This is a genomic window from Psychromonas sp. B3M02, from assembly GCF_003318165.1.
In the GTDB taxonomy this organism is placed as follows: Bacteria; Pseudomonadota; Gammaproteobacteria; order Enterobacterales; family Psychromonadaceae; genus Psychromonas.
This window is the reverse complement of sequence record NZ_QOCB01000144.1, coordinates 1-57,671: the sequence shown is the minus strand read 5'-3', so window position 1 is coordinate 57,671 and position 57,671 is coordinate 1. Positions and strand designations below refer to the sequence as shown.

49 protein-coding genes, 5 tRNA genes and 1 pseudogene (1 of these 55 running past the window's edge) are annotated in these 57,671 nt (G+C 38.6%); 27 read left to right on the top strand and 28 right to left on the bottom strand.

Going from position 1 to position 57,671, the window contains the following annotated elements; translation table 11 throughout:
• Positions 1-10: the 5' portion of a methyl-accepting chemotaxis protein gene (locus tag DS885_RS16050; RefSeq protein ID WP_113820418.1), read on the bottom strand. It extends 1,661 nt beyond the left edge of the window; 10 of the gene's 1,671 nt are visible here — the first part of the coding sequence; the start codon lies at positions 8-10; the stop codon falls past the left edge of the window.
• Positions 11-589: 579 nt separating this feature from the next.
• Between DS885_RS16050 and DS885_RS17820 the strand changes: the two are divergent.
• From DS885_RS17820 to DS885_RS16025, 6 genes and pseudogenes are all read left to right on the top strand, one after another.
• Positions 590-1,723, top strand: a pseudogene (locus DS885_RS17820) (pyridoxal phosphate-dependent aminotransferase); the annotation flags it as partial.
• Positions 1,724-1,834: 111 nt separating this feature from the next.
• Positions 1,835-2,611: an ATP-binding cassette domain-containing protein gene (locus tag DS885_RS17815; RefSeq protein ID WP_258546936.1), complete on the top strand. Its 777-nt coding sequence runs from the start codon at positions 1,835-1,837 to the stop codon at positions 2,609-2,611.
• A 14-nt stretch (positions 2,612-2,625) separates the two neighbouring features.
• Complete coding sequence (locus tag DS885_RS16040; protein WP_113820416.1) at positions 2,626-3,336, top strand: ABC transporter permease; 711 nt, start codon at positions 2,626-2,628, stop codon at positions 3,334-3,336.
• 8 nt (positions 3,337-3,344) lie between these two features.
• Positions 3,345-4,028 (top strand): ABC transporter permease, encoded by a 684-nt coding sequence (locus DS885_RS16035; RefSeq protein ID WP_113820415.1) that lies wholly within the window; start codon positions 3,345-3,347, stop codon positions 4,026-4,028.
• An 11-nt stretch (positions 4,029-4,039) separates the two neighbouring features.
• Positions 4,040-4,933: a DMT family transporter gene (locus DS885_RS16030; RefSeq protein ID WP_113820414.1), complete on the top strand. Its 894-nt coding sequence runs from the start codon at positions 4,040-4,042 to the stop codon at positions 4,931-4,933.
• Between the two features lie 47 nt (positions 4,934-4,980).
• Positions 4,981-5,736, top strand: a complete 756-nt coding sequence (locus DS885_RS16025) for a transporter substrate-binding domain-containing protein (protein WP_113820413.1) — start codon at positions 4,981-4,983, stop codon at positions 5,734-5,736.
• A gap of 69 nt (positions 5,737-5,805) precedes the next feature.
• On the opposite strand, the gene DS885_RS16020 is transcribed toward DS885_RS16025, so the two are convergent.
• The 4 genes from DS885_RS16020 to DS885_RS16005 all read right to left on the bottom strand — a co-directional run bounded on the left by DS885_RS16020 (position 5,806) and on the right by DS885_RS16005 (position 15,984).
• A complete protein-coding gene (locus DS885_RS16020) occupies positions 5,806-6,423 on the bottom strand; it encodes a TetR family transcriptional regulator C-terminal domain-containing protein (RefSeq protein ID WP_113820412.1) in 618 nt (205 codons plus the stop codon).
• Positions 6,424-6,937: 514 nt separating this feature from the next.
• Positions 6,938-14,215, bottom strand: coding sequence for a non-ribosomal peptide synthetase (locus DS885_RS16015; protein WP_113820411.1), 7,278 nt, complete (start codon positions 14,213-14,215; stop codon positions 6,938-6,940).
• Positions 14,216-14,320: 105 nt separating this feature from the next.
• Positions 14,321-14,503, bottom strand: a complete 183-nt coding sequence (locus DS885_RS16010; protein WP_113820410.1) for an MbtH family protein — start codon at positions 14,501-14,503, stop codon at positions 14,321-14,323.
• A 230-nt stretch (positions 14,504-14,733) separates the two neighbouring features.
• Positions 14,734-15,984 (bottom strand): MFS transporter, encoded by a 1,251-nt coding sequence (locus tag DS885_RS16005; RefSeq protein WP_113820409.1) that lies wholly within the window; start codon positions 15,982-15,984, stop codon positions 14,734-14,736.
• Between the two features lie 305 nt (positions 15,985-16,289).
• Here DS885_RS16005 and DS885_RS16000 point away from each other — a divergent pair, with 305 nt between their 5' ends.
• From DS885_RS16000 to DS885_RS15960, 9 genes are all read left to right on the top strand, one after another.
• Positions 16,290-17,495 (top strand): isochorismate synthase, encoded by a 1,206-nt coding sequence (locus tag DS885_RS16000; RefSeq protein ID WP_113820408.1) that lies wholly within the window; start codon positions 16,290-16,292, stop codon positions 17,493-17,495.
• A complete protein-coding gene (locus tag DS885_RS15995) occupies positions 17,495-19,174 on the top strand; it encodes a (2,3-dihydroxybenzoyl)adenylate synthase (RefSeq protein ID WP_113820407.1) in 1,680 nt (559 codons plus the stop codon). Before DS885_RS16000 ends, DS885_RS15995 begins: the two co-directional genes overlap by 1 nt.
• A 10-nt stretch (positions 19,175-19,184) precedes the next feature.
• Entirely contained in the window at positions 19,185-20,075 is an 891-nt protein-coding gene (locus tag DS885_RS15990) for an isochorismatase family protein (RefSeq protein WP_113820406.1), read from the top strand.
• Positions 20,076-20,846 carry a 2,3-dihydro-2,3-dihydroxybenzoate dehydrogenase gene (dhbA, locus tag DS885_RS15985; RefSeq protein ID WP_113820405.1) on the top strand — a complete coding sequence of 257 codons (771 nt, stop codon included), beginning with the start codon at positions 20,076-20,078 and terminating at the stop codon, positions 20,844-20,846.
• Positions 20,847-20,854: 8 nt separating this feature from the next.
• Positions 20,855-21,586 (top strand): 4'-phosphopantetheinyl transferase family protein, encoded by a 732-nt coding sequence (locus DS885_RS15980; RefSeq protein ID WP_113820404.1) that lies wholly within the window; start codon positions 20,855-20,857, stop codon positions 21,584-21,586.
• 89 nt (positions 21,587-21,675) lie between these two features.
• Positions 21,676-22,689: a Fe2+-enterobactin ABC transporter substrate-binding protein gene (fepB, locus tag DS885_RS15975; RefSeq protein WP_113820403.1), complete on the top strand. Its 1,014-nt coding sequence runs from the start codon at positions 21,676-21,678 to the stop codon at positions 22,687-22,689.
• A complete protein-coding gene (locus DS885_RS15970; protein WP_113820402.1) occupies positions 22,682-23,698 on the top strand; it encodes a Fe(3+)-siderophore ABC transporter permease in 1,017 nt (338 codons plus the stop codon). The genes fepB and DS885_RS15970 overlap by 8 nt, the downstream gene beginning before the upstream one ends.
• Positions 23,695-24,681 carry a FecCD family ABC transporter permease gene (locus DS885_RS15965; protein ID WP_220149723.1) on the top strand — a complete coding sequence of 329 codons (987 nt, stop codon included), beginning with the start codon at positions 23,695-23,697 and terminating at the stop codon, positions 24,679-24,681. The genes DS885_RS15970 and DS885_RS15965 overlap by 4 nt, the downstream gene beginning before the upstream one ends.
• Positions 24,681-25,523 (top strand): ABC transporter ATP-binding protein, encoded by an 843-nt coding sequence (locus DS885_RS15960; protein ID WP_113820401.1) that lies wholly within the window; start codon positions 24,681-24,683, stop codon positions 25,521-25,523. Before DS885_RS15965 ends, DS885_RS15960 begins: the two co-directional genes overlap by 1 nt.
• Before the next feature lie 22 nt (positions 25,524-25,545).
• Here DS885_RS15960 and fes read toward each other — a convergent pair whose 3' ends face one another.
• Positions 25,546-26,859 carry an enterochelin esterase gene (gene fes, locus DS885_RS15955; protein WP_113820400.1) on the bottom strand — a complete coding sequence of 438 codons (1,314 nt, stop codon included), beginning with the start codon at positions 26,857-26,859 and terminating at the stop codon, positions 25,546-25,548.
• Between the two features lie 65 nt (positions 26,860-26,924).
• Positions 26,925-27,953, bottom strand: a complete 1,029-nt coding sequence (locus DS885_RS15950) for a helix-turn-helix domain-containing protein (RefSeq protein ID WP_181817781.1) — start codon at positions 27,951-27,953, stop codon at positions 26,925-26,927.
• A gap of 138 nt (positions 27,954-28,091) precedes the next feature.
• On the opposite strand from DS885_RS15950, the gene DS885_RS15945 reads away from it, so the two are divergent.
• The 9 genes from DS885_RS15945 (at position 28,092) to DS885_RS15905 (ending at position 37,234) form a co-directional block, all read left to right on the top strand.
• Entirely contained in the window at positions 28,092-30,119 is a 2,028-nt protein-coding gene (locus DS885_RS15945) for a TonB-dependent receptor (RefSeq protein ID WP_181817780.1), read from the top strand.
• Between the two features lie 430 nt (positions 30,120-30,549).
• Positions 30,550-31,026 (top strand): Fe-S cluster assembly transcriptional regulator IscR, encoded by a 477-nt coding sequence (gene iscR, locus DS885_RS15940; protein ID WP_113820397.1) that lies wholly within the window; start codon positions 30,550-30,552, stop codon positions 31,024-31,026.
• A gap of 57 nt (positions 31,027-31,083) precedes the next feature.
• The gene (sufB, locus tag DS885_RS15935) at positions 31,084-32,526 is read left to right on the top strand and encodes a Fe-S cluster assembly protein SufB (protein ID WP_113820396.1); all 1,443 of its coding nucleotides are present in this window, start codon (positions 31,084-31,086) and stop codon (positions 32,524-32,526) included.
• An 11-nt stretch (positions 32,527-32,537) separates the two neighbouring features.
• Positions 32,538-33,320 (top strand): Fe-S cluster assembly ATPase SufC, encoded by a 783-nt coding sequence (gene sufC / locus DS885_RS15930; protein ID WP_113820395.1) that lies wholly within the window; start codon positions 32,538-32,540, stop codon positions 33,318-33,320.
• Between the two features lie 3 nt (positions 33,321-33,323).
• Positions 33,324-34,583 (top strand): SufB/SufD family protein, encoded by a 1,260-nt coding sequence (locus DS885_RS15925; RefSeq protein WP_113820394.1) that lies wholly within the window; start codon positions 33,324-33,326, stop codon positions 34,581-34,583.
• An 11-nt stretch (positions 34,584-34,594) separates the two neighbouring features.
• Positions 34,595-35,812: an aminotransferase class V-fold PLP-dependent enzyme gene (locus DS885_RS15920; RefSeq protein WP_113820393.1), complete on the top strand. Its 1,218-nt coding sequence runs from the start codon at positions 34,595-34,597 to the stop codon at positions 35,810-35,812.
• Between the two features lie 8 nt (positions 35,813-35,820).
• Entirely contained in the window at positions 35,821-36,171 is a 351-nt protein-coding gene (locus tag DS885_RS15915; protein WP_113820392.1) for a HesB/IscA family protein, read from the top strand.
• On the top strand, positions 36,172-36,705 hold the full coding sequence (gene sufT / locus DS885_RS15910) for a putative Fe-S cluster assembly protein SufT (RefSeq protein ID WP_220149724.1): 534 nt from the start codon (positions 36,172-36,174) through the stop codon (positions 36,703-36,705).
• Positions 36,706-36,823: 118 nt separating this feature from the next.
• A complete protein-coding gene (locus tag DS885_RS15905) occupies positions 36,824-37,234 on the top strand; it encodes a SufE family protein (protein WP_113820390.1) in 411 nt (136 codons plus the stop codon).
• Between the two features lie 241 nt (positions 37,235-37,475).
• Here DS885_RS15905 and DS885_RS15900 read toward each other — a convergent pair whose 3' ends face one another.
• The 14 genes from DS885_RS15900 to DS885_RS15840 form a co-directional block, all read right to left on the bottom strand.
• A complete protein-coding gene (locus DS885_RS15900) occupies positions 37,476-38,300 on the bottom strand; it encodes an HNH endonuclease (RefSeq protein ID WP_113820389.1) in 825 nt (274 codons plus the stop codon).
• Entirely contained in the window at positions 38,297-38,392 is a 96-nt protein-coding gene (locus DS885_RS17810) for a hypothetical protein (protein WP_258546934.1), read from the bottom strand. The genes DS885_RS15900 and DS885_RS17810 overlap by 4 nt, the downstream gene beginning before the upstream one ends.
• 82 nt (positions 38,393-38,474) lie before the next feature.
• Positions 38,475-39,167 carry a nuclease-related domain-containing protein gene (locus tag DS885_RS15895; RefSeq protein WP_258546933.1) on the bottom strand — a complete coding sequence of 231 codons (693 nt, stop codon included), beginning with the start codon at positions 39,165-39,167 and terminating at the stop codon, positions 38,475-38,477.
• 134 nt (positions 39,168-39,301) lie between these two features.
• A complete protein-coding gene (locus DS885_RS15890) occupies positions 39,302-41,395 on the bottom strand; it encodes an AAA family ATPase (RefSeq protein ID WP_113820388.1) in 2,094 nt (697 codons plus the stop codon).
• On the bottom strand, positions 41,385-41,837 hold the full coding sequence (locus tag DS885_RS15885) for a hypothetical protein (protein ID WP_113820387.1): 453 nt from the start codon (positions 41,835-41,837) through the stop codon (positions 41,385-41,387). The genes DS885_RS15890 and DS885_RS15885 overlap by 11 nt, the downstream gene beginning before the upstream one ends.
• The gene (locus DS885_RS15880; RefSeq protein ID WP_113820386.1) at positions 41,837-42,754 is read right to left on the bottom strand and encodes a hypothetical protein; all 918 of its coding nucleotides are present in this window, start codon (positions 42,752-42,754) and stop codon (positions 41,837-41,839) included. Before DS885_RS15880 ends, DS885_RS15885 begins: the two co-directional genes overlap by 1 nt.
• A 50-nt stretch (positions 42,755-42,804) precedes the next feature.
• Positions 42,805-44,550, bottom strand: a complete 1,746-nt coding sequence (locus DS885_RS15875; RefSeq protein ID WP_113820385.1) for a class I SAM-dependent methyltransferase — start codon at positions 44,548-44,550, stop codon at positions 42,805-42,807.
• A 197-nt stretch (positions 44,551-44,747) separates the two neighbouring features.
• Entirely contained in the window at positions 44,748-45,410 is a 663-nt protein-coding gene (locus DS885_RS15870) for a GNAT family N-acetyltransferase (RefSeq protein ID WP_113820384.1), read from the bottom strand.
• A gap of 1 nt (position 45,411) precedes the next feature.
• Complete coding sequence (locus DS885_RS15865; RefSeq protein WP_113820383.1) at positions 45,412-45,864, bottom strand: DMT family transporter; 453 nt, start codon at positions 45,862-45,864, stop codon at positions 45,412-45,414.
• Positions 45,861-46,487 carry a nitroreductase family protein gene (locus tag DS885_RS15860; protein ID WP_113820382.1) on the bottom strand — a complete coding sequence of 209 codons (627 nt, stop codon included), beginning with the start codon at positions 46,485-46,487 and terminating at the stop codon, positions 45,861-45,863. The genes DS885_RS15865 and DS885_RS15860 overlap by 4 nt, the downstream gene beginning before the upstream one ends.
• Positions 46,488-46,547: 60 nt before the next feature.
• Positions 46,548-47,150, bottom strand: a complete 603-nt coding sequence (locus DS885_RS15855; RefSeq protein WP_113820381.1) for a Crp/Fnr family transcriptional regulator — start codon at positions 47,148-47,150, stop codon at positions 46,548-46,550.
• Positions 47,151-47,392: 242 nt separating this feature from the next.
• On the bottom strand, positions 47,393-48,712 hold the full coding sequence (locus tag DS885_RS15850; RefSeq protein ID WP_113820380.1) for a type II toxin-antitoxin system HipA family toxin: 1,320 nt from the start codon (positions 48,710-48,712) through the stop codon (positions 47,393-47,395).
• Positions 48,706-49,041, bottom strand: coding sequence for a helix-turn-helix domain-containing protein (locus DS885_RS15845; protein WP_113820379.1), 336 nt, complete (start codon positions 49,039-49,041; stop codon positions 48,706-48,708). The genes DS885_RS15850 and DS885_RS15845 overlap by 7 nt, the downstream gene beginning before the upstream one ends.
• 616 nt (positions 49,042-49,657) lie before the next feature.
• A complete protein-coding gene (locus DS885_RS15840; protein ID WP_113820378.1) occupies positions 49,658-51,154 on the bottom strand; it encodes a vWA domain-containing protein in 1,497 nt (498 codons plus the stop codon).
• 906 nt (positions 51,155-52,060) lie between these two features.
• On the opposite strand from DS885_RS15840, the gene DS885_RS15835 reads away from it, so the two are divergent.
• Both DS885_RS15835 and DS885_RS15830 read left to right on the top strand, forming a co-directional pair.
• Positions 52,061-52,852, top strand: coding sequence for an acetoacetate decarboxylase family protein (locus DS885_RS15835; RefSeq protein WP_113820377.1), 792 nt, complete (start codon positions 52,061-52,063; stop codon positions 52,850-52,852).
• Between the two features lie 183 nt (positions 52,853-53,035).
• Complete coding sequence (locus tag DS885_RS15830; RefSeq protein WP_113820376.1) at positions 53,036-53,875, top strand: SDR family NAD(P)-dependent oxidoreductase; 840 nt, start codon at positions 53,036-53,038, stop codon at positions 53,873-53,875.
• A gap of 231 nt (positions 53,876-54,106) precedes the next feature.
• Here DS885_RS15830 and DS885_RS15825 read toward each other — a convergent pair whose 3' ends face one another.
• From DS885_RS15825 to DS885_RS15795, 7 genes are all read right to left on the bottom strand, one after another.
• Entirely contained in the window at positions 54,107-54,643 is a 537-nt protein-coding gene (locus DS885_RS15825) for a TetR/AcrR family transcriptional regulator (protein ID WP_113820375.1), read from the bottom strand.
• 256 nt (positions 54,644-54,899) lie between these two features.
• Complete coding sequence (locus DS885_RS15820; protein ID WP_113820374.1) at positions 54,900-55,160, bottom strand: hypothetical protein; 261 nt, start codon at positions 55,158-55,160, stop codon at positions 54,900-54,902.
• Positions 55,161-55,768: 608 nt separating this feature from the next.
• Positions 55,769-55,845: transfer RNA gene (locus tag DS885_RS15815), tRNA-Pro, on the bottom strand.
• Positions 55,846-55,905: 60 nt separating this feature from the next.
• Positions 55,906-55,990 (bottom strand) — tRNA-Leu (locus DS885_RS15810).
• 36 nt (positions 55,991-56,026) lie between these two features.
• Positions 56,027-56,102, bottom strand: a tRNA-His gene (locus DS885_RS15805).
• Positions 56,103-56,120: 18 nt separating this feature from the next.
• A tRNA-Arg gene (locus tag DS885_RS15800) sits at positions 56,121-56,197 on the bottom strand.
• Between the two features lie 47 nt (positions 56,198-56,244).
• Positions 56,245-56,321, bottom strand: a tRNA-Pro gene (locus DS885_RS15795).
• Between the two features lie 421 nt (positions 56,322-56,742).
• Between DS885_RS15795 and DS885_RS15790 the strand changes: the two genes are divergently transcribed.
• Positions 56,743-57,654 carry a DUF3014 domain-containing protein gene (locus tag DS885_RS15790; protein ID WP_113820373.1) on the top strand — a complete coding sequence of 304 codons (912 nt, stop codon included), beginning with the start codon at positions 56,743-56,745 and terminating at the stop codon, positions 57,652-57,654.
• The last annotated feature ends 17 nt before the right edge of the window (positions 57,655-57,671 follow it).

Here is a 57,671-nt window from a genome sequence, read left to right as displayed (position 1 = left end):
AACGTAACATAAGTAGACTCCATCCTGTTTAACACTAAACAACTAACTATCCATACTCATTAACAACACTGACTTAATCACCTTGCTAACGACTTAATGTCTCAACGTGTTAGGTTTAAAATAAGTGGTTGATTAAACTGCGATAAATATATTACTAAAGTAATAAAAAAGATACTTAAAGGCAATTTTGTCGTTATGAGTGAGCAATATATTGCATCACTTAATTAACCAAGGTCGGTTATTCTAAGGTGTTAGAACCTAAGAATTATCTATATTGATCTTAAATATTATCGGCTGAGATACATTTTTCTTTATCTATTTGAGAAAAAATAAATTAATTTCTCATGCACTTTGATGGTTCATTAACACTAATCCTCTATATAAAAAGTGTTGGATTATATACAGTTCCAGCCTTTTACTTCTGCACCAAGATAATTCAAAAAACAACCTGTCGCACCATCATGGTGAAGTTAATATCAATCGCTGTTTTCATCTAACTGATCACTATTGAACGATCGTACATTTACGAGTAATCTAAAATACAGAAATAAAATAAACCTATTAAAAGTGTATTAAAAAGGAGATAAATTTGAATTACTCACCATTTGTAAATCGGATCAAAAGCCAAGGCGGGGATGCTTGGAATATTCATTTTGAAGCTGTTAATGCACAACGAAAAGGTGAAGATACCATTATCTTAAGTGTCGGTGATCCTGACTTTAATACACCTGATGTTATATGTGATAGTGCCATTAGAGCGATTAAAGAAGGCGATACGCATTACACGGATACCTGTGGACATATGGCCTTACGTGAAAAAATTGCGGAGGTACATAACCAAACAGCGAAGCACAAAATCAATGTGGAAAATGTGGTAGTTTTACCAGGCACACAAAATGGTTTGTACTGTGCAGCCACTTGTTTATTAACTAGCGGTGACGAAGTCTTAGTGATTGACCCTTCCTATGTCACCTATGAAGCAACCTTAAAATCAACTGGCGCTAAGATAGTGCCGGTGCCGACCTTAACCGATGATCATTTCCGCATCAGTCACAGCGCGTTACGTACTCTGGTAACTGAAAAAACCAAAGCAATTTTTTTTGCAAATCCTAACAACCCTACTGGCCGTGTAATGGATCGTGACGAACTGGAAGAGATTGCAGCAGTCGCTAAAGAGTTTGACCTGTGGGTGGTTTCAGATGAAGTCTATCAAGCACTGAGTTTTAGCAAAGAGGTGATCTCCATTCGTGAATTAGAGGGGATGCAAGATCGCACCATCACCCTGTCTAGTCTTTCTAAATCTCATGCGATGACAGGCTGGCGCTCAGGTTGGATGATAGCTAACCCAACGATGATCGGCCATATTGAAAACCTCACCTTAAATATGTTTTACGGGTTACCTGGTTTTGTACAACAGGCTGCAATTACCGCCTTAGAGCACCATAAAACCATTAGTACATCAATGCTTGAAGTCTATAAAAATCGCCGTTATCTAGTCATGGATATGCTCAAGGATTGTCCTTCTATTAAACTCGTCGCACCCGATGCCGGCATGTTTGTATTGGTTGATATTCGTGAATTAAATATGTCAGCTAAAGACTTTACATGGGGATTATACAAGCATACCGGCGTGGCGACATTAGACGCAGAAGCTTTTGGTACCTGCACCAAAGGATTTGTTCGCCTCTCTTTCTCAGTCAGTGAAGCGGAATTAACTGAGGCCTGTAAACGTATTACACAGTTCATCACGGATGTTGTTGAAGGCACTATCACGGTAGCAAGCAATCAAGAGCAACAAACATCACCTCTTGAAAGTATTAAAAAATCTAAAATTATCTTACCTAAGAAAGTTATTGAAGTGGTTGACTTGCATAAAAGCTTTGGCGACCACGAAGTCTTAAAAGGTGTTTCTTTATGTGCCCGTGAAGGTGAAGTTATCTCGTTAATTGGTGGGTCAGGCTCAGGTAAAAGTACCTTATTACGCTGTATCAATATGTTAGAGGTACCAAATAAAGGACTTATCTACGTTAATGGCGAAGGTATCAATACTGATATTGATCACAAAGGACAACCTTTTGTTACAGACCAAAAACAGCTCTTAGATATCCGTTCACGTCTGGGAATGGTGTTTCAAAACTTTAACCTTTGGCCACACCGTACCGTATTAGAAAACTTAATCGAAGCACCCATTCATGTATTTGGTGAATCTCGCTCCGTCGCTATAGAGCGCGCTGAAGGATTATTAGAGCGAGTTGGTATGGCACATAAACGTGATGAATATCCAGGTTTCTTATCCGGTGGTCAACAACAACGTGTTGCCATTGCACGCGCACTGGCTGTTGAACCAAAAGCGATGCTCTTTGATGAACCAACATCAGCTTTAGATCCTGAACTAGTGGGAGAGGTATTAAAAGTGATCCGCTCCTTAGCCGAGGAAGGCCGTACCATGATGTTAGTGACGCATGAAATGGCATTTGCCCGCGATGTTTCTTCGCATATTGCCTTCTTACATCAAGGCGTGATTGAAGAGCAAGGCAAACCAAATGACATATTTACCAATCCACAAAGTGAGCGATTCCGTCAATTTATCAATGCTCAGCATAATCGCTAACAGGGAGAGTTTTTATGGATGAAGCAATGCAATTACTCGGGTTTGGTGAAGGTGGCTGGGGCCCCGCATTATTAAGCGGCACCTGGGTCACCTTACAAATATCCGTTGGCGCATTTATCGTGGGTATTTTGATTGGTTTATTAACCGCCCTAGCCAAACTATATGGTAATCCTTTTTGCCAATCCTTTGCCCGTGGTTACACCACAGTATGTCGAGCGGTACCTGAATTATTACTGATACTGCTGTTTTTCTATGGTGGCAGCAGTTTAATTAATGCGCTATTTGACTACTTAGGATATGGCTATGTGGAAGTTGCCGGTTTACCCGTGGCAATTATCGTACTTGGATTAGTACAAGGCGCTTATGCCTCAGAGATATTTCGTGGTTCTATTTTAGCCGTACACTCCGGTCAAGCAGAGGCGGGTTCAGCTTATGGTATGAGCCAACGTAAAGTATTTTTTAGAATTACTTTACCGATCATGGCGCCTCATGCCTTAGCTGGATTATCAAATTTATGGGTTAACTTAATAAAAGACAGTGCCCTAATCAGTGTAATAGGCACTAACGAGCTGTTATACACAGCGAAACAAGCAGGTGGTTCTACCCGTGAATACTTACTGTTCTTTGTTTCAGTTGCTGTTATCTATTACTTAATCACGCTTATTTCTAGTTATCTGTTACGCAAACTTGAAATTCATTTACGCCGCTGGCAACCAAAACACTAGGAGTAAACATGGACGTCTTAATTGAATATTCAGATCTCATTTATGAAGGGTTACAAGTTACCTTAGCGTTATTAATCATAGGTTTAATTTTTGGTTTTATCTCTGCTATTGGTGTTGCGTTGGCGCGGTTATCAAAATATCGCGTGATTGCTTACCCGGCTTTCTTATTTACAAGTGTGGTACGTGGTACACCGTTATTAGTACAAATCTATATCTATTACTACGGATTAGGGACCTTATTCTCACAAGTCCCAGGCATTCGAGGTCACTTTTTATGGCCCTACCTACGCGATGGATTTTGGTACGTAGCCTTTGCATTGATTATCTCAACGGCAGCTTATTTAGGAGAGATTATTCGCGGAGGGTTATTAGCCGTGCCTAAAGGTGAAGTGGAAGCAGCAAGAGCTTATGGCATGACAGAAACTAAAGCCCTATTACGCGTTCGATTACCAAGAGCACTATACCAATTAGCACCAACGTTAGCAGGTGAAACCGTGCTGTTATTAAAATCTACCGCGCTAGCCTCAACCATTGCTGTGGTTGACCTATTAGGCGCAGCAAACCAAATTCGCTCTATGACCTTTGAAGTGTATAAACCGCTGTTATTGGTCGCTGCGATTTATATTATTGCAACCTACTTGATTGAAGTGGCATTTGCACAATTTGAAAAACGCATCCCAATGAAAAGATAAGGAAGAGAGTGATGTCAGTAAACAGTAAATCAATCAACAAAGGTATTTTACTTTGCTTTGGTGCATACGGTATTTTTTCAATTCAAGATGCAGTCATGAAATGGATGGTCGCTGATTTTGGTGTTGCAGAACTGTTGTTTTGGCGCAGTCTTGCCGCGTTATTTGTCTGCCTAGTGATTGGTCGTAAAGCAGTTATTAAAGAAACATTACAATCACCTGTCATTAAGCCACTGATGTGGCGCAGTTTAGTCGCTGCTTTTGCTTGGGTATTTTATTACTTATCAGGTAAAGAGTTAAGTTTAGCGCAGATGACCACCATCTATTATTCAGCGCCGATCATCGTCGTGGTATTAGCGGTTTTATTGCTGAATGAGAAGCCAACAAAACTGCAATGGACCAGTGTGTTTATTGGATTTATTGGGGTACTGATTGCTTCGCGCCCAGGTTTTACTAGCCAAGCTCTATCAGTATGTTATGCGCTCTTCTCAGCGCTGTTATGGGCTTACACGTACATCTTATTGAGAAAATTATCAGGCAAAGCCAGTATTTTCGTGCAGATGGTGGCGGCAAACTTTACATTTATCGTGATCACAGGTGTCAGCTTGCCTTGGACATTTACTGCGTTTGATAGCACAGCGATTCTGGTGATGATAATTACTGGCGTAATTGGGGCAGCAGGACAGTATTTTCTATTTGCTAGTTTTGAGCATGTTGAAGCAACTGTACTGGCCCCGATTGAATACACCGGACTTATTTGGGCATTTATTTTCTCTTATCTTATTTGGGGAAGTGAACCTAACAACTTTTTAATCATGGGTGCAATGATGATTGCAGTCAGTGGCTTTGTTTCAGTATTAGCCAATAACAAAAAGAATAAAGCAATTAAATTACATGCAGAAGCTTAATAAACTCTATTAATCAGATATTTATAACTACAACAAGGAAGAAGAAAATGAAAAAAGCACTATTAGCACTTTCTATGGCATTGACTGCTATTTCAGCACACGCTGCCGACACAATTAAATTTGGTGTAGCAGCAGAACCTTACCCACCTTTTGCAACTAAGTCATCGGATGGTACTTGGCAAGGGTTTGAAATAGATCTAATTGCCGATATCTGTAAAGAAGCCACATTCGACTGTGAAATCAAAGAAGTCGCCTGGGACGGTATCATCCCTTCACTACAAAGCAAAAAAATAGACGTTATTTTTGCATCAATGACGGTCACCGATGAACGCGCTAAAAAAGTGCTATTCACTGCACCTTATTACAATACATTACCAGCAGTCGTTGGTCTTGATGAACAAGAGTTTGCGCTAGATAAAGACACATTAAAAAGAAAAATAATCGGTGTTCAAACCTCTACGATTGCTGCGTTTTACATTAAAGAAAAAGCAGGGAAATTCACTAACATCCGCTATTACGATACACAAGATGCTGTTAACTCAGACCTGTTAGCAGGCCGTATCGACTTTATGATTGCCGATGATATTCCAGCAACAGACTTTTTTAATAAAAACAAAGAAGGCCTGAAATATTACGGTACAGTAGAGTATGAAGAGATGCTAGGTAAAGGTGTCGCAGCAGGTGTTCGTATAGAAGATACTGAGCTTGAAGCTAAATTAAGTACTGCGATTAAAAAGGTAGTAGCATCTGACCATTACAACGAATTATCAATCAAATACTTTGGGACTAATATCGCGCCTTAGTACCACAATGGATAATAGCCAGTGTAAGCAGAAGGTGGTTATTCCCCCTTCTGCTTTTTTATACAAAAATTAAGTGTACAAACCTGCTTTAAAGCCTTTGACCCAGTTTCTACAGACACTTAGTGAATTATGCAAAGAGATATGTTGTGGTGCTAAACATTGTCTAACCCAAAGACCATCTAACAATGCCATTAATCCCTGAGTCGCTAGTGACACATTGGTATCCTGTAAATTTTCATCTTGTTTTATTTCATTTAGCAATGCTTTTAAAATAACTTCTATCCGTCCATTTGCTGTTTCATAGGCGTCAGCCATTCCTTCTGAGTCTCGAATTAAACTCCAAAACACTAACCAAGGCTTTAAAAGATTTTGATCGAAAGATTCAATATCAAAATGAGTACGGAAAAACGCATCTAACTGCGCGGAAGCATCGCCATCACAAGCTTGAAGTCTATCTTCAATTTGCGCCATAAACTGTTCAGAAACAGATTGATAAGCATAAATAATTAACGCATTGATAGAACCAAAATGATGATTCACTAAACCTTGTGAGACATTCGCCTCTTTGGTTATCTTACGCACAGATAGTCCTGCATACCCATCCGCAATTAAACTTCTTATAACGCCCTGTACCATCAAAGATTTGCGTTCATCGGGCTCTATTCGGTCAAATTTTTTAATTCGCATAATCAATCATTCACTTGTTTATTGGGGATAAAGAGATAATAGCCTAACAGCATTAAAGTTAACGTTAACAGATGAAACTAAAGGTGATTTAGTCCATATAGTTCAATTAGCAATCTAGCTTAATTTACATAATAGCACTCAATATGAAGTTAAAATTGATGAGTTTATCGCTATGATTTCAATATTATCATTCCGAGCTGGAATAGCGGTCGAACGCCCCTATTTGCCCATAAGACACTTCATAATATTAATGGTTAAATCGATCAATTAAAGATTAAAAAAGAGATTACAACGAAACTATGCACACGTTCAAGAATTTATACTGATTTATTTATACGATCGTATAATTTATGTTTTTTATTCTATTTTTTAATGCAAATAGATTGACAAGTATCTAAAATAAAGCGTTCTTATCTATATCAATAACCCCTCTTTAAACTAATAAAGACGATAATATTATAATTATATTATCGCCTTAAATAGTCAGTTACTCATCAAACTACTGATCGCTCAACTAATTAAAGAGTAAACCAGACACCCTTGGCCCAATCTTTAATAACGCTTCGCTTGATAAAATATCATCATGTGAAAATGGCAGCCTATATTTCGTCAGGTCTTTAACAAAAGGAGCCCATGATTTAACTTCATCCCAACCATCGGGTAAGGTTTTTTCTGCAACAAATAGATGCACTTTCCCTGAATAAGGTTGTGTAGTTGCTTTAGCGAGTAAACGCACCGTATCATCATAGTTAGCCACAATATCATTGAACATTTTGTCTTGTTCTGCGAGGCCTATTTTATCTGACATATCATTTTCAGCAGCAGCAAAGAATTGACGTTTTTCGCGTTCCACTTCCTCCCTTGCTTCTGCTTCTGTAGGACGTTTCCACTCTTGCCCTTCTGACGGATAGGTATCTAATAACCCCACAAAGGAGACCTGTTCTCCTTGCTTCTCAAGTTTTGCGGCTAACGCAACAGCAACTGTACCACCAAACGAATAGCCTAAGAAACGATAAGGCCCCTCTGGTTGTACACCTTTCAATGCTTTGTAATAATGCTCAACGGCAGCTCCCATATTTTCACTGACAGCAACAGCACCATTAGGTCGAGGAGACTGTAAACCTATTATTGGGTAATTTCCTTCAAGGTATTTTGGAAGTCCCGTATATTGCCACGAGAACCCTGACCCCGGATTGATACAGATCAGCGGTGTACCTTGCCCTTGTCGAATAGGTAGAATATGCCCGAAACCCGCTTTTTCAGGGTCATTGCGTAAAGTTTCATCAACTAACACCGAAGCTAATCCCTCGATAGTAGGCGACACCATGATCTGCCCAACTGAAACAGGCAGGCCTAAACGGGCTCTTAATTCAGCGGCTAATTTCATCGCCATTAATGAATGACCACCTAAATTAAAGAAGCTATCTTGCGCAGATATATCACTCACGTTTAATAACTTTTTAAAGGCTTGAGCAATAGTTTGCTCAATACCAGCTGTAGGTGTTCTTCCCGAGCTAGATTGCTTTTGTTGCGGGTCTGGTAAAGCTTTTTTGCTGAGCTTACCGTTAGCGCTCAATGGAAACTCACTAACTTCGATTAACGCAATAGGTATCATGTGTGAAGGTAACACCTCAGACAATGCACTTAATATTTGAGCATGGCTTAAGCGCGCTTGTGTATTCAATTCAGTACTAGCAATATAATAAGCCACCAGCTGTCGATTATCTTGAAGCGGTTGATTGGATGATAGTTGCTGTAAAACACGTGCATCCACTGTGACTTTTTTGATCTCTTTAAAGGTTAATAACGCCTGTTCAATCTCCCCTATCTCAACACGTAAACCGCGGATTTTAAGTTGATCATCAGTACGCCCTAAATACACCACATTGCCATCTGAAGTCCATTTAGCAATATCGCCAGTGCGGTACATGCGTTGGCCATCACCCTGTATATCAGCAACAAAACGATCCGCGGTAATATCAGGCCTATTTAAATAACCATTTGCTAATTGCTGACCCGTTAAATACAACTCCCCGATGCAACCGATGCCTACTGGTCTCAGCTGCTGATCTAAAATACGTAATTCTGTATTCCAAACAGGTAAACCAATTGGCACTTCAGTTAGTTGATTTTTAGTTGCTTCATTAGCCGGAAAATAAGTAACATCAACAGCAGCTTCGGTTGGACCGTACAAATTATGTAATGGTTTATCGCTGATTGATTCAAATTGCTCAACCAATCCAACGGGTAAGGCTTCTCCACTACAAAAAACACGTTTTAATGTCGCGTTCATCGCTGATAACTGATCGGAACTTGCTGCATGCTCAACAAAGGTGGCTAACATCGAAGGAACAAAATGCAAGGTTGTAATGTTTTCTGAAATAATAGTATCTAATATGGCTTGAGGGTCTCGATGTGCATCAGGATCTGCCATGAATAAACAGGCTCCTTCAATCAACGGCCAGAAAAACTCCCACACTGAGACATCAAAACTAGAAGGTGTTTTTTGTAAAACAACATCTTCAGCAACCAACTGATAAGCATCTTGCATCCATAATAAGCGGTTAACAATGGCTTGATGAGAAACAACAACGCCTTTTGGTTTGCCCGTAGAACCAGAGGTATAAATGACGTATGCAGGATCAGTCGCCTTAATCTTGGTTATCGCTTTATCTTGCAAAACATCAGTCTCTAATGGCTGTTCAAGTAACGACTCTATCAAGATTATATTCAATGCAATGTCGTTAAATGCCTGTTTTGAAAACCTTGAAAGTTGCGCGCTTGTAGTAATCAGAGTCGTCACTTTTGCATCTTCAAGCATAAAAGCTAAGCGCTCATCAGGGTAACTGCTATCTAAAGGTAGATAAGCACCACCGACTTCAATCACTGCTTGTAAAGCAATACTTAACTCACAACTTCTAGGGACGGCAACCGCAATAAATTCAATACGATTTTCAAGCGTATTACTACTTTTTGCTTGCTGTAATCCTTTAGCAACATCACTGACTTTTGCACGCATTTGTTGATAAGTTAGTGATTGCAGATTATCTTTCAACGCAACACGCTGAGGTGTTTGCTCAGCTTGAGACTGTAGCAAATCCCGTAATGAATTATCTGGTATCGAGACCTTGGTTTGATTAGCTTGAGTAATCACTTTACGATCCTGCTCAGTGTGTAAATCTAATGCTGGTACTTTAAGCTCAGGGTTATTGATTATTTGCGTTAAAATTTGGATAAATCGCTGTGCCAATTGTTCAGGTTGACTCACCACGTCTCGATACTCAAACAATATCCGAATATTGTCGCCTGGTAATACTAATATCGTTAACGGATAATGGGTATATCCTCTATTTTCAACGTTATTGATACGCAAATCTCTGTATCTTTCATTGAGTAGTTTCTGATCAGCGGGATAATTTTCAACCACCAATAAGGTATCAAATAGATTATTAACATCTGCAATACGCTGAATTTCCCCTAATCCTAGCCCGTCATGAGACATTAAATTAATTTGCTGAGTCTGTAACGCGCGTAACTGCGTCAGTAGCGGTTGGTCGTGATTAAAATTAATCACTACAGGCAAAGTATTACTGAATAAGCCGATTTGTTGATCAATTTGTACATCGCTGAAACGACCAGAAACAGGGCTACCGAAAACCACCTGATCGCGCCCACACATTGACCCCAATTGTACTCCCCAAACACCCTGTATCAGGGTATTTAACGTAATACCATATTGTTGGCAATAGCGTGCTATATCAGCGCTTAACTGACTATCTAAACTGGTTTTTAACTCCTGTACATCAGAGTTTGACTCTGCATAGATCATAGTTGGTGTGACACCAATGAGTGCCGCCTTCCAAGCCTTTTCTGCCTCTTTTGTTGAACGTGCAGCCATCTCCATAACCACATCTTGATAAGCAGTTGTTAACTGATTCGCAGCTCCTTCATTACCAGCATAAGCATCAAATAAAGCCTGTAATAGGATAGGTGTAGACCAACCATCAATAATTAAATGATGGGCAGTAATCAATAATTGATAGTGTTGCTCAGCCATCTTAACTAGATTAAAAAACAATAGTGATGACGAATTGTTCGGTTGAGAAACACTATTATCAAGCTCAAAAACTTTATATGCTTCGTCCATTTCCAAAGAATATAATGCTGATTGCTTTTCTTCCTCGCTAAATTCACTGAAATCAAATACCTTAAGTGGCGCATATTGCTTCGCTGACACTAACGTCATATCCGGAATAATTTGCAAGGTTTTACCTGTTAACTGCACATCAAACTGCGCGGCTAATTGCGGATAGCTCACGATCAAAGTAGCAATAGCATCTTGCAGTCGCTGAGTATCAACGGCTCCCTGTAGCCTTAGCTTGGTGGTAAAACTATATAGGCTATCTTGTGCCGCAAGTTGAGCGTGGAATAACAACCCTGCTTGTAAAGGTAAAGCCGGCAAAATATCCACCTGCTCACCGTAATGCTGAGCCAATAGTTGTAATTCTTCACTAGTTAACAAATTCGTTAATATTTCCGCTCTAGTTCGGCTCTTATCTAACTGTTCATCATAAACTTGCTGTGTAATTGTTAATGGAGAGGCTATTTTACACATACAGGGCGCCATTTTTTCAGCGGTTCTCTCTTTAAAAATGGTTTGTGGTTTTAATTCGTAACCTTGTTTATGTAATGCAATGCTTAAGCGCATGGCACTAATACTATCCCCCGCTAATTTGAAAAAATCATCCTCTAAGCTAACACGATTAAGCTTGAGCACTAGCGCCATTTGTTCACATAAAATGCGCTCTTGATCGGTGTTTGGTAATAACTTACCTTGGCTCAACAGCACTGGTTTAGGTAAGGCTTTTTTATTAATTTTACCACTCACGGTGAGCGGCATCTCCGTTAAAATAGAGACAATAGATGGCACCATATAATTGGGTAATACAGCAGATAGCTGTGTTAAAACTGCATCCACCACCTCTGTTTCGCAGCCTAATTGATGCTCATTCAAAGTACAATAAGCTAATAAACGCTGACTCGCCTCGGTTACCTCTGCGATAACGGCGACCTCTTTCGTGAGCGGTAAACATGATAAAGCAGCTTCTACATCTCCTAATTCAATGCGATGACCTCGTATTTTCACCTGGTTATCACAACGCCCAACAAACATTAATTGCCCCTGTGCAGACCAACGTGCAATATCCCCCGTCATATACATCACATCGCCTTCCATAAAAGGGTTAGCAACAAACCGGCTTGCTGTAATATCGGGTCTATTTAAATAACCCGAAGACATATTATCTCCCGCTAAATATAACTCACCATTCACACCTATCGGCACAGGTTGTAGATTTTGGTCAAGAATATAAACACATGTATTCGCAAAGGGTTTACCTATCTCCACCTCTGGCGTTTTATCTGATATTTGTTCACTGGTTGCATAAACAGTAAACTCAGTGGGCCCGTAAATATTATGAGAAGCAATAGAGGAAGACCGCAATGCTTCCCAAAGAGAAGGTGGCACAGGTTCACCACAAATATCCATTAATTTAGGTTGGTGTCTTTGCGTCTCACATAATCCAGCTTGTACCAACTGGGTTGCTAACGATGGTGCCACTGCTAGCGTGTCTATTTTATCTGTTTGTATTGAATCTAGTAATGAAAAAGCATCTTGTTTAACCTGGTCAGAATAGATGTGTAAGGTATGGCCTAATGCCATTAAAATAATGGGGTCCCAAGAAGTATCAAAAGAGAGAGAGCCAGTTAATGCGACATTAAGTTGCTTCTCATTGAACTCAATACTGGAATACACCTTGTCCTGTAATGCCGCGACAAGATTAATCAATGCGCCATGTGACACCATCACTCCCTTCGGACGTCCTGTTGATCCAGAAGTATAAAAGACATAGGCCAGATCTTGTTGAGTTACATGACACTTATTCGCGGGTAGCGGAGTATCATAACAGGCTTCAAGTACGGTTAATGTCGGTTGGTCATCAAGGCAAAGGCTCAAGATAGTATTAGGTAACAGGTGTTGATGTTCTATAGTACTCAGTGCAAGGCTGGGGACTTTATCTTCGCACATCATGGCTAAGCGTTCAGCCGGATGTCCTAAGTCTAAAGGTAAATAGACCGCGCCTATATTCATAATTGCGAAAATGGCAATAATTGAATCAATACTACGAGGGACTGCAACGGCAATTAAATCACCCGCTTGAACGTCATGAGAAAGCAGTAAACGACTTAATTGATTAACACGTTTATATAACTGTTCAAAATTTAATGACTCTCCCTGATACACAAGTGCACTCTGTTCACCAGCATGCTGAGCTTGTTTAACCAATAGCGACACAATGCTAGGCCCATAACAACGGGTATCTATCCTTGGGCCATTTGACCAAACAGCTAACTGTTGGACTTCTGTAGCAGTGACTAACGAATAATCACCTATAGTTTGTTCAATATTAGCTTCAGCATTTTCAGCATACTGAGATAATAAATGTATTAAACGTTGCCCGTGTAATTGCAACTCGGCTTGGTTATATCGCCCTGAATTTGCAGACAACTCAATGCTTAACTTACCTTGTTGTACATACACACCAAATTCAATGTCTTCTATTGGACCAGTAGCAACTTGATGAGTGACACCTTTTACCCCCGCTAAATCCAGTTGGTAATCAAATAATTTACAGTTTAAGGTCGCGCTATAAAGGCGTTCTTTGCCGCCCGCTTCCCCTAGATCCCGCTGTATTTGCTCTGCTTCATATTGTTGATGACGTCTGATCTTTTTAATCTGCTGTGTTAATAACTTAATACAATGTTCAAAGGTATATTTCGACTTTACTGTCACCATTAATGGCAAAACATTCACTGATGTGCCCAGTGTGGTTAACGCCTGAAACCCCATCCTTCTCATCAATGGATAACCAATACATTGAGTCTCCTGCCCAGTTAGCTTTGCAAGGTAAATAAACACAGCGGTACTGGCAATATCGGCCACTGTAAAATGAGCATGCTGCTCAATCAGTCCAGTAATGGTGTCTGGCACACTAAATTGTGCTCTGATAACCTCCGTATTTAATCCATCAGGGCTACTTGATGGACGATAAGATAAAGAAGTAGGTATAACGTCTTGTTGACAATAGTCTTGCCAAAATTGTTTATCTTTAGATTTTTTATCGCTTTTATCATAGGCAATATACTCTTCAATCACCGCCTGATAAGGAGTAAAAGGTGAAGGCCCGGTCTCTTGAGCTGATAACAAAGCAGTATAAATATGACTTATACGTTGAGTGAGCGCTGTAAAACTAAAACCATCTAACATCAAATGATGGTAACGCTGATACCAAAACCAACGCGTTTCACCATTAACAACGGGTAATTTAAATACAATATGTCGGAAGCGATCTGTTAACACATCAGCTCTCGGTGCTTGTTCAATATCAGCCTGCATTAACTTAATGGCTTGGTCACAAGCATCAAAGTCGCTAGAGAGATCGACAAAATCAGCACTTTCAATATCGATTTTTTGACTCGAGTTAATTGTCTGTATGCTCCCTTCTATATTGTTTTCATAAACAGTATGTACGGTATCAGCTTCTTTCATGCCTAGTTGAATCGCTTTATTAAGTACATCGAATTCAATCTTCCCAGATAACTCAACATATTGAGCAACAGCAAAAGTATTATGCTTAATCGCTAACTGGTCCGCTAACCAAATGCCCAATTGAGGTCCAACAATAGGAAATGATTGATTAATCGAAATTTCAGGTGAAGTAGTGTTTGGCAAAATGACATCCTTTAATTATTGATGTTAAAAATGATGGCGAATAACGCTTATTCGCTAGCCGTTGATCAGGTTTATTTTTTAATTAAAATCAAAAATACTGACCGACTAAGACGGCTCCGATAATAGAAATGCAATGCACTTTTCTCGTTGATCAGGCCCAAACAAAACTTGCCAGCCCTTTGGCACTGCTGTGAAAGTGGGCCATAGACTTTGCTGTTGTTTATCATTAATTAATACAAAGAATTGGTGGTCAGTATTATCAAATGGATTGATATATTCATTTTGCATTTTTTATCCTTAAAGCCTTAACTGGCTTAATTGTTAAACCATCAAATAAATCATTGATGATCATTGTTTAATGTCACACATCACCACTAACATTAATGATTATTAGTATCATTTAGTTTTTAAATACAATTATCCCTACATTGGCATAAGCACGTATTAATATGAGTGGGTGTCAGAACGACATTGTGTTGATTGATAAGAGGAAAATAGTTTCCTCTTATCTTATTGAATTAACTTTTAGCTATCGGAGGTGCTTGATTGTTATTGGGTATAATGAGCGAATCATGATTTACCCACCGCCATAATACTAATGGGGCAGCAACAGTAAGGAAGATACTCAACATCGCCACCCAATCCATACCAACAATTTTATTGTCAGCGGTTGTCGTTAATAATGCCGCAGATAAAAAACCAGCGGCTCCAGAAGCAACATTACTGACACTATTATTAATCGACATAAATGCCGCTCGTTGCGGTGGTGATGGTAAGTGACTAATGATGCTAGTTGTAGCGCTCATTCGTACCGTACTCACCGTCATCATGAGCGCAAAAAGTACAAATAAAGCATTGACTTGTGGTGTCTCAATAAAAATAAGATAGAGCGATAAAGCCACCAACAGTGCACTAACAATATGCAGTTGGTGGCGAATGCCTTTATCAAATAATTTCCCAGTAAATTGCAGAGCAATAAAACTGGCAGCACCGCCCCCAAAATACAATGCAGACATATGTTCTCGAGGAAAGGAAAGGTTAAACTGGAAATAAGCAGAGAAGTTACTAATGATCAGAAAATGCGCCAATATTTGAATCGCAACAACCAATAAAGCAATTTTAACTTTGGATTGTGCAAATAACACCGACACTGCTTTTTGCTTTGCCTTGCCACCTGATTGAATGTGTGAGGTCATGGTTGGGAAAGCCATCACGCATAAAACCGCTAACACTAGGCCTAACCCACCAAAAATCCAAAAGTTAATTTGCCATGAAAAATACAAAGAAACCAGCAACGACAATGGCACCATTAAAATAGCTGCGATAGAAAAAGCACTACCAATAAAGGCCATCACTCTGCCACGGTTGGGTGGTGGCGTCACATCAATTACAGCAGCCATTAATACCGATGAAGCTGGTCCAGTAAAGCTCCCTGATAAGGTGAATAATATTATCAAAGCTATCGGCGTGGTCGCAAAACCACAAGCAATTAAGCACAGCCCTCTTAATAATAAAAATAACACCAATACTGATTTCCGATCATATTTATCAAGGTGGTCAGCTAATAACCAAGTCAACACGGCAGACCCAAACATCGCCCCACCAATCAAGTAACCAATGTGCGCTGGATTTAAGTTAATACTCTTGACTAAATCAGGCCCTAACGGCACTACCATCATGAAACCACCGAGAGAAATAATATTGATCAAAAAAGCTAACCTAACGACCCAATTAGTGGTTGGCTTTACTGTGCTATTTTCTAAAGTCATAGACTCATCCTGAGAAAAAAATCAAATAAAAAGACAAATATTTATATAGCCATTCGTCAAAAAAGAAGTCGATTGTACACACAAAACAATTTCGATCGCAAATGATAATAATTATTAATTGCATTGATCTGTTATTAAAAACCATGCTAGCATTTTAAATGCACTCATCATTTTTTAAATAAAAAACAAATAGGGAACTTAGTAACAGAGCAACTGGCTAAGTTCAACTTTATTTATATTTATTAATAATTTACGAGAGCCGTTGATTTTAAAAATAAGCATTCAGTTTACAGGGGAACCTACTAATGAATACTGAAAACATTGATCAAAAAAATATTAAACAGAAAACCAAGCAAGCTAAAATGGAGTTCATTTTTACCTCTCCACACAAAATATTGACAGCGGAGGGTGTGAAAAAGACACTTTCAAATGAGGGATTGGATACGTCTGAATTTATAATCTCTGTTAAAAGTCATTTAAAAAAACTAAAAGAAAATGGCCATGAAAACCCTATTGCGATTGGTTCAATTCCCTTCGATATCAATCAAAAAACCGAGTTCTTTATTCCAAATAGCAGTACATTTTCCGAACATTTTAGTGACGGTACTGAGACTCAGGAAATCGATAGCACTAAACTAATTTCATTATCACAAGTGACTGGTGAACAACATTTCAAAGGGGCAGTTAATAAGGCCTTATCGCTCTCAAAAAATACACAATTAGATAAAGTTGTTTTATCTAGGGCCATCGATGTACAAACATCTGGCACTTTAAATGCGCAACGCATGGCGCGCGTTTTATATCAGCAAAACCCTTCTGCCTATGTTTTTTCAATTCCACAATCCAATGGCAGTACCTTAGTGGGAGCCAGTCCAGAATTGTTAGTTAAAAAACAGGGTAATCAAGTCAGTAGTAACCCGTTAGCGGGATCAAGAAAACGCACCGCAATAGCGACACAAAACGACGCACTTTCTGATGAGTTATGGTCATGTACCAAGGACCGTTTCGAGCATAAATTAGTGGCCGATGCCGTTTATCAACACCTCCAGCCCTTTTGCAGTGAGATTAACAATCCAGAAGCTCCTTCAATTATCGAAACCTCTGCCATGATCCATTTATCCACTAAGATTGATGGCACTTTAACGTCAGAAAATACCTCGGCACTTGATCTCGCTTATGCGCTTCACCCTACCCCAGCAATTTGCGGGACACCAGCGAATTTAGCAAAAGCAACTATCCAACATTTAGAAGGCTATGAACGCGCACAATTTTGTGGCGCTGTTGGTTGGATGGATTCTCAAGGCAATGGAGAATGGGTCGTCACTATTCGCTGTGGAGTGATCCAACAAAATGCCATTCGCCTCTATGCAGGAGCAGGCATAGTAGAAGGCTCTGATCCAGCCGCAGAATTCAATGAAACGGAAGCAAAACTAAATACCATGTTAAGCGCACTTGGTTTTAATGCCGCTAACGAAACACAACAATCAGCACAGACGATGGTACTTTCATAATGACAATTCAATTTACGCCATGGCCTGAACAATTTGCAGAAGAATACGTTAAAAAAGGCTACTGGAACAATCAACCCTTAACACATATTATCGATGGACAACTGACGGAAAATGGCCATAAAACAGCGATTATTTGTCACAACAGAGAGTTCACTTACCAACAAATTGAAGCACTCAGTAATCAACTTGCTCGCGAAATAGCATTAAAAGCGATCCCAGCAGGATCGACAGCACTAGTGCAATTACCAAATAGTGCTGAATTTTATATTGTGTATTTTGCTTTACTAAAATGCGGTATCGCCACAGTGAATGCGTTATTTAATCATAGCGTTCATGAGTTAACGGCATTTGCTCAGCAACTCAATCCTGCTTTATATATCTTATCAACAGAGCATCCTTTATTAACCACCGAAGAGCAGCAAAACACCTTAATCACAACATTAGCGCAGTATGGCACAAACAACAGCCAAGCTTTATTAGTGTCACCTATTCAGTCAGATAATGAAATAACGAAGCTACTCGCTGATATGCACTGGCTTGATGAGCAAAAATCATTGTTGTTAGATGGCAGCTATGCGGACAAAGTTACGCTGCAAACAGCAGCGGATCAGGTTGCTTTCTTCCAACTATCTGGCGGGAGTACCGGCACTCCAAAATTGATTCCTCGCACACATAATGACTACTATTACAGCATTAGACAAAGTGCTGTGATCTGTCAACTTAACTCAGATTGCGTTTACCTATGCGCCCTCCCAGCACCACATAACTTTACCTTGAGTTCGCCAGGTGCACTGGGCGTATTTTTTGCCGGCGGTACGGTTGTTACCGCGCCCGATCCAAGCCCAACCACTTGTTTTGAATTAATCAAGCAGCATAAAGTCAATATGACTTCATTAGTGCCACCTGCATTGCACCTCTGGATAAATGCAGTCGCTGATGATCAAACCAATCAACTATCCAAACTTAATACACTCACGCTTATTCAAGTCGGTGGCGCTAAGTTAAGCAGTACCATCGCAGAAAAAGTCAGTGTTGTATTGGGGTGCAAATTACAACAAGTGTTTGGCATGGCTGAAGGGTTAGTCAATTACACCCACTTTACTGACAACCAATGGCATATCACCCATACGCAAGGTAAACCTATGTCACCTTGTGATGAGGTTAAAATACTCGATGAATCAGGTAACCCGGTTAAACAGGGAGAAGTCGGCGCGCTATGGACACGTGGTCCCTATACCTTCAGAGGTTATTACAACGCCCCTATTGCTAATAGCCGAGCTTTTGATGAACACGGTTTTTATTGTAGCGGTGATTTAGTAAAACAAACTGAAACTGGCTATTTAATTGTAATGGGCCGTAATAAAGACCAAATAAACCGGGGTGGCGAAAAAATTGATGCGCAAGAAGTAGAAGAGCTGATGTTACAGCTTCCAGCTATCTCAGACGTTGCATTAGTGGCCATGGAAGATCCCGTATTAGGCGAACGCAGTTGCGCTTACATCATTAACAAATCAGAAATAAAAGCCAGAGATGTTCGCCGCTTCTTAAGAGAGCAAGGTGTTGCCTCTTACAAAATTCCAGATCGTATTACCTTTGTTAATAATTTACCCAAAACCGCCGTAGGTAAAATCGACAAACGTGCTTTACGCGCACTAACTTCTCTACAACTTACTGAATAACAGGATAATTATGTCTATTAAATCACTTGCCGCTTATACATTACCAACGTCAGAAGAGATCCCAACCAATAAAGTATCTTGGCCTTTTGAACCCCATAAATCAGCGTTATTAATTCATGATATGCAACAATATTTTGTCGAATTTTACGGTCAAGATAATCCCTTAATCGACCAAGTCGTAAAGCATATTGCGGAGCTTAAACAGTATTGTAAAACCAACAATATCCCAGTGTATTACACCGCACAGCCTCAACAACAACCAGAGGGTGACCGCGCATTACTCAATGATATGTGGGGAAAAGGTCTACCAGAGCATCCAGGGAAGCAACCTATCATTGATGCGTTATGCCCAGATCAAGACGATATCGTGTTAACTAAATGGCGATACAGTGCATTCTATCGCTCACCGCTTAAAGAGATGATGGATAACTCATCACGTGATCAACTGCTTATCTGCGGTATTTATGGTCATATCGGCGTCATGCAAACCGGTGTTGATGCATTTATGAATGACATAAAACCTTTTATAGTGGCCGATGGTATTGCCGACTTCAGTCGAGAAGACCACTTATTAGCGCTCAACTATATTGCTAGAAATGCCGGCAGAGTGGTCAGTAAAGATCACCTTATCAATACACCTGTAAGCACTGAACATCATATTGCCTTCACCAAATCAAGTTTACGCGCTCAAATAGCGCCCTTTATTGAAGACGCTGATGAGCTACAGGATGACGACAATCTGATGGATTTTGGATTAGATTCTGTTGCAGTCATGACGCTAATTGCTAAATGGCAACAACAAGGTATCAATGCCACCTTTGTAGATCTAGCTAAAGCACCCAGTGTGGATGGTTTCTGGCAAGTTATCTCCCAATCATCAGGTCAAGAAGGACAGGCTTAAATGGCAGCACAATCGGCGAATTCTCAGCAATGGCTCAATAAAACAGTGTGGGTAACAGGTGCTAACCAAGGTATTGGTGCGGCTACAGCAGAAATGTTCCTACAATTGGGGGCTAATGTGATTGGCTTTGATCAACAGTTTGCTCACCCTCACAGCCAAATCAAACAGGTCACGTTAGATATTAGTAATGAGCAAGCTGTGAAAGAGATTTGCCAGTCGCTATTGGAAACAGAAAGCAATGTTGATGCATTAGTGAATGTGGCAGGTATCTTACAGATGGGCAAAATAACGGAGTTAAGTAGTAAACAATGGCAACGTACTTTTGATGTTAACGTATCTGGCGCATTCAATGTGATGCAACAAGCGATTCCAGTGATGAAGGCTGCTAATACAGGCGCCATTGTCAGTGTCTCGTCAAATGCAACGCATATGCCTCGTATGTCAATGGCAGCATACAGTGCATCAAAGGCCGCATTAACCAATTTAACCATGGTGGCGGGTATTGAACTTGCTGAATACGGTATTCGTTGTAATGTAGTATCGCCGGGGTCAACACAAACGCCGATGCAATGGTCGCTATGGCAAAATGAAACCGGTGAAAAAAGCACCATTAATGGATTTCCTGAACAGTTTAAACCAGGTATCCCACTGGGAAAGTTAGCAACACCAGAAGATATCGCTGAAACCATTGTCTTCCTATGCTCCTCACAAGCCAACCATATAACATTGCAGGATATTGTTATTGATGGTGGTGCAACCTTGGGTAAATAAGGTTATCAGTGTTCATTCTAAAATGTGCCAATAACCTGTCACTAGATAACCCTGTTTGTATCGATACAGACTCTGTATCGATACAAATTCAAGGGCATTTAGTATTAGCCAGTTGTCATTTTGACTCAACTCGTTTTAATAATAACCAATTCAAGATCCTTAATATTGCAATGCCCACTGCATTGCAAAATGCAGTGGCAAAGCGTAAAAGTGAATTTTTAGCAGGTCGTTATTTAGCTAAAATAGCCATGAAAGAGTTAGGGTATGAAGGCATAAATATTGAAATTGACCAGCACAAAGCACCAATATGGCCTCTGGGTTTGCTTGGCTCTATCTCCCACTCAAACAACATAGCACGGTGTGTCGCCACTAAGTCACAAAACATACATTTTTTAGGCATCGATATTGAACATTGGTTATCTACCGCCGATGCACATTGCTTAGTGGATAACATTGTTGTTGAAGCAGATGAATACCAAATGATGCTACCTCATATAAGCTTTGAGCAGGCAGTCACGTTAATTTTTTCAGCAAAAGAGAGCTTATATAAAGCGATATTTAAAGAGTTTGGCCACTATATTGATTTTCATGCAGCCAAGGTGACCAAGCTGGATTTTACTACAAAACAGCTGACCTTAGTTTTATGCCAATATTTATCTGATACGATGTACATGGGTCGCCAGTTTATTTGTCAGTTTAGTTTGTGTGAGCGATCAGTTACCACCTTAATAAATGATTAGATCCCCTGCGTTAATATTAATGATTATCATTAGTACAAAATTAATGAATTTATCTATATAATCGTTTTATTTTTTTCAAGGTGTTACACATGATCCGATTGCTTGTCCGCCCTTTCTTGATTTTTTTCATCGGGCTTGTATTAGCAAGTTGTGATGATTCTCAAACATCCAATTCAACATTAGCACTAGATCAAATAGAAAAATCCCCTTCTGGCTGGCCAAGAAGTATCATGACCTCACAAGGGTTAGTGACTATTGAGGAACCGCCTAAGCGTATTGTCTCTACCAGTGTTACCCTATCAGGCACCTTGTTGGCAATAGATGCCCCTATAGTGGCTTCAGGAGCAACGATGCCCAACACTAATGTCGCTTCAGAAAAAGGATTTATGCGTCAATGGGACACGATTGCAGAGCAACGTGGTGTAAAAGCGTTATATCAAAGTGAGCCCAATGCCGAAGCCATCATCAAAGCGCAACCCGATGTGATCATTATTTCAGCAACTGGCGCTGATTCCGCAATGCGTTTATACGATCAACTTAAAGATATCGCGCCAACACTGGTGATTCGTTACGATGATAAAAGCTGGATCCAACTAGCACAAACCTTCGGAAACCTCTTTGGATTAGAAACTCAGTCCGAGTCAGTGATCAATTCATTTCAACAACAAGTCGAACAAACTAAACAAAATATTACCTTACCCGCCCAACCCACTACCGCCATGGTCTATACGCTAGATGACAGTGGTGCCAGTATTTGGACAAGCCAATCAGCTCAAGGCCGCTTACTTGAAACCTTGGGCTTCACCCTTGCCACTGTCCCTGAGTCGATCAAAGGCGATATCAGTATGGGCGTTCGCAATGATATTATTATTGCTAAAGGCGAGCGATTCGCAGATGCCGTAACAGGAAAATCCATTCTGTTATTTTCAGCTGAAAAAGCGACACAACAACAAGTATTAGACAATCCTTTTTTACAATCAAATCCAGCGGTTCAGAACAAACAAGTATACGCAGTGGGTAGCGATACTTTTAGGCTCGATTATTACAGTGCCAGCAATTTATTGAAACGATTACAAACGCTCTTTGGCAACAACAATGATTAATGGCCAAACACAAAACAGTGTAACGAGTCGTTATCAGTGGTTAATCCTTTGCATCCTATTGTTAGCTCTAATCATTGTTGCTAGCCTATGCATTGGGGCTAAACCTATATCCATCAATGATATTTATCAGGTGCTATTCTCCGATCAAACGGGGTTAACCAGTACCATCATCTTTGAGGGTCGCTTACCAAGAACCTTAAACGGCTTATTTGTAGGAATGGCCTTGGGTACGTCAGGCGCATTAATTCAAGCAATTACCAGAAACCCACTCGCTGACCCAGGCATACTGGGCATCAATTTAGGCGCGAGTTTAGCCGTTGCCATCGCCGTAGTCTTTTTAGGCGCAACGCAGTTTAGCGCGTTTTTCATTTATGCCGCACTAGGCTCATTAGTCGCCAGTTTACTCATCTTTGCCATTGGTAGCCTCAGTGCCGGTAAAGTTGATCCACTTAAGTTAACCTTAGCAGGTATCGCCTTAGGCGCTGTGTTTGCTGGGCTAAGTTCAGCATTAATCTTATTTAACCCACTCGCCTTTGATCAAATACGGTTTTGGACAGTAGGCAGTTTAGATATTCGTACCTTGTCAGTGCCCTTGTATATTGCGCCGATAGTTATTGTTGGGTGTTTATTGGCCTTAAGCATTACACCTGCATTAAATGCATTTGGTTTAGGTGACGCGTTAGCAGCAACCTTAGGAAGTAATCCTATACGAGTTCAGATCATTGGGTTAATTACCATCACCTTATTATGTGGTGCAGCCACCGCCGCAGCCGGTCCAATAGGGTTTGTTAGTTTAATGATGCCGCATATTGCACGTTGGATGGTCGGCCCAGATCAACGCTGGATAATCCCATTCAGTTTCATCCTCACTCCGTGCTTATTGCTGATTGCCGATATTATTGGTCGTTTACTGGTCGTCGGTGAATTAAGAGTATCTATCGTCACCGCCTTTATTGGCGCACCTATTCTTATCTATCTGGTACGTCGGAAAGGAGCCAGTAGTTTATGAGCGCCATGACAAAAAATCTACTAAGCAAAACCTTAGTATTAGCTACCGCATTAACTTTAGTTTATTTTACCTTGTTCATCGGTGATGATATTGCCAATAACCTACAAGATATTTGGCAATTAATCAGCGGCGAAGCAGACAAATATCAATCGATAGTCGTCTGGCAATGGCGTGCTTCAAGATTATTCTCTGCAATAATCATTGGTGCAGCACTCGCTATAAGTGGTGCGGTTTTTCAATCCTTAGTGAGAAACCCACTCGGTAGTCCCGACATTACAGGCTTTAACGTAGGTGCATTTACTGGGGTACTGATCGCCATTGCCCTCTTTGGAAATATCTACTGGTACAGTGTTGTTGGGGCAATCATAGGTGGTTTATGCGCCGCTATTTTAGTCTACCTATTTGCTTATCGAGATGGCCATTCAGGTTTTAGGCTGATTATCGTAGGCATTGCGATCAGTGCGACCTTAACCGCCTTTAATCAATGGCTATCGCTGACCGTATCATTAGAAACGGCAATGACCGCAGCACTTTGGAGCGCGGGATCACTTAATGGCATGACTTGGTTACGGATCATGCCGGCAACGCTATTAATTGTCGCTTTAATGGGCTTAGCACTCCTGCTTAATACGCGCATGAAATTGTTAGAAATGGGCGATGATACAGCCGCTGCACTAGGTATCTCAGTCAATAAAACACGCTTAATCATCATGTTAATTGGCGTCTCTTTAACGGCAGTTGCCACAGCAATTACAGGCCCTATCTCTTTTATTTCACTAGCGGCTCCACAAATAGCACGTCGATTACATCCACAAAAACATATTACCCTAGTGGGTTCTGCGCTAGTCGGTGCGTTATTACTTATGAGTGCTGATTTTATTGCTCAACATAGTATGCAAAACGCGACCTTGCCTGTCGGCCTTGTCACCATTAGTTTAGGTGGCCTATACCTGGTTTATTTAATTATTCGAGAAGGTAAATAATGACACAACAATCCTCTCAGCTAAGCGCTGTAAATACAGCAGAGACAAAACAAGCGGCGCTATCTACCCAATCAGTCACCCTAGCCTACGAACAAAACGTGATTGCCAAAGACCTCTCCGTTGATATTCCTCACGGTAAATTTACCGTAATTGTAGGCCCCAATGGATGCGGTAAATCCACCCTATTACGCGCTTTAAGCCGTTTATTAGTCCCGCAATCCGGTGAGATTTTATTAAATGGAGAGAATATTCACCACCAATCAACACGTGAGGTGGCGAAGAAGTTAGGTTTATTACCGCAATCAGCGATCGCTCCCGATGGTATTAAGGTCATTGACTTAGTCTCACGGGGCCGATTTCCGCATCAAAAATGGTTTCAACCATGGTCTGAAGCAGACCAAAATGCCGTTGAATTAGCGATGCAAGCGACTGGCGTAATAGATTATGCAGAGCTTAACGTGGATCAATTATCAGGCGGGCAACGTCAACGAGTATGGGTGGCAATGGCATTAGCACAGGAAACATCACTACTGTTATTAGATGAGCCCACCACTTACTTGGATATTGCACATCAAATCGAGTTAATGGATCTATTCCAAGATCTTAATCAAATTCAAGGGCATACATTGGTTGCGGTATTACATGATTTGAATCATGCATGTCGTTATGCAGATCATTTAATCATGATAAAGTCAGGCCAAGTTATTGCTACAGGTGCACCTAATGAGATTGTAACCGAAGAAATTATCCAACAAGTATTTGGTTTATCCTGTTTAATTTTAGCTGATCCTGTTTCTAATACGCCGCTCATTATTCCACGAGGAAGAAAAACGGCGAATTAATTTTAAATTAATAAAATCAAGCTTATGCGGGTAACAAGGTAACTAAACCATTCATTAACGATGAACGCCATGATAACCAGTCATGGCCCCCCTCCACTGTCTGGTAAGTTATATTGGCCCCTTTTTCCTTAAAAATTTTATAATGTAAGTCGTTATAAACACGTAACTGCTTCTCTGCATTGCCAACTGTCTGATAAATATCTAAGCCAGCCACACTAATCTCACTATTTGATACCCGGTCAGCCAAACTGTTTTTGGGTGCTGTTTTATCCCACTCAGGATTGGCGACTTTAAATGCGTCGGGGTCTTGCATTCTTTCAATTTCAGGCCACCAAAATGAACCAGATAAGGAGATCACTTTACTAAAATACTGTCGAAAATATATCCCCGCGTACACAGCAGATAACCCACCTAGACTTTGTCCTGCGACAAGATATTCTGTGACTGATTGACCCCTTTGCGATAGCTGCTCTTCCACTTGCGGTAACAAAAGCTCAGTGATCGATTGCCAAAAAGGTTGATAACAGCTTAACTCCTGCCAACGTGTTTTATTATCAATAGATGGAATTAATAAATAATGTGCTGCGTTAATTTGATTAATATTAGTTAAATATTGCAGTACCGATAAGGTGCCCGTATCGGCCCCCCATTTTTCTCCATCCAATAAAATAACCAAAGGCGCACTGCCCGCCGCCGTTGAAAAAATAGTACATTGTCGTTCACGGTTGAGCTCGGTAGCAGGCCAATTCACAAGGATGTTTTCAGCGATAGGCAAATTATTAAGTGTTCCTTGATCCCATTCATTCCACCCTAATTCTTCTGGTGCATTGGGTAAATGTAATGGCGAACTCAGTCCCCAACCGGAGGCAATTGACGAACCTGAATTTAATGGATCCACCTGCTGCTGTTTGACCACTTCTAACCACCAACGACGTTGTGCTGCTCTGCTGCCGTCGCAGCGCTGTTTAGTAAGCGCTGGGGATTGATGGTGTTGAATTGGAATAAAACAATAACTACCACGCCACTTAGCATCGATCGTTAAGCAAGCAAACCAGACATCACTCTCCTTGTACCGCACTAAGCAGCTAGGTTGCCAAGTATTATGATGAGTCAGTCCATTAACATTTAAAATAACTGAACTTGTTAATGATGAATACTGTTCGCCCTCGGGGTCACGCCATATGAATAGCACCCTGCAGCAGCCATCCTGTTGGGCTTTGATAAAGGGAGCTGCTGCACTTTTAGTGAGATTATTCCACCATCGAGATGAACCGATGGCATTACTTGAAAGATGAAACTGTGTTAATAGATTGTCTAAGGATAATGCGTTGTTCATTAATAACCTTTATGATTTTTAACAGAGATGTTAATAAAGAATAAGATAACTTGTCATTTAGATAACTAAACCTGATCGGTTTTAAGCATGAGATCCTGCGGCGGTATGCCAAACACTTTTTTAAATGCGCTAGTAAAATTGGAAGGATGACGATAACCAGCATTGTAAGCGGCTTCAGAAATAGATATTGAACCGGCTTCTAGTAATTGTTTAGCAATATTTAAACGACGACGACGAATATAACTTAATACACTGACTCCCATAGAGTTTTTAAACTTATGCTGCAAACTAGAGATACTCATTGCTGAAAATTTAGCTAAATCGCTAACCGACATATCCTGATCTAAATTAGCCTCTATATAAGAGACTAATTTATCCAATACTGGATCGTATTGTAACGATTCATGAGCTGAATGACCGCACTCGAACTGATTAAGAGCCTGAGTGGCATCATTTAGTTGCACAAAGACTTGAAGCAATAATTGTTGGGTTAACGATTCAAGATTCATCTGTTCAATATGCGACGTTGGCTTGCTTGATTTTATAATGTCACTGGTCAACGCTATTATTTCAGCATTGATTTGAAGCTCAAAGTGCGCCAAATGCTGATTGACTAATTGGCTAAAATTGTCGTCCGACAGGATACGTTGTGCAATCCACTCATGCGGTAAAATAAGATTAAGCTTAGTCACTTGATTATTTTTATAGAGGGTACGGCGAAAGCTCACAGAGCGAGTTAGGCTTACGATCACAGCCCGCGGTTGCTCAATCGCATCATATAAAAAGTTCAAGTCATCATAACCAAAATCTAACTTACCCTCTAACAAGATGGTAATACAAAGCGATTTTTTAGCGGTCGCAAGTACTTGAAAATCAACTAACTCTTTGGTTTTTCCACCATGCAGAATAAAGCTATTGTCTGCTTGGTAAGATATAAGATCCCCCTCTATTAATGCTAAACTTTGTTTCTTATTAGTAGGATTACTGCTAATAGAATGGCTATCAGAAAAGATGGTTTTTTGCCTTAAACCCCCCATTGTTCGAATAAAAGTACCTTTAGGTAAAGCCTGCTTTAACTTTCCTTGAAACTTCATATTATTTTTTTCCATAACCAAATAGCCATTTTGCATAACCTATTATGCTGTGAACTTGAAAGTATTTACCTTATCATTAATGCGAATCAATATCATTAACAACAAACATAAAAACAACATTAAATGGAATCAGGAAATATGAAGCATTGCAAAGTATATGCAGGCATTATGCTCGCGTTAAGCGGACAAGTCATGGCAGAAGAACCTTCACACACAGAAGTGATGATTGTGACAGGTGAAAAAATGGATCGCGATATCAAAGATACCACCACCGCAGTCACCGTTATACACGGTGAAGATATCGATCATACGGGTGCAAAAACGGTTAATGATGTGGTCATTAAAGCCCCCAATGTTGTGACTTCTGGTTTTGGTAGTGTCAATATCCGTGGTGTTAACGGTAGTGGTGCTGCAACGGGGTTCTATGCAATACGAAGCGGTGCTCGTCAGCGTGTTGATACCAATGTTGATGGCGTTTCTGATGCATTTACTGGCTATAACTTTAGTGGTTCAGGTGTTTGGGATGTTCAACAAGTAGAAGTACTGCGTGGCCCTCAATCAACAACTCAAGGTGAAAACTCAATTGGGGGCGCTGTTTCAGTTAAAACTAACGATCCAACGTTTGCGCCTGAATATGCTATTCGCGGTGGTGCAGAAATTTACGAAAACGGTAACGTAATGAAAAACGTTGCCTTAATGGCGTCTGGTCCAATTAATGATGAGTTAGCTTATCGTTTTGCCTTCGATGGTACCGATGGTCAAAGTTACATTACTTATGACGGTGACAGTATTCCAGTTGATCCTGAAGATTCACAAAATTTAAACTTCCGCGGTAAGTTATTGTGGGAACCAGCATTCAACGAAGACCTATCAATCAAATTGACAACCAACTACCGTAAAGCCGATGGTAACTACTTAAACTGGGCAAACTGGGATGGTGGTACAGGTTATGAAGACGAAACGCTCACACTCGGTACGAATTACAACGAATACCAAGACAGGAACTACAGTTACAACACTCGTATTCAAGACTCTGATGTATATAATGTTTCTACTGAAATTAACTACAAAATTAACAGTCAAGTAACCAGTAAAACGCTAATATCATACAACAGTCAAAGAAATATATTTGATCAATACCCAAGTGAACAAACTTATAATTTTAAAGATAAAACCGCTAAAATTGAGAGCCAATTAACCTTCACACCCACTGATTCACAAATCGATGGTTTCGTTGGGATCATGGCCGCTGACCGTGAAAATACAGTGTCCAGCGAAACTGCATCTACAGAAGGTAAAACCGATGAAACACGTTTAGGTGTATTCGGTGAAATGAACTATTACATTGATGACCAATTCACAGTAACTGCTGGTGCTCGTGTTCAACGTGAAAAGCAGCATAGAGAATACTCTAATACTTATGTAACTAATGAAGTAGATAATGACATACAAGACACTTACCTTTTACCTAAATTAGCCTTCACTTACAGCCCTGTTGAAGACACAACATTCGGCATATCGGTACGTCAAGGTTACAACTCAGGTGGTCTTGGTTACTATAACTACGACGGCGCTTCTGAGGTTTACACTTACGAAAGTGAGTCTGTGACTGCTTATGAGTTCAGTGCTAAAACAGCCTTTAATAACAGCACAACCATCAATACCGCGATTTTCTACAATGACTACGAAGACTACCAAGGTATCTCTGATTACAAAATCACTAATGTCGATGAATCACATACTATGGGCTTAGAAGTAGAATTATCACATTGGTTAACGGATAGCTTAGAAGTTCGTCCTGCCATTGGTTTATTGAAAACCGAAGTAGATAGCGATGACAGCTTTGCTGGTAACGAACTATCTAATGCACCAGACTTCAATGCATCACTTGCATTAACGCAATACGTGGGTGAAAACTTAACCCTAGGTGCGGATGTGACCTACGTCAGTGAATACTACTCTGACTTAGATAACACAGAAGACTACAAAGCAGGTGAATACGCCATCATAGGCACAAGTGTTGATTATACTATTGGCGACCTATTAATCAGTGGTTACATCACTAACTTAACAGACGAAGATGTCGTTTACTTAATTAACGGTGGCTACCGTGCTTCTGTAGGTCAAAGCCGTACAGTAGGTTTGAACTTAACTTACCGTATGTAAATACACTTATTAAGTCACACATAACCTAATAAAAAGGTGGATCAGCAATGATTCACCTTTTTTGCTTTTATCTTCAACGTCCATTCCAATAATTTAGCCCCCCTACTCACTATTTCCCACTAATATACGGCTGCACCTCCAGTCTTAGATTATTCCTTTATAAAGCCCTCATAATTCGCTAAAATGCCGCGCAAACAATGTGTTCAGACTTAAAATAAATAAAGTGATAGTGAAATGATAATAATTACCTTTTAAATGGTGTTAATTTACCCTCATCGGCGACCTACCAGCAGTCTATAATAATATATAACGCAATGATCTAAATAACTTTTTGGATATCCGACTAAAATAGTCAAGTAAATACTTGATTAAAACAGTAGGTTTTATGTATCATTACTACTCAAGAATAATTGACTGAATTGGATAGCTTATGCGTTTAACAACAAAAGGCCGTTATGCCGTAACTGCAATGCTTGATCTTGCATTACATCCAGAACAAGGCCCAGTGTCATTATCAGATATTTCAGAACGCCAAGGTATCTCATTATCTTATCTTGAGCAGTTATTTTCTAAACTTCGCCGTGTCTCTTTAGTAAAGAGTGTAAGAGGACCAGGTGGAGGCTATCAATTAGGTCGTTCAATTGACGATATTTTTGTAGCGCAGATTATGGATGCGGTTAATGAAGTCATTGACGCAACCGGATGTAAAAAAAGTGCAGATTGTAAAAATGGTGTCACTTGCTTAACTCACTACTTATGGTGTGACTTAAGTGACCAAATACATGATTTTTTAAGTAAGATCAGTTTAGGTGATTTGATGCGTCAACATGATGAACAAAACAATAAAACTGAACAAAGAATTGATAGTCAATTATTTACTATCCCAACTAGCGAAATGATTGGTTAGTTAGCAAAAGATAAAACGATTATTACCATCCTCCCCCCGACAAAGAGTGAGTTTTATATGACAGTGCAAGTAGAGATAGATGAAGCACTAGCAAGAGAATATGAAGCTGGTTTTATTTCTGATATTGAGTCAGAAACCTTTGAACCAGGTTTAGATGAAAGTGTTATTACGCGAATTTCTAAAATGAAAAATGAACCAGAGTGGATGCTGGAATGGCGTCTTGGTGCATTCAGAGAATGGCTGAAAATGGAAGAGCCTGACTGGGCTTTAGTTGACTACCCTAAAGTAGATTTTCAAGCTATCTCTTACTACTCTGCACCTAAAAGTATGAAAGATAAACCAAAGTCGTTAGACGAGGTTGACCCTGAATTACTGCGTACCTATGAAAAATTAGGTATCCCTCTTATCGAGCAACAAATGCTTGCGGGTATTGCTGTTGATGCGGTGTTTGACTCTGTATCAGTAGTGACTACATTCCGAGAAAAACTACAGGAAGCAGGTGTTATCTTCTGCCCTATTTCTGAAGCAATTGTTGAATACCCTGAGCTGGTTAAAAAATATCTTGGTAGTGTGGTTGGCCGTAAAGATAACTACTACTCAGCATTAAACTGCGCTGTATTTACTGATGGTTCATTCGTTTACATTCCTAAAGGCACACGTTGCCCAATGGAGCTATCGACTTACTTCCGTATTAACGAACAAAATACCGGTCAGTTTGAACGTACGCTTATCATTGCCGATGAAGGCAGTCACGTAAGCTACCTTGAAGGTTGTACAGCACCTCAGCGTGATGAAAACCAATTACACGCCGCGGTTGTAGAACTTATCGCGATGGATAATGCAGAAATTAAATACTCGACAGTTCAAAACTGGTACCCAGGTGATGAGAACGGTAAAGGTGGTATTTACAACTTCGTTACTAAACGTGGTATTTGCCACACCAAAGCGAAGATCTCTTGGACACAAGTTGAAACGGGTTCTGCCGTTACTTGGAAATACCCAAGCTGTATCCTGAAAGGTGATGACAGTGTCGGTGAATTCTACTCAGTAGCGTTAACACGTGGCAGACAACAAGCCGATACAGGTACAAAAATGATCCACCTTGGTAAAAACACCAAGTCAACAATCATTACTAAAGGTATCTCAGCAGGCCGCAGTAATAACAGTTACCGTGGTTTAGTAAAAATGGCACCAACAGCCGATGGCGCACGTAACTTTACAGAATGTGATTCACTGTTAATCGGTGATAAATGTGGTGCACATACTTTCCCATACATTGAAAGCCGCAACCCTTCTGCCATTGTTGAGCACGAAGCAACAACGTCAAAAGTAAGTGACGAGCAAATGTTCCTATGTCGCCAACGCGGCCTTGATCCTGAAAAAGCAGTATCAATGATCGTCAATGGTTTCTGTAAAGAAGTATTCAAAGAGCTGCCAATGGAATTTGCCGTTGAAGCAAGTAAATTATTAGAGATTAGCCTTGAAGGCTCTGTAGGTTAAGGATTATTAAGATGTCAGACAACAAAAGTTTATTAACAATTAAAGATGTATACGCAAGCATTGAAGAAAAGCAAATAATCAAAGGTTTTGATCTTGATATTAAACCAGGTGAAGTTCATGCAATCATGGGTCCAAACGGTGCTGGTAAAAGTACTATGGGTTATGTTTTATCTGGACGTGAAGGTTACGAAGTAGATAGCGGTACAATCACCTTCGACGGGAAAGATTTGCTAGAGATGGAAATTGAAGAGCGTGCTGCAGCAGGCCTATTCCTTGCCTTCCAATACCCTGTTGAAATCCCAGGTGTCAGTAACTTAGAGTTCTTAAAAGCGTCTGTTGATGCTATCCGTGAAGCAAACGGTGAAGAGCCGATCACTTCTTCTGAGCTACTAAAGCAAGCAAAAGAAGCCTGTAAACAAGTTAACTTACCGCTTGCGTTCTTAAAGCGTGGCGTGAATGAAGGCTTCTCTGGTGGTGAAAAGAAACGTAACGAATTAATGCAAATGTTACTGCTTAAGCCAAGACTGTGTATTTTAGATGAAACCGATTCAGGTTTAGATATCGATGCACTACAAATGGTAGCTGAAGGCGTTAACAGCCAACGTTCTCCTGACCGTAGCTTTATCGTAGTAACGCATTACCAACGCCTACTTGATTACATCAAACCTGATTTTGTTCACGTATTAGCTGACGGTAAAATCGTGAAAAGCGGTGACGCTTCACTAGCACTAGAGCTAGAATCTCAAGGTTACGCTTGGTTAGAAACTCACAAAGACGAAGAAATTGAGGGTTAATAGATGAGCGAATGGTTAGAAAGTGCCATCTCAAGAGGGCAAAAAATTGACGATTGGTTAAATCCCAAACGTAGCCGTGCACTTGAATTGTTATCAACAACGAAATGGCCGACTCGTAAAACAGAAGCGTGGCGTTACACCCCACTGCGTGCAATCCAAAGCACTAAAGCAACACAGCTTGACGTAGTGAGTGACTTAACACCATTAGCCATTGCCGACTTATCTGCTATTGAATTAGTCTTTAAAAATGGCAAATTAGATAAAAGCCAATTAAGCGACACATTACCAACAGGATTAACAGTAACCTTAGGTAGTGAGCTAGCAGCGGCACAACAATCGCAAGCAGTTGCTGACTTCTCTGAAGTGAAGCCAGATCGTCACTTATTCGGTTTAGTGAATGATGCATTAGCACAAGACGTTGTGATCGTGAATGTTGAAGCCGGTGTAAAAATTGAACAACCTGTTCGTATTAGCTCACTATTAAGCCAAGGTGCTGAATCTCACACACGTGTTCAAGTAACACTAGGTGAAGGGGCAGAGCTTGCAGTGATTGAAGATGTTCAAGCTGAAGGTGAAACACTAAATACCGCTTTCGTTGAATACTTTGTATCACCAAAAGCACACTTAGAGCATTACCGTTTTGCGTTACAAACCGGTACTAATGTCTCTGTGGGTGGTTGTCACTTCAACATGTTAGATCATTCAACTATGCACAGCACTATCGTGGCATTTGGTAGTGATTTATCACGTTTAGACACTGACATCATTCACTCAGGTGAATTTGTCGATGCAAAACTCAATGCAATCTATTTGCTAGATAATAACGAGCTATTTGATCTGCATGCAACGGTTGAGCATGCGATGCCAAACGGCACCACAGAAGAAAACGTACGTTGTATCGTCGGTGGTCGTGCTAAAGCAGTCTTTAACGGCAGAATCCATATTCACCGTGATGCGCAAAAAACATTAGCGGAATTGAATAACCGTAACTTACTGGTATCTAAAACAGCTGAAATCAATACAAAACCAGAATTAGAAATTTATGCTGATGATGTACGTTGTGCTCATGGTGCAACGTCTGCAGAAGTGGATAAACAAGCTTTGTATTACTTACAAACGAGAGGCATCGATCGCGCACAAGCCAACGTGATCTTAAACTTTGGTTTCATTAATGAATTAATTGATTTAATGCCAAATAAAGTACTCGCAGAATGGATTCGTCCAATTATCCGAGCACGCTTCTCTACCATGAAAGTAAACTAAGTGAGAGTTTAATGAGTTTTGATGTATTAGCTATTCGCGAACAATTTCCAATTCTAAAGCGTCAAGTCAATGGAAAGCCACTGGTGTATTTAGATAACGCAGCGACCACACAAAAACCACAATGTGTGATTGATGCGATGGTTGATTATTACTCGAACAGTAATTCAAATGTGCACCGTGGTGCACATTTTCTGGCCGATCAAGCAACACGTGGTTTTGAAAATGCACGTGATCTTATCCAGCAGTTTCTCAATGCGCCAAAGCGTGAAGAAGTGATTTGGACAACCGGCACCACAGAAAGTATTAATATTGTAGCCAACGGTTTACGGACTTTACTGTCACCAGGTGATGAAGTGATTGCAACGGAAATGGATCACCATGCCAACTTAGTAACATGGCAACATGCCTGTAAAGAAGCCGGTGCAACTTTGCGTACCGTCCCTGTTACCGATGCGGGTGAACTGGATCAAGCGGCCTATGAAAGTCTGCTTAATAACAACACAAAATTCGTTGCTTTCCCGCATGTATCCAACGTGCTTGGTACGATCAACCCCGTTAAATCAATGACAGAAAAAGCAAAAAAAGTGAATGCTTTAGTCTTAGTTGATGGCGCACAAGGTGCGGCACATGGTTGGGCAGATGTACAAGATATCGGTTGTGATTTTTATGCATTTTCAGCACATAAAATCTACGGCCCGATGGGCATCGGTGTACTGTGGGGCAAAACATCCGTTCTTGAAAGTTGGCCTGTATGGCGCACTGGCGGCGAGATGATCGCGACAGTGACATTACAAGATGCCACTTGGAACGTGCTCCCTTACCGATTTGAAGCAGGTACACCCAATGTCGGTGGCGCAATAGCCATGGGTGAAGCAGTACGTTGGTTTAGTGAACTTGACCAAGAAGCCGTATTAGCCCATGAAAATGCCCTACTTGCTTACGCAACTGAACAAGCAGAGGCCTTTGAAGGCTTAACTATCATTGGTAACGCTAAAAACAAGATCGGTGTACTCAGTTTCGTACTAGAGCAAGGGCACCCTGCCGACCTTGGCTTCTTGCTTGACCAGCAAGGCATAGCAATCAGAACGGGCGACCTTTGTGCACAACCTTTAATGTCGCGCTTTAACGTGCCGGGTACTGCACGCGCTTCTTTCTCTATTTATAATACATTCGATGATATTGATGCTTTATTTGTTGCACTCAACAAAGCAAAAACAATGTTGTCTTAGGAGTTTTAATGACCGTATCTGTATTTGACCCAACAGCGAACATCTTATTAACTGATGCCGCAGAAAAATACTTTTCAGCACAAATGGCCAATAAGCCTGACAGTGTCATACGACTCAGTACCAAAGTAAGTGGCTGTACAGGCTTTGCTTATGTACTTGAAATCGAAGACCAGCCAGCTGAAGACGATATTATTATCAAATTTTCTGATTTTGATATTGCTGTTGCAGCGAAATCAATGATGATGATAGCCGGCACAGAGATTGACCTTGTTACCGAAGGTATTAATCAAGTTGTTAAATATAACAACCCTAACGTTGTAGCTGAATGTGGCTGCGGCGAAAGCTTTAATGTGAGCTAACTGATGCAAAAAATGGTAGTAACACAACGCGCTTGTGCAGCGCGTAGAGTCCCAACAGGAGAGCCAACCATCATTCCTGAAGGAGAGTTCATCTCCATTAATCAGAGCCTCGGTGGTAACTATACAGTGACTTGGATGGGCAACATGTTGCGCATCGATGGCACCGATGCATCAGCGATTGGCCAGCAATCTGAAGTCTTAGAGTTTGAAGACCTTGGTAAAAGCGAGATTGATGAAGATCAGGTATGGCAAGCATTAGATGGTATCTACGACCCAGAGATCCCAATTAGCTTAGTCTCTCTAGGCTTAATCTATAAAGTGTCAGTAGAGCAAAGTAACAAAACCGTCTCTATCGACATGACCTTAACCGCACCCGGTTGTGGTATGGGCCCAGTACTCGTCAGCGACGTTGAATATCGTGTTGCCAAAGTACCCAATGTTGACCATGTAAAAGTTGAACTCTTGTTCGATCCACCTTGGTCAAGAGAGATGATGAGTGAAGAAGCACAATTAGAATCAGGGCTTTTCTTCTAAGCTCTTTCACCCATGCACATAATCCAATATAATAAATCGCACTTAGGTAGTTGTTTTATAAACTAGTTAAGAGCGATTTTTTTTACCCTGTCTATAAAGTATAAATATTAGAGGTTCCATGTCATTACCAACTACAGAAGAGATCATTGAAGACTTAACATTTTTCGACGACTGGGAAGATAAATATAAATATATTATCGATTTAGGAAAGCAACTGCCCGCTTTCGACGATAAATGGCATACTACAGAACGCCTAGTAAAAGGCTGTCAAAGTAATGTTTGGATACAACCTGGTACTGAAGGCGATTTACTGACTTTCTCCGTCGACAGCGATGCCATCATCGTTCGTGGCTTACTTGGTTTAGTATTAGCCGCATTTGACCATAAAACGCCAAAACAGATTATAGATTTTGATATCTCAGCTTACTTCCAAGCCTTAGACCTAGAAAAACACCTCAGCCCAACTCGCGGTAATGGTTTACGCTCAATCGTAAGCCGTATCCAAAACATCGCACAAGCAGCAGTGTAAATTAATTTAGAATCGATTTTATAAAGTAAGGTTTTATCTTAATAAAAAAGCCTTACTTTAAAATGATACTAGATATCTTTGTCACACTTCTACTTTGCTCTAAAGCTTGTACTTTATCTTATAGCACTTTGCAGTTCACAATTGTCATATAACTAAGTTTTAAACTATTAACAAAATTTCTTACAACTATAATTTCTGATATAAATAATTGATTAGTAATTATTTATATTAATGAGCTCATTTATAAACAACAACTATTACGATGAATGTCTAAAAAATGCTTATTAGGTTTGAAGGTATTTGGTAAGTCTATTTGCATCCCTTGTTTTTTAATAAAATACTCATTTACACTGTTCGAAGTATAATAGTCCTTGATATTTTTACTTATAATTATTCGGTAATCATCATCTAAACTAATTAAATGATTATCAAATGCAGCGTCGTAGGTTGCTGATAAACAAAGACCATTAGTAGGATCTAAGCGCATTGTTTTATCTTCAGCCCAAGGCACAATATGACTCGCTCTATTTACTTCTGGTATATTTATACCCGTAATACAACAAGATTGATTATAAATATCAAGTATTACTTTTCTAAATACATTTTGGTTAGTTCGAACGTTTACTTCTCTAACAACATCACGCCCTTCGGCATACTCAAAGCCATCTAGTAAACAACTTGGGTATTTTAAAGTAATTGGAATCTGAGTACCTTCTTCGTTCACATTATCCAGTAAACGTTTCTCATACTTGAATTCAACCAAAAATGTCATAAAAGACTTTAATGCTGCAGAACAAAAACCATTAGCTAAATAACTTTTAGGAACATTATGAATTACCCATAAATTATTATCTTTATTTTTACTCTGTTGCAAAACGAAAACATAAAGCTGATACAGGCGTTCAATAGATTCTACCTTCCAAATATCTTTACAATCATTAAAACCAAACGGCTCGTGTTCAATAAGCAAACTTAAAATATCAAGCGCTTTAATATACGAATTTGCTTTTTGGCTTCCAGTGATATTAGTTGCTTTAATATACTTAGTGAATGCATTTTTAATCATAGGTTTATCACTTTTCTACATTTTGGAAAATTAGTACATCCCCAAAATTGATTACCAACATACTTACCTTTTTGGGCTTGTCTTAATGCCATTTCAGATCCGCACTTGGGGCAGGATTTTTCTACGCCCTCTTGTATTTCAAGCCCCTGATTAAGCATTTCTTTAGGCTCTACTTTACTTTACTTTACTTTCATATACTTGCTTGGTTATTTCTCTGGGCTCCGCTTTGCTTTCAACAATAGTTTTCACATGTTTATTATGCGCTAAGTTTGTTTTCAAACTAGGTGTCAAACGCCCCTCTTCAATCTCAGCAATAAGGCTACTAACTTCTTCTTTCGTAAAGTGCACGGCTTGCTTAGATTTAATGTACTCCACACATCCTCTCGCGTAGGTAACATTCTCAGGCATTTTGGTTTTAAAAGTACTATCACCAACAAAAACCACAACAGAGTAAATCAGTTCATTTGGTATTGATAAACAACTCGCTAATGTTTGCGTATGTTTATAGTTCTGATGAAGTGGGTTTTGAAATTTACCCGTGTATTTGAAAATCTTTTGCGTCCATTGCTTTTGATTGGCACAGCCAAAAATCCAGCCTTTCATATTTTTAGTTTCAATCACAAACAAGCCAAACTCAGACACCACAATATGATCAATTTGAGTTGTTCCGTCGTCCGTTGGTAAAGTGACATTTTTAATTAAGGTATAGCGCTCTTTTGGTAAAAATTTGGTGAGTAATAAGTTAACCAAAAATTCACCTAATATGCCTTTAAACCAAGCCGACTTTAATACAACAGGTAAAATAAAAAGTGGCAGAATATACCAGTACAGAGATAGTGCGTTAAAAACTTGTGTCGTTAAATCCATTTAAAACCTTAGTGCAGTTAGATTATTTTTGTCAAAATCAATAAAAATCCTAACTCTAATAATAGTCTAAAGTTGAAGCCCCAATACCAAAATACTTATTACATGGAGTAATTAATTAGCGGTGATTACAGAATCTATATTTTAGCTACAATTTTTCTAGGTAAACGCTCAAGTTTAAAGTTATTTGCATTTAATCCTGCAACTGATGATGCATAAGTTTCGTCATTTTCATCAAATGATGCTGCGACAATACTCTGCAATCCCTGTGTTGTAGATAATAGATTAAGCATCTTATTGACACTTTTGGTACTCATTGAATGTTGCGCAGGTTCATCAAATAAAATCATACCTGGATGATTTCCTCCACACTTAGAAGATGCTTTATATAGAGATATCAAATAAGACCAAATTAGCCTTACAAAATCACTTGCAGATGAATCTGACTTAATATCTGTACTACTTTCACCAAACTTTTTCTTATATTCGGACGGCGTATCCATTTGCTCTCTTAACTCAAGGTCTTGTAAATAAGGAAGCAAAGTTTCAGGTTTTATTTCTATATCATCAACTTTTGCACTACGGTAACCAAACGTTGTTGCTAATGTTCTAAATTCATTAGCAAATTCATTTATTTTATTTTTGTCTTTATAAGTAAAGCCGAACTTAGATAAATCTGTAATAGTAGCGTTTAACTTTTTATAATCTAAAGCTAAAGTAGTTAGAATTTCAAGACTACTTTTCAACTTCGAATCAAGTTTACTTAGCTCCACTTGTCTATTTTCTAATGTAATTTTTCTTCTAATATCTATTTCTTTAATATGAGTTGTTGATTTGATATCTCGTTTCAATGAAATTAATTCTTTCCTGAATTTAACTACTTCTCGGTTTATAGTTAACAGTTGTCCTTTATTTCTTTCTATATTTTTTTGTAGTCCATTAAGTAAAGACTCAATCATCTTTTTTTGATTGCGTAGGTGAGTAATATTTTCTTGGAGTGACATTGGCATTGCCATGCTATCAGGAGATATTAAAATGTCGTCTATAGGATTTAAACAGGTGTGGCATTTTCCCTTTGCAAAATCTAATTCAGCTTCATCTGCTCCAAATTTAACAAGTTTTTCTGTTAATTTATTAGCTTTTAAATCTTTATCTATGCTTTTCAGGCTTTCAAAATATTGACTAAGTTGTGACTCATCTATCTTGATTTGACTATTGCACATACTTTGCATGTTCAATAGTTCATCAATTCTATTTTGTACTGATTCAATGCTTGTAACTAGAGCGGTTGATTCATCAGACAGTTCAGCCTTTTCATTTTGAATAACCTCAAACATCTCATGTTTTATGTCTTCTTTTATAGCTTCAAGAGACCGAGTTTCGGCACCTTTGCTTTCTACAATAGAAACTAGCTTTGGATCAAAATCTATAGGCGGTATTTTACTAATTCCCGACACCGATAAGTAGTTTCCCTCTACTATAATTTTAACTTCAGTAGCTACCTCAGACCAATCGGACATAATTTTAGAACGCTGCAATTGCAAATCATTAAGACTCTTAGCACTCCTAAATATATCCAAGTCGAGTAAAAAGCTTCCCACTTTCTCTCTCATACCACTTACTCCGTAATATGGAATATTAGCGATGTAATCAGTCCACCCACGTTTCTGTTCGACTAACAAAGCAGAAAAAACAGATTGTAGATATAGTTTAGTCTCTTTACCTTTATTATCAGATAGGGATGGTAATTTTAAACCTAAGAAGCTTTCTAGGTACGCAAAAAATCCTCTTTCCTCGTCTTGTGCAGAACCAGCATCATGCAAAAAAGTATATTGGCTTTTTATATTAGTTAAAGAATTATCGGTTAAGTACGCACCTTCTAGAACCTGAATCAACTTGGTATCAATATCATCAGATTTAATCACTCGCTTTAGCGTAATAACTGTACCTAATCTATTTTCTAACTCTAAATACACTACAGAATTATGAACTAGTATATTAACGCCATCTAAATCAAATTTATTTTTCAGCGCATAAGGTAGACTAGTATTACCCTTCGAACCAATGATTTCTTCCATACCAAGTGCATAAATTAAAGAATTCACGAATGTACTCTTTCCTGATGAGTTGTCTCCTCGAATAATATTCAGGCCAGAGCTAAATGGTATTCGATATCCATACTCTTGATTGTCTGAACCTGAGAGTTTTACAAATAATTGATTAAACTTCATCTACCCACCTTTTAGCTGCTTGACTCACCATTGTTTCTGTTATTTTTTTTGCTATGTTATTTAGTTCTTCAGTTTCCGTATCAAATAATTCCAAAAGTTTAGTTTCCAAAATAAAATGTTCTGACTTACCTGTTAATTGATATGAACCATTTGACGTTATTCTAAGTAAACCTTCGGAAGTAGCATAGTTAAGCGCCATATTTAACGAAGGGTCTATACCCCAAACACCTATTAATAACTCTTTCTTTTCAGCTGAAAGTTTTAACGCCTGTAAACGCTGTGGATCTAGCATCGCCCAGTTGAATAGATGCATTTTTAATAAGCTAACTTTCCCTCCTGTGCACCCAAGCTTTAAAATCAATAATATTTTTGCCACTTTGTACATTGGTCGTAATTCGGGGACTACTGCTGACTTCTTACGACAAAAGCTTAACTTGCTCATTATTCAATCCTCATAGGGCATTCTGCAATCCACTTCGCCACCATATGCTTGGTAATAGAAACTAAATCCTCATGTTCAATTGTTGATATATGAGCATCTTTTCCAAATCGTTCAATTAGCATTTCTTGAACGCGTGTCACTAACTTTTGTGGACTATCTTCCCAAGACATAGATACTTCTTCGACATCAGCTTCAAAGTTATTAACTAACTTTGCAATACGTTCATATAACTCTGGAGATTGATTAAAGATACGTCTCAAAATCTCATAGCCATCCAGATAGAATTTTTTAGTTAGATCATTAAGGCGAGAGTGATTTTGGGGTTTGTAAGTATCTCTAATAAAACTACGGACTCTATTCTTATCTTGAATGTTTACATCATATTCGGTAGTTAGTTCTGGTTCAGTTATAACTTCGCCATTAGCACTAGAAAAACTCAGCTGTACACCATTAATAATCTGCTGTTGCCTGATTTCTTGAATATAATGTCCGAGGTCTTTTACAAGTATTTGAATATCATTTGATATAAAGGAAATTTCAGCTGCTTTAATTTCTTTTTCTTTAACTCGAGCATGAGCATGTATTTCATGTTTTGCTATTCTTGGCGTTATAAATAACCATTGCGAGATCTTAGTATCACCAATATGCTTTAATATTTCTGTTTCATTAGTTGATGATTTTTTTATATCCGCAGTGATTTTGTCGCGCTGTTTCTCATAAAGTGTCTTAGTATCGTAATGCTCATCAGGGCAATAACATTGGATCATAATCCCCTCGTTGATTACAAAGCCTTCAATACCAAGATCACCAGGAGAAGCCACCATATCTTGATAGGTATCGTATTTTTGTTTAAATACAGATTGGATTAAGCCTTCCCACTTATCGCCATCTAAAGGGCCAATATCAGTATGGATCATCTATTTGATTACCTATTGTATAAATAATTATTATTAAAAAGCAGAAAACATCACCACTCTCTCAACTGCTGCATCTCTTTCAAACGCCCTCTTTGTAATAACAAAGCTTCAAAAAGATCATCGACTGAATTATTACTGGCTGCTAACCCTGGTAAGGCGATATTCGCTTCAGCGAAAAAACGCTGTTGATTCATTTCACGATTAACATCGATTGAATCATCAGTTAACCATGCATCTTGCCACCAGTTTGTAATACGTGTTTTCGCATTTTTCATCTTATGTTCTGTAGGTAAACGATCGCTCTTTTGTCCGTTCGCAGTAACATCGCTAGGTAATAAATTCCATAGGTCATTATTAGGCCAACGTGCAAATGGCATGCAATGATCAATTGCGTATTGTTTATTTAAGGTTTTATTTGTCCAAACACAGTTGTGTTGGTTATTATTCTGTTTTTTTAGCGTTTCAAAACGGTTTCGGACTTCAGTGGTACTGCGCTTTGCTTCTAACCAATTCAATGCATTCACTAATTTATATTGTTGCTCTGGGTCTTTATATTGGCGATTGCCTTGATAACCCGCCATGGTTTTCGTCCATTCTGAAACTAATACAGGTTCAATCCAACAGGCATAACGGCTAAAAGCAATCCATAGATGTTCAGGTAATGAAAATTCGCCCCAATGTTTTAAGGTAGTTAAGTCTAAAAATAAACTGTCTTTAGCGCGTACACATTTACTGCTCACTTCGAATACACTTTCAGAACTATTAGGGAAAGTAATATACTTACAGGGCATGTTTTTGATGTTAGCGACACTTGCAGATAGCATTTTATGCATTGCTATTGCTTGCTCTCCTTGAAATAGGTTCCCGATTCGGTAATCTGATGATGACAGGTGTGTTAATTTATGCCAGCCATCTTCTTTCATGAAGCCCATGTTTCTATTTTTATTAGGGGTTTGATATAACTGATGTTTATCGATTAAATCTTTATATTGATGTGCCCAGTAAAGAGCCACTAATCCAACAGGTAAAATAACTCTATTGTCTTCTCGTCTTATAACTGCACCTGGTTGACCATCTGCTATCCGTAATAACACGCGCATTAACGCTAGTTTGTGCGTTGCAGATTTTCCATCATTCAATGCGACATGACGAATAAATGGAAATGCGCCACTACCATCATCTGGTAGTTTTAATACAACCGTTTGCCATAACACATCAGCCCTGCCGATCGCATCGGGCTTTTTATCTGTGATTAATAACGGAGATAGGCCGAGCTTTGTAGACATTTGTACTAAAGCATCGCTAGATACTTCATACATATTACGTTCATCGCCACTTTCACCATGACGTAATGAAATAACTAATAGGCCACCAGGCTTTAATAAATTAGCCAGTTTTCGCAATGAACGTGCGCGTTGTGCATCAGGAATATGCATCCAAACTGCACTCAATAAGATAAGGTCAAAGCTGATCTCTTTACGCGTAACAACGCTGAGGTCGGGAAGTGAATCTTGTAACCAGTTTATGTTCAAACCTTGCGTATGTTTTTTACCAAGCTCCGCTAACATTAATGCAGGCTCGATCGCTGTGACTGAGATATTATTAGCTGCGCCTTGTTCTGCAAAGTATTGGCTATCTCGCCCAGCCCCTGCACCGATATCTAAAATGCGCGCCTCTTTTTTATTCAAAATAGGCGTCAGATAGCTAAGCCAACAATCATGGACTTGTTCAAAGGTTTTTGAAAGGTACATGTCAGCCAATTGCTGTGCATTTCGGTTATAAAAACTATTAGGCATGACTACTTTCGCTTTAAGGTAATTTATTTATTGCAACTGGCTTACCAATTAAATAAATAGAAAATTATTACAATTTATTTATATAACACGAATTTACCATAAAAAATAGCAACTTATACCTATTAAGTTATCTTTTAATAGGTATTAACCTCTCTTCCTATAAAATAATCACATGAATCATGCATGAGAACTCTAATCTAACGTTTACCCTCCAGATGATACAATTCAGCTAATGCTTTAAACCCCATATTGATGTACATATTTTTACCTGCTTGAGACGATTGCAATGTCATAACATCGCATCCCCTATGTTTTGCTATAGCGATAAGATGTAGCATGATGGCTTTGCCAATACCGCATCTTTGAAATTGGGGTAATACGCCTATTTGATGTATTCCCATTGTTTTATGTGATTGATAGAGTATGGCTGTACCCGCTATATTACTATTCACTTCAAAGGCTAAAACTGTAGCGTTTTTATCATCGATAAGCGGGTTAATACTCTGTTTATCAATGTCGTAACCAAATGCGTTACTGCAGGCTTCACTCCATTGTTTTAGACCCTCATCAGAACGTACAGTCGATACTTGATCGTGTGTTTGCCCTATTGACTCCTCCAACTCTAAATACATGGCCGTTAATTGAACTTTAACTTTTACATGCTGGAATGAAATTGGTTTATTCAAGGTGACATGTACTTTATCGTTCCATTGCTGGCTATCAACAAGTGAAAAATCCTCACACCAAATTTTATGTGGCCAGTGAGCATGAAGATATTTATCTTCTTCAATTTTCTCAGCCGATAAAGCTTGCCAAAAAGCACTTAGGTTATTTAAATTTTTATACAATAATTCTGACATGCTACTCCTTATTCACTAATGTTATGCCGATGATTAATAACAAAGCACCGACCAATTTGGTACTAGATATTAATTTTTGTGGGCTATCAAAGAGGCCAAAGTGACTGATGATGAGTGCTAAAATTAGCTGTCCAGTTAAAGAGTAACTCATCACTGATCCCACTCCCATTTTCGGAATAAGCCAATACATGCTTCCCACACCAATTACACTTAACACACACGATAACCACAAATACCAAGGTACGATACTAAAAGATATTTGTTGCCACTGATGGATAAGACTTTTGCTATTCACTAATAATGCGATGGTAATGACGAGTAAAAAACTGGTAAAAAATACATAACTAGTCGCTAACAAAGCACTGTTGAATAGCTGACCTAATCTCGCATTCATCGCTGCTTGAATAGCAATACAACTGCCTGCAAATAATGCAAAAAACCATAATATATTCATATGATGGTAACCAACTCTTCGATGGATTGACGGTATTTCGCTCTAATTGAAGTAGTGTCCATCGTACTTCTATAACCTACAGGGCATAATATTTCGGCATTTAAACCAAGTTTATTTAATCCAAGTACTTGGTTAATGCCATGGTTATCAAACCCTGTCATGGGGCAAGCATCAATTTTATTAATAGCGGCGCAACTTAGTAGCTTTCCAAGTGCGATATAAGCTTGTTGAGAGGACCAATTGATTCTCTCATCTTTCGTCTTTGTTAGAAGATCATTAATAATTACTTGCTCATATCCTTTTAAATCCAAAGCAGTCCTATTTTGACTGCTAGCGACTTGTGAGATAAATGTTGAAATATCATCTTGCGTAATGGTTGTTTTATGAGCGAACACAAAAAGGTGGGAGTTATTGGCAACTTTATTTTGCCCAAAGCTGTAAGGTAAAAGCTTCTGTTTAACGGCTTCACTTTCTATAATAAATAAGCGATATGGTTGAAGCCCGTATGCGCTTGCACTTAAGCGTACGCTTTCTATCAAACCACTTACTTGCGCTTGATTTAATTTTTTATCTGAAAATTGATTAACGGCATAACGCCAATTGAGTGCATGAATAAAGTCCATTTAAAGTTCCTCTGTTTGACTGAATGGACTTAGTGTACTGACGGCATTTATGTAATTCATTTACATATGTTGAGAAGCCTCATTTAATGACTTTTTTATTCTGCTCAATTGTGTGGGTGTAATGCCTAAATAACTGGCAATATGAAATTGAGGTAGTCGCGATAAAATAGTTTGGTAATCTTTTAAGAATGTCAGATAACGCTGTTTCGCTTCAAATTGTAAATAACCAATCTCTTTTGTTTCTTTCTCTAATAACCAATGTGTTTCAAGGTAATGAATATGGAATGCCATTAGATCTGGAGTTGTAAATAAAGCCTTTCTAAATTTTAAAAAATCTATTTCGATAATGTCACAATCTTCTAATGCTTCAACAGCTAAAAAACTGATCTCACTTTTGATTAATGCGGTCATTGAAGCAGGAAAACGCCCTTCACAAAAAAAGTTTTTATTAAATTCATTCCCTTCTTCATCCGTGACATAAGCGCGCATTAGCCCTTTATGAATAAATGCAAATCTCGTAGGTATTTCTCCAGCTTTATACAGTATGTCTCCTTTATTGAGATGTTTTAACGTTAAACATTGCTGGTACGCCTTCCATGCAACAAGAGATATTGGATAGTACTTTTCAATAGTTTTTTTGAGATGGTTGATGGCAGAGGGCATTATCAAGGCTTATTGTGTATTTATGAATTATTTTAGTCTAATTCATTAAGGTGTTGGTGCCTATTTTAAATGTTTAAAAATAAGCCCTATAAATCAAGCTAGCAAGTCGACCTCAGTTTATTTAAGCATGTTGAAGTAGAGTAAGTACATGGCACATAGGAGACTAATGTAAACATACACATTATTTATGCGGCTTTCAGCGTTAATACGTTACAAACATCTTATTTTTACAATATATGTTGTTACAGCATAACTCTTAAATTCTTACTGACTTCTTTGATGAGTAAGCTTGGCACCTCTTGTTCTGATGCGAGTTGCTCCCATTGTGATACGACTTCGATAGTATGGTTTAAGACTTCATCTATCTTGCGTTTATTAAAGATGGGACTCAGTTTCTCAAAGCTATAAAAATCATCTCTTGTGAAGTTATCTTGCTTTCCGTTTAGTGTCATCCAATGTTTGCTTACCCAATGGCTGTCAGGCTTGTAACTGTATGCAAGGTCATAAGCTGGGGCTAGCTGCCATTGATTATGTTGATCTAACAAAAAGCCAAAGTTCTTGGCATGATCATCATGATTTCGAGCAATGACATTAAACACCATTCGCTTAAATAATTGCATTGCATCGTCAGGGCTTAGCTTTAACTTCCTAGCGGTACTGAATAGTTCTGCATAGGAATATGAGCCTATTTGCTTGTAGCTTACATGTTCAAGGCCATTCAGTGTTTGAACGTGAATTTTGTCATTCCCCTTGCGATCAAACCTTTCAGTGATGAAGTGTCTTCGTTTACCTTCATTGAGTAAATGACATGGCATCATGTCGATGCCACATTGCTTCGCTAACAAATAATATGTGTATTCCATTGCGCCATAACCCATCGGGTCACCGAAGGTTTCTTGGTTTTTATTATGCTCATTCACCCCATCAAACTTCATGAGATAATGTTTGAAGCCATCGGGTGCATCAGTTTGGCCTGAACGAACTTGTGTAAAATCTTTATTAAATGCCAGCACCGCTTTAGGCCTAGCCCCACCAGCACTCATACCAACCGACATTAAAGACATCATTGCTTCTTTGTTTTCTTGTCCGCTATCGGTTAGTTGCACTTCAAATTGAGCGCGTTTATCTAATATCTCTTGGGCAATTGAAAGAAGAGATTCGATATCGATAGGTTGCGAGGCATTGAGGTTTTTTCTTCTTGTCGCGGGAGAGTATGTTAATGCGCCCATTCCGCGTGTGCCTGTGTACTGTAGACGTTGTAAAGGCGTAATATCACTGGTTAGTTTGCCTTGGCTGGCGATCCACGCGTTCATTACGGCGTTACCAAAATCATCAGGTAATGAATCAGCTATCAGTCCAGGCAAGCCTTTAAAGGTGGCGGGATCAAGGTGAGGAAATGAATATACTTTTGTTGCTAGTGGCATTTTGATAGGTGATAACTCTATACCTGTTTTGATAAAGTTTGGAAAATACTCAAATGCCCCCGTTTGTGTATCAGTGTTATAACTGACAGCGCCTACATCGTGCTCTTTGTATTTGACTTTAATGACTTCAGTTACCATTCTGGAGTCTCCTCTTTTGCCGATTTATGCTTAGTGGGGCTAGCAGCCCTTTTGCGTTCCTTCCCTTTTAATTCGATAAGCTGAACTGGCGATATTTCTTGTTTAGGGATAAAGGCGTCTAATTGTTCAGTTATTTCAAGCGCGATGAGGATAGCGACCATAGACTCAAGCGTTGACTTGCCTTTTTCACAATTGGTCACGGCCTTAAGCGACACCCCCGCTTTTTGGGCAACGGCTTTTTGAGTGAGGTTAGCATTAAGCCGAGCAGTTCTAATCCTATCACCAAGTTCCGCAGCGATAGCATGTGGTGTTAAGTCACCAAATACCATAAGACACCTTAAAAGATTGTTTATATTCAATTTAAGAAATTAAAATCCTTAAAAGGATTATTACATACATTAAAAGAAAAACAAATAAGAATCCATAAAACACCTTAAAAGGAACTTTAAATTGTATTTATATCACAATAACACCTTTAAGGAGCTTTGTGACTCACTGGTAAATGCTTGGTGTCTGGTTTAGTGGGTTAATTTAGCTGAATAGAGTTTTGAATTTTGTTCATGCCTATTTAGAACAAAGTAACGGATGCCATAATAATATTGGCGAAGCGCGCTTTTATCATGAGTAGATATCTGAAATCGCAAAATTGATGAATATAGCGAAAGCGATAATCACGTACTCCTTGATGGCTCAGGAATTAGAATAGCAAAAACTGTAATCGATAGGCGAGAATTTAGCATCTGCTGAACCCTTTAACTATTAATAATACTTAAACAAAAAAACCGCTTCTGCGTTTAAGCAGAAAGCGGTTTACTTAATGTAGTCGCTGGTAGAAGGCATGAACTAAAAACGCTTTGGTTTGAAGCATTTACTTTATTTGGGCAATCAACATGCCCAATGGCTATTACCCTCAAGTTATTTTAATCTACGAGAATATATTTAACTTTAATTAATAGTTAACTCACGCGAGGTACTTTCTCCGTTGATCTCTACGGTTACTTGTATTACATCCCCTGTTACCAATGGTTCGCTCAAAGTACCGTTATAATTAAAAGATGTTTGTGTCGACAGACCATCAAAGAAACCTGAAAGATCAGTTACATCCGAGACTTCTAAATATTGACTCCCCGTTTCTGTTGCAATTGTTTCCATTCGTGAAGAATAAAACGATGAGATTCCACTACCTATTGCTAGCACACTAATTGGTATATTTTTCTCTTGTGCTTTTGTAATTACGTCAGTGTATGAAGCAGAGCTGCTATTATCAGCACCATCAGTCAATACTATAATTTGTGGATTTGTAATTGATTCATCAAACTCATCAAGGCCTACATCTAAACTATCATAAAAGGCAGTTCCGCCACTAAATGGATAATATGTATTAATCAAAGCAATGTTATCTTCTCTACCGTCATACCTTGCAATTTCTGGTGAAGATGAATAAAAATACATCTCTGAGTGAGGGTTATATATATCAATTAAAGTATGTACCGTCGCACTATCTTCAATGAAACCATTTTCTCTTTCACTAACAAATTCTATTGTTTCACCCTCAGAGTTTTCTAATGATAAACTAGCATTGATGTAATCATCAGTGAGCGAATATACATCGTCTGAAAAAAGAACCATCGAAAAACTTGCTTCTTCATCGTTATCTTTTGTTGTCTCTACAAATTGATGTGCCGCTGCGGCAGCTACCGAATATCTTGATTGATAATTACCATCTCCATCTACAGTGTAATTACCATCTTCATCAAAAACATAACTAGACATCGAACCACTTGAATCCAATGAAATGAGAATTGAAGCTTCATTATCAGTAACACTTTGAGAGCCAACTAAACTGCTAAGCGTTATTTCACTATTATTTTTTTCAACAGTAAATGCTGATGGCTCTATCCCTATAACTGCTTTGTAAGATTCTGAATCAGTAATGACAACGTTAATTTCATTATCTGATAATTGTCTTAATCCTGAGAAATAATATGACGCATCACTGGAGATGGTTGATGCCACTTTTAATTCACTGTCTTCTAAAAAGTTATCAATATTAGATTTTATTGCTTTAAATCCATCTTTTTCAGCTGTTAACAATGTCATTTGTTCTGCAATATCAGTATCAACGGACACATCGAATGAGCCGCATGAGTCTGTTGTAATATCATCTTTTAAAATATCGCCATTAGCACTTGTTAAATAGACTGTTGCACTTGATAGTGCAGTGTAACCAGTGGGAATGTCAGAACAAGTTGTACTTCGTTGTACAGCGGATTTCGAAGCTGCACTTTCACTAATACTTTCAGGGTAAACTAAGTAACCAGAAATATTGACTTGTTTGCTAATAACATCATCTTCTTGAGTGCTACTACTTGATGAACTGTCACAAGCAGCCAAAGATCCAACTAATACAGCGACTGAAGTCAGTTTAAAAAATGTTTTCATCATTACTTCCTTGTATATAAAAAATCAAAAAAACATAAGAACACAATGAAATCAATAAGTAAACCCAATGACACAAAAACATCAAAGAAAAGAGAATTAATTAACCAAATTAGCATTGAAATGAATTAAGCATATGAAAAAGTCTAAATATCTAACAAATCATATTTAGACGTTGCAGTGGTTGTCTTCATAAGCACCAATTTTATGGTGGCTTTTCTACACCCAAAAAATTTGTAAGCATAGGTTAAAACATATTTGAGTTTTTAATAATACAAAATTTATTTGAGCACAGTTTACACACAGCGCTAAATCTTAGTCATTTTGGAGTAATTTCAATAATAAAATGCCCAGCTAATTACCTCTTGGAGATTAGCCTTAATATGATTAATGTTTATGAGGCAATGTAATCACGCCACAATTTTTTGTGGCGTTTACAACACTTGTGAAGGTTTTCATACAAGACAAATAACAGAGTGTAACCAATAAAGTTAGAAAAAGTATTTTAAGAATTTAGCGAGCATCCCTCTCTTTGGAAAACATAAATTAAAATTCAATAATAATGCTCACATACGCACATTCTTATGTTTTAACTAATCGCTACTTTTATCAACTTAAGTATGTTCAAAATAAGCTCCCCTATTTGTACTATACGAGTCTCCTAACTGCGTAATACTATTGCGTTTGCTAAAGCTGGTTAAGCGGCGGCAGTAATCAGATAAACTTAGAGAGACTTTTAATTGTAATAAAAACAAATTTGTACCTATTGTTGCAATTATCTTTCTTACCATGTTTATCCGAACCATTAAGCAGTAGCATATGAACTTGTCGACTCGAAACAAAATGTCCAGACCAGAAAAGATAAACTCGGGTCACGTCAATTCAACTATTTAGATTAAGGAATGAATTATGAAAAAAAGTCATGGCGAGAGCGTTTATATTCCAGAGGAAATAACGTCGGTTTTTACAGCGCCCGATTATCCTTTTCCTGATTCGGAGAATTATTTGATTGCATTCAAAACTGAAAAAGAGGCTTTGAATGGAATATTACCGGAAGGGTTTCAATTTATTTCAGGATACGAAGATGTTGTTTTACTTCGTGTTAACAGATTTGAATCAAAAGATAAAAAAATAAGACCTTACTGGGAAACGGTAATATCTATTCCTGCAATATTTGGTGAGGGTGAAGATACTATTCAGGGTGAATATGCCTCACAACTCTACTTAGGTTCGCTCGAGCCTGAAAGTAATACCTCGCCAACGCTAACAGGGCAAATGCATTATGGATATCCTAAACGTGAAGCGATATTTAATGTAAAAGGTCAGTTTGGTGTTAATGATACCAGAATACAAATGTCTCGCCATGAAACGCTATTGTTCGATATCGACGTTAAAGAAAAAGAAGATAGTGTGGCCGTTGATCCCAACTTAATGGATCTTCAGGGAAATATGATGGTCTTTAAAGCAATTCCAAATGCAACTGGTAATGGCTGGGATGTGCTAGAAATAAATACGCCAATAGTAAAAGAAGGTTCTTTTAATTTAAAAGATATGCGGGCTGTTGATGTTGAGTTTAAAGGTAATCTCAAACTCGATTCTGGGCGTGTCATTCCAGTAAAAGAAGTTATTGGTTCTGTGTATATGAAATACGATTGGATTCTAGGTCAGGCTGAGTTGGTGCATGACTATCTTGATAATTAGTTTATGTATGTTCAACAACTTGAGCCCTCGTTGTTCGAATACAGACTAGCACTTTTTCAAGAGCATACAATTTCCAGAGCGCCATTATTCTTGGCCTCTGGTGATGCGGGATATATAACCGGTCACTCCTTTCTGCCGATGGTGGTTTAACCCGTCCAAAAAGCAATAAAAGGTATTTTTAAGATGGATATAAAAGACAAAGTTATTTGGATTACTGGCGGCTGCTCCGGTATGGGGTTAGCTAGTGTGAAATTGTTCCTTAGCAAAGGTGCAAAAGTAATGGTCACTGACATTAATGAAGAAAAAGGAAGTACTCTTTCAGATGAATTTGGAGCAAATGTCATATTTTACAAAGCTGATATGACTAAAACAAATGAGCTACAAGATGCTGTAAAAGGTGTAATGGATACTTGGGGAAAAGTGAATGTTCTTCTTTCTTGTGCAGGAGGAGGAGGGCTTACATGGGCTTTGCCAATGGCACCAACCCCCGAAAGCATGCAGTCAGGCGGCCCGTTAAACTGGCAATATACAAATGAGGGTCCCGGTTCTCTAGATGCATTCATGTCTGATATTAATATCAATTTGGTAGGGAATTTTGATGCAGCTAGGTTAGCAGCATTTCAAATGATGAAAAATGAACCAAATGAGCATGGAGAAAGAGGAGCGATTATTTTTATATCTTCAATTTCAGCAAATAAAAGGCACTCTCCGGGTTTTAATTGTGGTTATGCTTCTAGCAAAGCTGGTTTATTAGGATTGACCAAAGAAATGGCAGTAAATCTTGCGCCTGGTGGAGTAAGGGTTAATTCAATTCTTCCTGGTTATTTTGATACCAAACTCGTAGAACAGGTTCGTGATGTTGCAGCAGATCAGTGGAAAGAAGCCGCAATTTTCCCTAAAGAGCCTGGTGACGTAAAGTGTGTTGCAACAATGGCAGTTGAAATTGTGGAAAACTATTACGTCAATAATGCCACCATTGAGGTTACTGCCGGTTTTACTGGAACAACGAGTTACCAAGCTTAAATAAATTAACGCTAAAGTTAAAATAAAGGTTTTGAATATTAACTTAATTTATATGAAATCTTCATCTATAAATATTTTGAGTGTTCAACTTTATTTTGACTTTAGGATGCTGTTATTTTAAGCACCTTGAGCGGTATGCTTGATATGACTGGTATTTTGTTTAAACGTATTCCTTACTTGAATAAGTATGCCCTACATAGCTTCAAAGAAAAATGACAGCAAGACGGAGAGTTATAACTTATATGCATTGATATTTTCCACAGCCTTCGCCATAACTTTAATGTCAGGTTCACAGTTATTTTTCACCCAGGTAATCAATAATTGATATAAACCACCAGCCGTGAACTGTCTGTGTAATAAATTGTCTATCTCTTGCCCTTTATTGATCCCCAATAGATTTTCCATATCTTTAAGGTTTTCAACAAATATATCTAGCAATAAAGTTTGAATATTAGATCTGATTAAAGACGACAAAAAATCTTTATATTGAAGAAAATAGCGAAAGAAACTTTCAGAAGCCTCAAATGAAGAGAGATTTTTTTTACTCGTTAAGCAATTAGTATATTCACTATAAATAAACTTCATATGTTCGTAAATTAAATCCTCCTTGTAATTGAAATTTCGATAAAAGCCTGTACGTGAGACCCCCGCTTTTGAACACAACTCCGAAATAGTAATATCCTGAATATTCTTCTTTTTCATGATAATCAAAAGTGCTTGTGTGAGGCATCTTCTTGTCTCAATACTTTTAGGGTTTTTAATATTCATAAAAAATCAACTTCTAATGTAATTATAACTTTTCTATATCACCTGAAATAAAATTAACTCTTGCACATACCGCAATTTTTAGCAGCCTGATTTTTCTTAAAAAATACGATAAAAGGAGGATCCAATATGGGTTTACAGTCATTGCTTTAGTTTATAGAAAATGAGGAGCTAAAGTAAAGATAGTTTGGTATTCAAAAATAGATCGGTCATCCCCATTAATGCTAAGCATTTGTTTTTTAACGGAATACTTAACTTACTAGATCTTGCAGAAGATAGTGTAACGTGTATTACTATTCCAACCTGATTGCTCTGTTTCATTTTGCAAATTGAGTTTAAAAGAAATATATTGTGTTATCTCTAATAAACTTCTCATTAGGTTACCTAACTTGTATTCACTAATTGAATATTCACAACTCCACACACCTTGAAAGTCTTGTGTTATATGAGCACTTTTATTACCTTCTACACGCAGGTTATTTAATGTATCAATGATATAGGTAGGCACTTTTTTGCTCATAGAAATTTGTTTTATTTTACTGTTCAAGTCCCCTGAGACTGGTGGCTTTAAATGAAGCTTTTCACCGACTTCATGACATCATAACTCAACATATAGTCGAGCTTAAAGTAAGCAACAAGAATGGTCGATAGAATAGTATTTTTCAACCTCCTGGCTTAAACGATAAAGTTCAGGAAATGAATGCTCAATAAATAGGTAGTTGTTAGTAATTGATGGCGTGCTTGGTAAGTAAGCTAATTGACCCATGGTTATTATCCTCAATTTGTTTGAAATCTATGAGGGTAATATTAAAGACGCCACAATATTTGTGGCGTTTGCAAGCTTGTGAAGTTTTTCCATACCATACAAATAATCCAGTACCATGCCACCTGTAAATTTTCTGATTAATTTAAACTAGGAAGCTCAATAATTGCTATATAAATTATATTTGGTCGCAATTTGGTCACAAGTTGGTCACAAACACTAAAAACTGAATTTTTAGGGGCTAGATTGAGGAAACTAAAAGTAATGGATATTCATTAAAATGAAAGTTAGATGAGTAATAACTTGTATATTTTGGGCGAAAAAAAACCGCTTTTGCGTTTAAGCATAAAGCGGTTTTCTTAATGTGGTCGGTGATAGAGGATTCGAACCTCTGACCCTCTGGTCCCAAACCAGATGCGCTACCAAGCTGCGCTAATCACCGAAATTGTTAATATCTAATTAGTCAGGGATTAAAATTAACTAATTGATATTGTTGTTTAAATGGTGCGGAAGGAGAGACTTGAACTCTCACACCTTGCGATACTAGAACCTAAATCTAGCGCGTCTACCAATTCCGCCACTTCCGCATCAACTTAAACATTGTCAAACTAAGATTTAAAAAATGGGGCGAATGACGGGGTTTGAACCCGCGACAACCGGAATCACAATCCGGGGCTCTACCAACTGAGCTACATCCGCCACTAAACTTTTTAAAAATGGTACGCCCTACAGGATTCGAACCTGTGGCCTACGGCTTAGAAGGCCGTTGCTCTATCCAGCTGAGCTAAGGGCGCAAAAGCAGGATTTATACCTTACAACGATTTCTCATTGTATTCAAATGTGGTCGGTGATAGAGGATTCGAACCTCTGACCCTCTGGTCCCAAACCAGATGCGCTACCAAGCTGCGCTAATCACCGACTATTTTATTCGTGTTTTAGAATCAAAGGTCAGAACCCTCTGGTCCAACTTTCATCCAAAACACCGGAGATACGCTATCAATCTACGTTAACCACCGACTGTTTTATTGTTGAAACGCTTAATGCCTGTCAACGAGGCGAGATATTACTGAGTTGCAGTCTTGTCGTCAAACTTTATTTACATATATTTTGTCGCTTGCCGAATTATTAAACGCATTGCACAATATTGATTCATATTTTAATTAAAAATGCTTTTTAATGCTATTTTTTAAACAGGTTTAACTGTATTTATCTCAATTAATTTATACGCTTAAGTAAAATAGGTGCATAAACTATCTTTAAATTCAGATATAGTGAATCTGTCGTTGATTTAAATGCTTACTTCAACATGTTAACTACTTTAAAATGGAGTAAATAACACATGCCTTACCCTGATCTCCCAAAAGAAAAATCGTATTCATGGTTTAATATTTTATTAATTATAATTTGTATTTCTATGTTTGGTTATAGTATCTATTTTTTCACTTATCCTGAGCAGAACCACAAGTTAATTGAAAGACTAGGTTTATCTACTTTACTTTCTCGGTCAAGCACAAAGGTAAATGAAAACACCTCTACTAGTTCACAACAGTTACAGGGCCAAGCATCTGCTGTGCAAACTGTTCAATCCCCTATCGTTTCAACTACTGAACCAACAGTAGATGAACAACCAATAGTAGAGTTACCAGCATTAGTTGAATCAGATCCTGAAGTGCTGTTATCCATGCAGGAGTTCAGCCAGCCTGAGCTAATGAATAATCGTATGCTACAAAATGGTATTATTAATAGCACGGTTGTATTTATTGATAACTTTAGTCGAGGCGACTTTATCGCTAGCTTTAGTCCATTGCTTCCGCCTATTTTACCCTTTGTTATCGATACAAAAGCCGGACAAACATTTGTCTCTAAAAAGAGCTACCAGCGTTATGATAACTACGCTAATTACATTGACTCCCTAGATTCAGAAAAATTTGTCGAGGCTTATCAAACGTACAAACCATTAATAGATGAGTCTTATTCTGAAATAGCGCGCCCTGGCTCCGAGTTCCATGACGTTTTAAATAATGCTATTGATGTTGCATTAAGTGTACCTGTGATTAAACAGCCTATCTCATTGCACTCCCCTTCTGTGATGTATCTTTTTGATGATCCTAGTTTGGAAGCATTAAATGACGCGCAAAAATTAATGCTGAGATTTGGTCCTGATAACCTCACTAAGATTCAAAACAAACTCAAAGAAATTCAAGCGGTATTAAATAAACCCGCTGTTGAGACGAGTGAGTTTACTGAATAATACCAATCATACTAAGT

Coding starts and splice junctions, on each gene's coding strand:
- DS885_RS16040 (WP_113820416.1), top strand. CDS start 2,626: ATGGATGAAGCAATGCAATTACTCGGGTTTGGTGAAGGTGGCTGGGGC.
- DS885_RS16035 (WP_113820415.1), top strand. CDS start 3,345: ATGGACGTCTTAATTGAATATTCAGATCTCATTTATGAAGGGTTACAA.
- DS885_RS16030 (WP_113820414.1), top strand. CDS start 4,040: ATGTCAGTAAACAGTAAATCAATCAACAAAGGTATTTTACTTTGCTTT.
- DS885_RS16025 (WP_113820413.1), top strand. CDS start 4,981: ATGAAAAAAGCACTATTAGCACTTTCTATGGCATTGACTGCTATTTCA.
- DS885_RS16020 (WP_113820412.1), bottom strand. CDS start 6,423: ATGCGAATTAAAAAATTTGACCGAATAGAGCCCGATGAACGCAAATCT.
- DS885_RS16010 (WP_113820410.1), bottom strand. CDS start 14,503: ATGCAAAATGAATATATCAATCCATTTGATAATACTGACCACCAATTC.
- DS885_RS16005 (WP_113820409.1), bottom strand. CDS start 15,984: ATGACTTTAGAAAATAGCACAGTAAAGCCAACCACTAATTGGGTCGTT.
- DS885_RS16000 (WP_113820408.1), top strand. CDS start 16,290: ATGAATACTGAAAACATTGATCAAAAAAATATTAAACAGAAAACCAAG.
- DS885_RS15995 (WP_113820407.1), top strand. CDS start 17,495: ATGACAATTCAATTTACGCCATGGCCTGAACAATTTGCAGAAGAATAC.
- DS885_RS15990 (WP_113820406.1), top strand. CDS start 19,185: ATGTCTATTAAATCACTTGCCGCTTATACATTACCAACGTCAGAAGAG.
- dhbA (WP_113820405.1), top strand. CDS start 20,076: ATGGCAGCACAATCGGCGAATTCTCAGCAATGGCTCAATAAAACAGTG.
- fepB (WP_113820403.1), top strand. CDS start 21,676: ATGATCCGATTGCTTGTCCGCCCTTTCTTGATTTTTTTCATCGGGCTT.
- DS885_RS15970 (WP_113820402.1), top strand. CDS start 22,682: ATGATTAATGGCCAAACACAAAACAGTGTAACGAGTCGTTATCAGTGG.
- DS885_RS15965 (WP_220149723.1), top strand. CDS start 23,695: ATGAGCGCCATGACAAAAAATCTACTAAGCAAAACCTTAGTATTAGCT.
- DS885_RS15960 (WP_113820401.1), top strand. CDS start 24,681: ATGACACAACAATCCTCTCAGCTAAGCGCTGTAAATACAGCAGAGACA.
- fes (WP_113820400.1), bottom strand. CDS start 26,859: ATGAACAACGCATTATCCTTAGACAATCTATTAACACAGTTTCATCTT.
- DS885_RS15950 (WP_181817781.1), bottom strand. CDS start 27,953: ATGAAGTTTCAAGGAAAGTTAAAGCAGGCTTTACCTAAAGGTACTTTT.
- DS885_RS15945 (WP_181817780.1), top strand. CDS start 28,092: ATGAAGCATTGCAAAGTATATGCAGGCATTATGCTCGCGTTAAGCGGA.
- iscR (WP_113820397.1), top strand. CDS start 30,550: ATGCGTTTAACAACAAAAGGCCGTTATGCCGTAACTGCAATGCTTGAT.
- sufB (WP_113820396.1), top strand. CDS start 31,084: ATGACAGTGCAAGTAGAGATAGATGAAGCACTAGCAAGAGAATATGAA.
- sufC (WP_113820395.1), top strand. CDS start 32,538: ATGTCAGACAACAAAAGTTTATTAACAATTAAAGATGTATACGCAAGC.
- DS885_RS15925 (WP_113820394.1), top strand. CDS start 33,324: ATGAGCGAATGGTTAGAAAGTGCCATCTCAAGAGGGCAAAAAATTGAC.
- DS885_RS15920 (WP_113820393.1), top strand. CDS start 34,595: ATGAGTTTTGATGTATTAGCTATTCGCGAACAATTTCCAATTCTAAAG.
- DS885_RS15915 (WP_113820392.1), top strand. CDS start 35,821: ATGACCGTATCTGTATTTGACCCAACAGCGAACATCTTATTAACTGAT.
- DS885_RS15905 (WP_113820390.1), top strand. CDS start 36,824: ATGTCATTACCAACTACAGAAGAGATCATTGAAGACTTAACATTTTTC.
- DS885_RS15900 (WP_113820389.1), bottom strand. CDS start 38,300: ATGATTAAAAATGCATTCACTAAGTATATTAAAGCAACTAATATCACT.
- DS885_RS17810 (WP_258546934.1), bottom strand. CDS start 38,392: ATGGCATTAAGACAAGCCCAAAAAGGTAAGTATGTTGGTAATCAATTT.
- DS885_RS15895 (WP_258546933.1), bottom strand. CDS start 39,167: ATGGATTTAACGACACAAGTTTTTAACGCACTATCTCTGTACTGGTAT.
- DS885_RS15890 (WP_113820388.1), bottom strand. CDS start 41,395: ATGAAGTTTAATCAATTATTTGTAAAACTCTCAGGTTCAGACAATCAA.
- DS885_RS15885 (WP_113820387.1), bottom strand. CDS start 41,837: ATGAGCAAGTTAAGCTTTTGTCGTAAGAAGTCAGCAGTAGTCCCCGAA.
- DS885_RS15880 (WP_113820386.1), bottom strand. CDS start 42,754: ATGATCCATACTGATATTGGCCCTTTAGATGGCGATAAGTGGGAAGGC.
- DS885_RS15875 (WP_113820385.1), bottom strand. CDS start 44,550: ATGCCTAATAGTTTTTATAACCGAAATGCACAGCAATTGGCTGACATG.
- DS885_RS15870 (WP_113820384.1), bottom strand. CDS start 45,410: ATGTCAGAATTATTGTATAAAAATTTAAATAACCTAAGTGCTTTTTGG.
- DS885_RS15865 (WP_113820383.1), bottom strand. CDS start 45,864: ATGAATATATTATGGTTTTTTGCATTATTTGCAGGCAGTTGTATTGCT.
- DS885_RS15860 (WP_113820382.1), bottom strand. CDS start 46,487: ATGGACTTTATTCATGCACTCAATTGGCGTTATGCCGTTAATCAATTT.
- DS885_RS15855 (WP_113820381.1), bottom strand. CDS start 47,150: ATGCCCTCTGCCATCAACCATCTCAAAAAAACTATTGAAAAGTACTAT.
- DS885_RS15850 (WP_113820380.1), bottom strand. CDS start 48,712: ATGGTAACTGAAGTCATTAAAGTCAAATACAAAGAGCACGATGTAGGC.
- DS885_RS15845 (WP_113820379.1), bottom strand. CDS start 49,041: ATGGTATTTGGTGACTTAACACCACATGCTATCGCTGCGGAACTTGGT.
- DS885_RS15840 (WP_113820378.1), bottom strand. CDS start 51,154: ATGAAAACATTTTTTAAACTGACTTCAGTCGCTGTATTAGTTGGATCT.
- DS885_RS15835 (WP_113820377.1), top strand. CDS start 52,061: ATGAAAAAAAGTCATGGCGAGAGCGTTTATATTCCAGAGGAAATAACG.
- DS885_RS15830 (WP_113820376.1), top strand. CDS start 53,036: ATGGATATAAAAGACAAAGTTATTTGGATTACTGGCGGCTGCTCCGGT.
- DS885_RS15825 (WP_113820375.1), bottom strand. CDS start 54,643: ATGAATATTAAAAACCCTAAAAGTATTGAGACAAGAAGATGCCTCACA.
- DS885_RS15820 (WP_113820374.1), bottom strand. CDS start 55,160: ATGAGCAAAAAAGTGCCTACCTATATCATTGATACATTAAATAACCTG.
- DS885_RS15790 (WP_113820373.1), top strand. CDS start 56,743: ATGCCTTACCCTGATCTCCCAAAAGAAAAATCGTATTCATGGTTTAAT.